The organism is Streptomyces sp. SudanB52_2052 (genome assembly GCF_964272415.1).
Classification (GTDB): Bacteria; Actinomycetota; Actinomycetes; order Streptomycetales; family Streptomycetaceae; genus Streptomyces; species Streptomyces olindensis.
In genome coordinates, this window is record NZ_OZ186796.1 from 7,557,572 (window position 1) to 7,614,629 (window position 57,058).

Sequence of the window (57,058 nt, forward strand, 5' to 3'; positions counted from 1 at the left end):
CCTCACCCGGTACGTCGTCGAGAAGGGCTCCATCACCGTCGACGGCATCAGCCTCACCGTCGTCGACGCCGGCCCCGACTACTTCACGGTCAGCCTCATCCCCACCACCCTCGACCTGACCACGCTCGGCCACAAGCAGCCCGGCGACCCGGTCAACCTCGAGGTCGACGTCATCGCCAAGTACGTCGAGCGGATGCTGGGCGACCGTGCGCAGGGGGCGGCCGACCGTGCGCAAGGGGTGGCCCGGTGAACGCGCTGAACTCCGAGGCGTTCGTCCTCTTCGGCCAGCACATCCTCTGGTCCGACATGGTCGGAAACCTCTTCGGCCTGGCCGCCCTCGCCCTCGGCTGGCGACGCTCCATCTGGACCTGGCCCGTGCAGTTCCTGGCCGGCCTCATCCTCTTCGGCGCCTTCTTCGGCCACCTCACCGGCAGCGCGGGCAAGCAGGCCGTCGTCATGCTCGTCGCCCTCTACGGCTGGTGGCAGTGGCAGCGCGGCAAGGGCCAGGGCGAGGACGGCCACATCGCCGTACGGTTCGCCACCTGGCGCGAGCGCGCCGCGATGGCCGCGGCGGCCGCCGCCGGCACGGTCGCCGTGGCGCTGCTCTTCAAGGCGTACCCGACCCTGTCCTGGGACCCCTGGCCGGACGCCTACATCTTCGTCGGCACGATCGTCGCGATGTACGCCCAGGCCCGCGGCATGGTCGAGTTCTGGTTCGCCTGGCTCCTCGTCGACCTCGTCGGCGTGCCCCTCAACTTCGCCAACGGCTACGCCTTCTCCGGCTTCGTCTACGTCATCTACGGCGCGCTCGTCCTGTGGGGCCTGCGCGACTGGTGGCTGCGCTCGCGCGCGGCAGCACGGCCCACCCTGGAAGGAGCGCCGGCATGAGCACGGCACCGATCCTGTACAGCACCGACGGTGAGTTCGAGGACCTCGCGCTCGACCCCGTCGAGCAGGCCATCGCCGACATCGCGGCGGGCCGCCCGGTCGTGGTCGTCGACGACGAGGACCGGGAGAACGAGGGCGACCTCGTCATCGCCGCCGAGAAGGCCACCCCCGAGATCGTCGCCTTCATGATGAGCGAGTGCCGCGGCCTGATCTGCGCCCCCATGGAAGGCGACGAACTGGACCGGCTGCGCCTGCCGCAGATGGTCGACGACAACACCGAGTCCATGAAGACGGCCTTCACCGTCTCCGTCGACGCCTCGGCCGCCCACGGCGTGAGCACCGGCATCTCCGCCGCCGACCGCGCCACCACCCTCCGGCTGCTCGCCGACGGCGTCTCCGGGCCCGACGACTTCGTCCGCCCCGGCCACATCTTCCCGCTGCGCGCCCGGCCCGGCGGCGTCCTCACCCGCAACGGCCACACCGAGGCCGCCGTCGACCTCGCCCGCCTCGCGGGTCTGCGCCCGGCCGGCGCCATCGTCGAGATCGCCGGCGAGGACGGCCGCATGCTGCGCCTGCCCGAGCTGGTCCCCTTCGCCCGCAAGCACGGCCTGACGATCATCTCCATCGAGGACCTGATCGCCTACCGCCGCAGTAGCGAGCCCACCGTCCGCCGCGAGGCCAGGACGCAACTGCCCACTGCCCACGGCACCTTCACGGCGTACGGCTACCGCTCCACCGTCGACGGCGTCGAGCACGTCGCCCTGGTGCACGGCGAGATCGGCGACGGCGACGACGTCCTGGTCCGCGTCCACTCCGAATGCCTCACCGGTGACGTCTTCGGCTCGGCCCGCTGCGACTGCGGCCCCCAGCTGGACGCCTCCCTGGCCCGCATCCAGTCCGAGGGCCGCGGAGTGGTCGTCTACCTGCGCGGACACGAGGGCCGCGGCATCGGCCTGATGTCCAAGCTGCGCGCCTACGAACTCCAGGAGCGCGGCCGCGACACGCTCGACGCCAACCTCGAACTCGGCCTGCCCGCCGACGCCCGCGACTACGCGGCGGGGGCCCAGATCCTCGCCGACCTCGGCGTGCGCGGCGTCCGCCTGCTGACCAACAACCCCGACAAGACCGACGCGCTCGTCCGCCACGGCATCACGGTCAAGGCCCGTGTGCCGATGCCGGTCAGCGCCGGCGAGCACAACCTCCGCTACCTGCGCACCAAGCGGGACCGGATGGGCCACGACCTGCCCTGGCTCGACACGACCACCGTGCCGGCCTGCGGCAACCAGTAAGACAGCACAGAGGGAGCAACGTGAGCGGCAAGGGTGCACCGGAACTGTCCGTACGCAATGTGGGTGACCTCCGGGTCGCCGTCATCGCGGCACAGTGGCACGAGAAGGTGATGGACGGACTGGTCGACGGCGCCCTGCGCGCCCTGCACGACCTGGGCATCGACGAGCCGACCCTGCTCAGGGTCCCCGGCAGCTGGGAACTCCCGGTCGTCGCCAAGGTCCTCGCGGGCCGCGGCTACGACGCGATCGTCGCCCTCGGCGTCGTCATCCGCGGCGGAACCCCCCACTTCGACTACGTGTGCCAGGGCGTCACCCAGGGCCTCACCCAGGTCTCCGTCGACACCGGCGTCCCCGTCGGCTTCGGCGTGCTGACCTGCGACACCGAGGAGCAGGCCCTGGACCGCGCGGGCATCGAGGGCTCCAGCGAGGACAAGGGGCACGAGGCGGTGACGGCGGCCGTGGCGACCGCGGCCACGCTCCGCTCAGTATCCGAACCCTGGCGCTGACGAACCGCACCTGTGGCATAGGCTGAGCGACACCATGTCCAAGAAGACGTTCGAGGAGCTCTTCACCGAGCTCCAGCACAAGGCCGCCCACGGCGACCCCGCCACTTCCCGCACCGCAGAACTGGTCGGGAAGGGCGTCCACGCCATCGGCAAGAAGGTCGTCGAGGAGGCCGCCGAAGTGTGGATGGCCGCCGAGTACGAGGGCAAGGAGGCGGCCGCCGAGGAGATCTCGCAGCTGCTGTACCACGTCCAGGTGATGATGGTCGCCCGCGGCATCTCCCTCGACGACGTCTACGCCCACCTGTAAGCCGCACGTCCGTTCCGCACAACTCCACGCAAAGGAAGCCGACCTCATGCTGCGCATCGCCGTCCCCAACAAGGGTTCCCTCTCAGGCCCTGCGGCGGAGATGCTGCATGAGGCCGGCTACCAGCAGCGCCGCGAGTCCAAGGAACTGCGGATCGTCGACCCGACCAACGAGGTCGAGTTCTTCTACCTGCGCCCCCGCGACATCGCGATCTACGTCGCCTCCGGCCAGCTCGACATCGGCCTCACCGGCCGGGACCTGCTGATCGACTCGGGCGCCGACGCCGAGGAGATCCTCCCCCTCGGCTTCGCCCGCTCCACCTTCCGCTACGCGAGCAAGCCCGGCACCGTCACCGGTCTGGCCGACCTGGCGGGCAAGACGGTCGCCACCTCCTACGAGGGCATCGTCGCGGGCCACCTCGCCGAGCACGGCATCGACGCCTCCGTCGTCCACCTCGACGGCGCCGTCGAGACCGCCATCCAGCTCGGCGTCGCCCAGGTCATCGCCGATGTCGTCGAGACCGGCACCTCGCTGCGCAACGCGGGCCTGGAGGTCGTCGGCGAGCCGATCATGCAGTCCGAGGCCGTCGTGATCCGCCGCACCGGCGCGGACGGCGACGACCCCAAGGTCCAGCAGTTCCTGCGCCGCCTCCAGGGCGTCCTGGTCGCCCGGACGTACGTGATGATGGACTACGACTGCCGCGTCGAGCAGCTGGAGAAGGCCGTCGCCCTCACCCCCGGCCTGGAGTCGCCGACCGTGTCCCCGCTGCACAACGAGGGCTGGGTCGCCGTCCGCGCCATGGTCCCCGCCAAGGAGGCGCAGCGGATCATGGACGACCTGTACGACATCGGCGCCCGGGCCATCCTGACCACGGCCATCCACGCCTGCCGTCTCTGAAGGGCGGAGCACCGATGCCCGACCTGCCCGTCACGTTCCGGCCGGGCAGCACCCGCGCGGTGCTGCTCACCGCCGCCGTCGCGATCCTCGTGGTCATCACGGCCGTCGCGATGCTGCTGAAGCAGCTCAGCCCCGCCGAGCGCCTCAGCTTCGTCGTCACGGCGCTGCTGCTGGACGCCGTGCTGCTCCTGCTGGCGCGGCCCAAGGTCGTCGCCGACGAGGACGGCGTCACCGTGGTGAACCTCACGAACAAGCGCCGGCTGGAGTGGGCGGAGATCCTCCAGGTGACCCTCCGGCCCGGCGACCCCTGGGTGTTCCTCAACCTCAGCGACGGCACCAGCCTGCCCGCCCTGGGCATCCAGCCGGGCATCGCCAAGCAGCGCGCGATCGCCGACGCCCGCGCCCTGCGGGCACTCGCCGAGGCCCGTTCCGTCGCGGACCCCGAGCGGCGTCACGGCTGACTCGGGGCATCCACAGGGCGGTCGCCACTGCCGCACCGGGGCGTGTCTTGATTAATCTGTTGGCGGAGGCGCGAAGGACGCGCCTCCGCCGCTGCTGCCCCGCCCGGTGCGCAGAGGCTTCCTGCTAACCGAGGAGTGACCCTCTCCGGCGATGGACGGATCGTCCTGCAGTACCTGCGCCGCCCCCTGCCGACATAGCGCGGACCGTGTCCGCGACCGTGCGGAGGCGGCGGCATCATGACCATCCCCCTGCTGCTCCTGGCAGCCGCGTTCCTGCTGATTCTCGCCAACGGATTCTTCGTGGCGGCCGAGTTCGGCCTCGTGACGGTCGAGCGGGCGGACGCCGAGAAGGCCGCCGCCGAGGGCGACCGGCGCGCCCACCGCGTCGTCGCATCACTCAAGGAACTGTCCTTCCAGCTCTCCGGCACCCAGCTCGGCATCACCATCACCTCCCTCGTCGTCGGCATGCTCGCCGAACCGGCGCTCGCCGAACTGCTGCACGGACCGTTCACCTCCATCGGCGTCCCCGAGGGAGCCGTCTCCGGGGTCACGGTCGTCGTCGGCATGCTGCTGGCCTCCGCCGTGCAGATGGTGATCGGCGAGCTCCTGCCCAAGAACTGGGCCGTGTCCCGGCCGCTCCAGGTCGCGCGCTTCGTCGCGGGCCCGCAGCACGTCTTCGCCCGGCTGTTCCGCCCGGTCATCGCGGGCCTGAACGCCGTCGCGAACCGGCTCGTACGGGCCCTGGGCTTCGAGCCCGCCGAGGAGCTGGCCTCCGCCCGCACCCCCGGCGAACTCGTCTCGCTGGCCCGCCACTCGGCCCGCGCCGGCGCCCTCGAACAGGACACGGCCGACCTGTTCGTCCGCACCCTGTCCCTCGGTGAGCTGACCGCGCAGCACGTGATGACGCCGCGCGTGAAGGTCAGCGCCCTGCAGTCCTCCGCCACCGCCGAGGACGTCGTCAACCTGACCCGCGCCACCGGCCTGTCCCGCTTCCCCGTCTACCGGGAGCGGATCGACGAGGTCGTCGGCATGGTCCACCTCAAGGACGCCCTGGCCGTGCCCGTGCAGGACCGGCTGCGCACCCCCGTCGGCCGCATCGCCCGCCCGGCGCTGCTCGTCCCCGAGACCCTGCCCGTCCGGCCGCTGCTCGCCCGGCTGCGCAGCGAGCAGCCCATCGCGGTCGTCGTCGACGAGTACGGCGGCACCGCCGGTGTCGTCACGCTGGAGGACATCGTCGAGGAGCTCGTCGGTGAGGTCCGCGACGAGCACGACGGGCACGACCTGCCCGAGCTGGCCTCCGCCCCGCCGGAGGACGGCAGGCCCGCCTGGGACGTCGACGGCAGCTGCCGGGTCGACGTCCTGCAGCGCATAGGCCTCGACGTGCCCGAGGGGCCGTACGAGACGGTCGCCGGGCTGATCGCCGACCTGCTGGGCCGCATCCCGGCCGTCGGCGACAAGGCGGAGCTGCCCGGCTGGCGGCTGTCCGTGCGCCAGGTCGGCCACTACCGCGCGGAGCGCGTCCGGCTCGTGCGGACGGCCCCGGTGACCACCCTGGCGGAGGCCGCCCGATGAGCGTGCTCCAACTCCTCTTCGCCGCGCTGCTCGTGCTCGCCAACGGCTTCTTCGTCGGCGCCGAGTTCGCGCTGGTCTCCGTCCGCCGCAGCCAGATCGAACCCCTCGGCACGGCCCGCGCCCGGCAGGTCCTCCACGGCCTGGAACGTCTGCCGCAGATGATGGCGGCGGCCCAGTTCGGCATCACCGTCTGCTCCCTGACCCTCGGCGCGGTCGCCGAGCCGACGGTGGCTCACCTGTTGGAGCCGGTCTTCGAGTGGATCCACCTGCCGCACGCGATGATCCACCCGCTCGGGTACGTCATCGCCCTGGCCACGGTCGTCTTCTTCCACCTCGTCATCGGCGAGATGGTCCCGAAGAACCTGGCGATGGCGGCCCCCGAGAAGGCCGCGCTGTGGCTCAGCCCCGGCCTGGTCTGGTTCGCCCGCTTCTGCAAGCCGATCACCGCCGCCCTCGGTGCCGTCTCCCAGGGCATCCTGCGGCTCTTCCACGTCGAGCCCAAGGACGAGGTCGAGGCCGTCTTCACCAGCGAGCAGCTCAACCGGCTGGTGGAGGACGCGGGCCAGGCGGGCCTGCTCGACCCGGAGGAGGCCGAACGCCTGGAGGACGCGCTGGAACTGGGCTCCCGCCCGGTGACGGACGTCCTGCTGAAGCGCGAGTCCCTGGTGACCGTCAGCCCGTCGGTCACCCCCGGGCGGATCGTCGAGCTCACGGCCCGCACGGGATACTCCCGCTTCCCGGTCGCCGCGGACAACGGCGCCTTCATGGGCTACCTGCACGTCAAGGACGTCCTGGACCTGGAGGACTCGGACCGGGCCGTGCCGCAGCAGCTGTGGCGGCCCATGACGACCCTGCGGTCCGAGCTGCCGCTGGACGACGCGCTGACGGTGATGCGCCGGGCGGCGACGCACCTGGCGCAGGTGGCCGACGGCTCGGGCAGGGTGCTCGGGCTGGTCGCCCTGGAGGATGTGCTGGAGCTGCTGGTGGGGGAGGTGCGGGACCCCGCGCACCGGGAGGTCCACGAGGTGCGGCTGACCGAGCCGAGGTCGGGCGAGGAGGTACTGGCGACGTAGGCCCGGTACCTCACAGTCCGGGCGGATCCTGCGGGCCCCGCCCGGACAGCACCTCGCCGTAGGCCTGCATCAGATCCGGCAACCGCAGCGTCGCCAGGTCCTCCCGCCCCAGCACCCCGGGATACACCGACAACCGCAGGTCCCGGTACGCGCAGCTCTTCTCGTACAGCGTCCGCAGGAACCGCCCGTTCCCCAGCTCGTCGATCCACCCCTGGTCCACCACGTGCCCCGCGATGGACCGCAGCTCGTCGAGGGCCTCCTCGTCCCACAGGTCCCCGTTCTCCGCCGCGAGCACCTTGCCGATCTCGGTGAGTTCGAGGGGACGGTAGGACGGGAAATCGACCCGGGTCGTGAAACGGGACGACAGCCCCGGGTTCGCGGCGAGCAGGCGGTCCATGCCCTCCGGGTAGCCGGCCAGGATCACCACGAGGTGGTCGCGGTTGTCCTCGGCCCGCTTCAGCAGCACCTGGAGCGCCTCGTCGCCGTAGGCGTCCCCCTTGCCGTAGCCCGAGTTGGACAGCGAGTACGCCTCGTCGACGAAGAGCACGCCGCCCAGCGCCGAGTCGATCAGTTCGTTGGCCTTCACGGCCGTCTGCCCGAGGTACTCGCCGACCAGGTCGGCCCGCTGGGCCTCCACCAGATGGTCGCCGCCGAGCAGGCCTAGGGCGTAGAAGACGCGGCCGAGGATGCGGGCGACGGTGGTCTTGCCGGTTCCGGAGGGGCCCGAGAAGACGAAGTGGCGTTTCGGCGGCTGGACCGGAAGGCCCTGCCCGGCCCGCAGCCGGGCCATGTTCAACTGCGCGGACAGCGCCTTGACCTGGCGCTTCACCGGCTCAAGACCCACCATGCGCTCGAGTTCGGCGAGCGCCTCCTCCAGTAACGCGGGGTCGGTGGGCCCGGCGGGCAGCGACGGTGCCGGGCCCCCCTTCTCGCGGACCGCCGGATCGGCCGCCGGCGGCAGGGGAGGGGAGACCAGCGGCTCGGGGTCGGGCAGTCTCAGGTCGCGGCCCTCGGTGCCGAAGAGCGGGTCGAACCCGTCCGGCCCGTCCGCGGCGTCCTGACCGGCACCGGTGAGCGTGATCGCCGCGAGGTCGGCGGCGTCCTCGTAGCCGTCGCCCTCGGCGATCGCGGCGAGCCGCGCCGAGGTGTCCATGAACGCCGGGTCGACGCGGTGCACGGCCCGGTAGAGGGGGAGTGCGGCGGCGCTGCGGCCGGTGCCCTCGTGGGCCCGGGCCAGCCAGTAGCGCAGCTCCTTGCGCTGCGGCTGCTCGCTGCGACAGCGCATCAGGGCCGCCGACAGCAGCGGTTCGGCCTGCCCGTACATCTCCAGCCGGACCCGGGCCATGCCGCCGAACAGGCCCGCCTCGATGCCGAGCATCGGGTCGTCGAGCAGCGGGTCGGTGTGGCGGACCAGCTGCTCCCAGTCCTTGACCAGGTAGGCGCGGCAGGCGTGCAGGAAGCGGACCTGGTGGTCGGTGTCCACGGGAGGCAGCCCGGCGAGGGCCCGGTCCAGCTCGGGGACGTGGCGGCCGTCCAGCCAGTGGGAGGCGTGCGCGAGCAGCAGGTCGCGCGGGCTCTCCAGCACGGGCTGCACCCACCAGCCCAGCCAGTACCAGGAGTTGAGGGTGCGGCGGTAGCGCGTGCGCTGCTCCCCGAAGCGGTCGCGGTGGCGGAACATCCTCAGCAGCGCGGTCGTCGTGTCGACGCGCAGGGCGTGCAGTCCGAGCCAGCCGTCGGCCATCCCGGCGTCCAGCCGCACGGCGGTGCGGAACTCCTCCTCCGCCTGCGGATAGGCGCCCATGGTGTAGGCATCCACGCCTCGCAGCCAGGCGAGGTCGGCCGGGGCCTGAGGGCCCTGCGTGCCGAAGTCCATCACGTCCCCCACAAACCGTGCCCCCGTCGGTATGCCAACGAGCCGTCCCCCAGCCGGCTGCCCTCTTCGAACCGCTGTGCCACGGACCGGAGTTGCACAGTGCGCGAAGCAACCGTCCGTAGGTCGCAACGAGGGCATCGTACCCGCGGGCGCGGCGCCTCCGTAGGGTGCCGCACGGGCCGTTCGGCGAGGTGGGAGCGGATGCGGCGCACCGGTGCACGGTGACCGAGGGTGAGCGTTCGACGCCGCGCGGCGTCCGGAAAACCGGAGGAGGACAGAACGAAGCCCCCGATCACGGGGGAACAACCGGGGGCTTCGCGTCAGTGGGCGGCTCCGAATGGCCGCACATTGAGAACGTAAGACCTGTACGGCCCCCCGGTCAAGCCGAGTTGAAGCACTCCGGCAAGTTGTCCCGCAAGGCCCTTCACAGGTTCAGCACACTGCGGGCGGTCCGTCACCCTGAGTGAGGGACCGGTCCGGGCTGGTCCGGTCCAATGGATCCCGCGGGTCCCGGCAGAACCTCATACCCCTCCTCTCGCTGCCGCACCAGGAGGTCGGCGAACGGCCGGGAGGGGTCCTCGGCGAAGTGCCGGCGTTCCGCCGGGACCCATCCGTTCCAGAACTCCCGCTGTTCCTCCCCGTCCCGCGACCGTCCCCGCGCCCACGCGTCCTCGCGCGGCAGCTCCATCCACAGCAGGAGCGCCAGATGGGGGCGGAGCGCCCGGCGTCCCGCGCCGACGCCCTCCACGAGCACGACCGGCGCGGGCGGGAGGGGACGCGGGGCGCCGAAGCGGCGGGCCCGCCAGTCGTAGGGGGCGTAGTGCGCGGTCCGGCCGTCGGAGAGCGGTTCGACGACCTGCTCCAGCAGGCGTCCGGTCCAGTCGAACAGTTCCTCGTGGCTGGCGACGTCGTCGAGGCGCAGCACCGGAGCGCCGCCCAGCGCCGCGGCCAGGTGCTCGGTGAACGTGCTCTTCCCCGAGCCGGCGTGCCCGTCGACGCCGACGAGCCGGACCGGGCCGCAGGACGGGGACAGGCGGCGGATCCGGGCCGCAAGGTCGCGCACGGCCGGCCCCGGTGCGGGGCGGAGGGACGGATTCATCTCGCGCAGCACTCTAACGACGGCCTCCTCGGCCCGTGCCACTGGTCGACGCCAATATTGGTGGGCGTGGCGCGTGTCGAGGTGCTGGCAGTACCCGGCGGGCTGTGCTCATATGTGGCGCACACGCGTGTGCGACCGACCGTGTCACGGACCTGCCCCGCCCCTGCCCGACTCCGACTTCCGGGGGTCCCGCCATGTGCAGAGCCGAACAGCCGTCCCGCAGAACCGTCCTGGCCGCCGCGGTCGCCGTCGCCGTCACGGCGAGCGCGGGTCCGGCGGCCGCCGATCCCGAGGCGCCCATGTCCACCGACACCGCAGACCCGGCCCGGGCGGTCCCGGCCCGCACCGTCGACAACCGGGCCTGGACCTCGTACGGCGACTGGTGCGGTGGCACGGCCAAGGGCACCCGGGCCGTCGCGGGCGCCCGCCCGGGCGTGATGATCGCGACGCCCGCGGGCACCACCGACTACACGGACCCGCACACCGGCACCACCGCGCCGTGGGAGTACGGCACCTGGACGTCCCCCGTGCACCGGCTCGCGGTCCCCGCGACCGAGGCGATCGTCTCCTGGAACGCGCACACCCCGCCCGGCACCTGGCTCCAGACCGAGATCAAGGCCACCTACACGGACGGCACCGCCACCCCCTGGTACGTGATGGGCCGCTGGGCGGCCGGCGACCAGGACATCCGGCGCACCTCGGTCGACGACCAGAGCGACGGCAGGAGCACCGTCTGGACCGACACCCTGGCCCTCGACGACCCGTCGACCGGGCTGCGGCTGGCCTCGTACCGGCTGCGCCTGACCCTGTACCGCAGGCCCGGCACCAAGGCCACGCCCACCGTGTGGCGGCTCGGCGCGATGGGCTCCGACGTCCCCGACCGCTTCACCGTCCCGGCGTCCGAGCCCCGGCTCGCCCGGGAACTGGTCGTGCCGCGGTACTCGCAGGAGATCCACAAGGGCCGCTACCCGGAGTACGACAACGGCGGCGAGGCCTGGTGCAGCCCGACGTCCTCCCAGATGGTCATCGAGTACTGGGGCGGCCGGCTCACCCCCGAGCAGCTGGCCTGGGTGGACCCGGCGTACGACGATCCGCAGGTCTGCCACGCGGCCCGCTCCACCTACGACCACCAGTACGCCGGCTGCGGCAACTGGCCCTTCAACGCCGCCTACGCGGCCACGTTCGAGGACCTGCGGGGCGTCGTCACCCGGCTCGGTTCGCTCGCCGACCTGGAGACGCTGATCGCGGCCGGCATCCCCGTCATCACGTCCCAGTCCTTCCTGAAGGAGGAGCTGACCGGGGCCGGGTACGGCACCGCCGGGCACCTGATGACCGTCATCGGCTTCACCGCCGACGGCGACGTGATCGCCAACGACCCGTACTCCGAGAGCAACGAGGCCGTGCGGCGGGTCTACCGGCGGCGCGAGTTCGAGAACATCTGGCTGCGGACCAAGCGGTACAACGCCACCGGCAAGGTCGTCTCCGGCACGGGCGGCGTCTGCTACCTGTACTTCCCGGCGCGCCCGACCGCCGCCCAGACCAAGGCGCTGGCGGCCGTGGGCGTACGCGTGTGACCAAGCTCTCGGCCGCACAAGCCGCTCCCGGTGGCAAGGTGGACAGAACTTCGGGGGAAGTCCGTCCGCACCACCGAACGAGCGAGAAGTCATGACCGCGCACTCCGCCACCGCCGGCCGCGTCCGTACCGGCGGCCCCCAGGACGACGGGCCGAAGATCGTCGAGCACCTCATGGGCTGGGCTCTCGTGGTGGTCGTCGCCATGCTGGTGACACAGCTCGGACTGCTGTGACCTGACCCACGACCCGGCCCTGCGGCCTGCCATACTGCGGATGTCCCGCCCCCGCCCGTGAGACCAGGGTCGAAATTGAATATCAGCCCCCAGCCTGCCGCGCGCCCCAGAGCCCGCGGCACCGAGCGCTCGACGGCGCGCCGTGCCGAACTCATCGCCATCGGGCGGAGGTTGTTCGCCGACACGTCCTACGACGCCCTCTCGATGGACGACATCGCCCGGCAGGCGCACGTCGCCAAGGGGCTCATCTACTACTACTTCCAGTCCAAGCGCGGCTACTACCTGGCCATCATCCAGGACTCCGTCACCGAGCTGATCACCCTGGCGGCCGGCGGCCTCGAACTGCCCCCGGTGGACCGGGTCCAGCGCACCATCGACAGCTACCTGCGCTACGCCGAGCAGAACCAGGCCGCGTACCGCACGATCGTCAGCGGCGGCGTCGGCTTCGACACCGAGGTGCACGCCATCCGGGACGGCGTGCGCGAGGCCGTCGTCACGACCATCGCCGAGGGCGCGTACGGCCGCGCCGACGTCACGCCGCTGGCGCGGATGGGCCTGCTGTCCTGGGTGTGCAGCGTCGAGGGCGCCACCCTCGCATGGATCGACCGCCCCGAACTGCCCCGCGCGACCATGTGCGAGCTGCTGGTGAAGACGCTCGGCGGCGCCCTGCGCGCGATCGAGGAACTGGACCCCGCCTACCCGGCCCCGCAGCCCGCGCGCCGGGGCGCATGAGACAGGGGCGGAGGATCCGCCACGGACCCTCCGCCCCCGGTGCCGCTCCGGCCTACTTGATGGCCTTGATCAGCTCACCGTTCGCCGCGTCGCCGCTCAGCTCCCAGAAGAACGTGCCGGCCAGGCCCTGCTGGTTCTTGTAGTTCATCTTGGTCCCGATGGTCGCCGGGGTGTCGTAACTCCACCAGTCGCTGCCGCACTTGGCGTAGGCCGTGCCGGCCACCGTCCCCGTCGCGGGGCACTTGGCCTTGAGCACCTTGTAGTCCTCGATGCCCTGCTCGTACGTGCCCGCCGCCGGGCCGGTCGCGGTGCCGCCCGGGGCCGACCGGGTGACGCCGGTCCAGCCGCGGCCGTAGAAGCCGATGCCGAGCAGCAGCTTCGAGGCGGGGATGCCGAGGCCCTTGAGCTTCGCGATCGTCGCCGAGCTGTGGTTGTCCGCCTTCGGTATGCCGGCGTACGAGGTCAGCGGCGAGTGCGGGGCCGTCGGGCCGGTGGCGTCCCAGGCGCCGAAGAAGTCGTAGGTCATGGGCAGGTACCAGTCGACGTAGGGGGCGGCGCCCGCGTAGTCCGCCGCGTCGATCTTGCCGCCCGGGGTGGCGTCGGCGGTGATCGCCGCGGTGACGAGGTTCTTCGAGCCGAACTTGGCGCGCAGCGCCTGCATCAGGTTCCGGAAGGCCGCCTTGCCGCTGGTGTCGCAGGTGGCGCCGCAGGCGTTCGGGTACTCCCAGTCGATGTCGATGCCGTCGAAGACGTCGGCCCACTTGGAGTTCTCGACCAGGTCGTAGCAGGACTGGGCGAAGGCGGCCGGGTTCTTCGCGGCCTCGCCGAAACCGGCCGACCAGGTCCAGCCGCCGAAGGACCACAGGACCTTGAGGTCCGGGTGCTTCTGCTTCAGCTTGCGCAGCTGGTTGAAGTTGCCGCGCAGCGGCTGGTCCCAGGTGTCGGCCTTGCCGTCGACGGACTCGGCGGCGGTGTAGGCGCGGTCGGTGGCGGCGTAGGCGTCGCCCATGGCGCACTTGCCCCCGGTGACGTTGCCGAAGGCGTAGTTGATGTGGGTGAGCCGGGCCGCCGAGCCGGACGTCTCGATGTTCTTGACGTGGTACTTGCGGTCGTAGGTGCCCCATTCGGTGAAGTATCCGATGACCTTGGAGCCGGCGGCCTTGGAGCCGGTGGCCTTGGGGCCCGGGGCCGCCTGTGAGGCTGCGGCGGCCTCCTGAGCCGAGGTCGCCGCGGTGGCGGAGGTGCCCGCGCCGGCCAGCAGACCGGCGCCGAGGACGGCGCAACAGGCCGCGGACACGATGGTCCGGAAGCGGGAGCGGTCGGGGGTGTGCATCCGGTGTCTCCTCGGGGGGAGAGGGAACGCGCGCCGATTGGCATGAACGCGGTGAATCGGTGGAGCGAAACAGTAGGAGGACTAGACCACTCCGGTCAATGGTTCGGACCAATTTCCCTGCTTCGGACGCCGTCGTGCGATTCTTGAGGTGAGCGGTCGTTAACTGGTGACGGGATGCCTCCGATCGGGCATACTCACAGCGCACAGCCGCTGGTCAGCAGCTTCCGAGACCCGGGACTGCAAGCATCGGCCAGGCACCAGAACGACCCGGCGGCGCCGCCCCCACCCACGGGCCCGTCCGCCACTGCCCGACAGGGAGGAGAGCGTCGCCATGCCCGACCGCGCCCCGCAGCCGGTGGACCGACAACTGCCCACGGAGGAGGCCCGGGACCTGATCTCACTCGTCCGCGACATCGCGCAGCAGGAGATCGTCCCGAAGGCGGCCGAGGAGGAGGACGCCGGCCGCTTCCCGCGTGAACTCTTCACCCTGCTCTCGCGCTCCGGCCTGCTCGGCCTGCCGTACGACTCCGAGTACGGCGGCGGCGACCAGCCCTACGAGGTCTACCTCCAGGTCCTGGAGGAACTCGCCGCGGCCCGCCTCACCGTCGGCCTCGGCGTCAGCGTCCACTCCCTGGCCTCCTACGCCCTCGCCGCCTACGGCACCAAGGAGCAGCAGGTCGAGCACCTGCCCGCGATGCTCGGCGGCGGCCTGCTCGGCGCCTACTGCCTCTCCGAGCCGCACTCGGGGTCGGACGCGGCCGCCCTGCGCACCAAGGCCGTACGGGACGGCGACGACTGGGTGATCACCGGCACGAAGGCCTGGATCACGCACGGCGGGATCGCCGACTTCTACACGGTCATGGCGCGCACCGGCGAGGAGGGCCCGCGCGGGATCACCGCGTTCCTGGTGCCCGGCGACGCGCCCGGGGTGAGTGCCGCGCCGCCCGAGAAGAAGATGGGCATGAAGGGCTCGCCCACGGCCCAGGTCCACTTCGACGGCGTCCGGGTCTCCGACGCCCGGCGCATCGGCGAGGAGGGACAGGGCTTCGCGATCGCCCTGTCGTCCCTCGACTCCGGGCGGCTCGGCATCGCGGCCTGCGCGATCGGCGTGGCCCAGGCCGCGCTCGACGAGGCGTTGGCGTACGCGGCGCAGCGGCGCCAGTTCGGCAAGCCGATCGCCGACTTCCAGGGGCTGCGCTTCATGTTGGCGGACATGGCGACCCAGATCGAGGCGGGCCGCGCGCTCTACCTCGCGGCGGCCCGACTGCGCGACGCGGGCCGGCCGTTCGCCCGGCAGGCCGCCATGGCCAAACTGCACTGCACCGACACGGCGATGCGGGTCACCACCGACGCCGTCCAGATCCTCGGCGGCTACGGCTACACCGCCGACTTCCCGGCCGAGCGCTACATGCGCGAGGCCAAGGTGCTGCAGATCGTCGAAGGCACCAACCAGATCCAGCGGATGGTCATCGCCCGCCATCTCGTGGGTCCAGAGGGACGCTGAACTGGTCGAGCCCCCGCCAGGGAGCCGCGAGCCGCATCCACTCCGGGTCGTGCCGGCCCGGCACGGTGCGGCCGCCTTCCGCCCAGGTCCGCATCAAGTCGCGGTAGATCGGCGGGTCCTGATAGCGCGGCGGAGCGGGCCGAACCGATTCTGCGGGTGGCGGGACGTACAGGAGGCGTTGACGCCCGGTCGCTGAGGAGATGGGGGTCATACCAGGGCAACGCGGCAGAGGCCGGACAGGTCACCCGTGCGTGGAATCGGGCGTGCGTTTCAGGGGTGCCGGTCCGTCGAACGGGCCCGCGGCCGTCGCACTCGGCCCGGCCCTGCGCCCGGCCGCCGTCAGCCCGCGAACCCGGGCACACTGAACCGCACCACGGCAGTCCACGAGCCGTGGTGCGGGGCAGCTGCTGGGGTGGAGCGAGCGGGCGAGGAAGGCCCGCGCTCAGGCCGCGTGGCGGCGCATGACCGGGACCCTGATGGGGCGTGAGCCAGGGCCGCCGACGTGCGAGAAGGGCTGGGTCCGCCAGTCCAGTCCCTGAGGGAGCGTCAACAGCAGGGCGGTGTCCTGCTCCTGAGGGTCCACCGACTCGTCCGCGGGGCGGGCGTCCGCGGCCCTGCGGCCGGTTCCGGCGCAGACCGTGAGTCCGAACGGGTTCCACGGCGAGGCGCACAGCGCGTGCTCCGGCAGGACTTCCTCGTCCGCCAGCAGGGCGATGGGCTGCGCGCAGTCCGGGCAGATCACCCGGAACATCTCGAACGTGTCGTAGGCGTCGAGTTCGTCGTCGTAGGCGTCGGGTTCGACGCCCTCCGGCTCGGGCTCGACGACGAGCTGCTGCCGCTTGGGTGCGGTGCGACCAGGGCGCTTAAGACTCTGCATTGGGTACTCCCCCTCGGGCTGGGCCGTATCAGGCGCTGCGGCCTCGACCACAGCAAGCACTTCCCGTCCCCCCTCGGCGGTAATCACGAGAACATTACGGAGACTGTTCGAGCGCTGTGGCGTTCGTCACATGCCGCGCGCAGGTGCCCTCTGCGGCGGGTTTGTCCCCCGAACGGCTGACCGTCGTCTTCCGGCCACATCACGAACCGGGCATGACCTGGACTCCTGAGGTATCCGAGGAGATCAGCCGCACTGTAGGTTCTTGCGCCATGGAGGAGCTGGACCGACAGATCGTGCAGCTGCTCGTCAAGGACGGGCGGATGAGCTACACCGACCTGGGCAAGGCCACGGGGCTGTCCACGTCGGCCGTGCACCAGCGGGTGCGACGGCTGGAACAGCGCGGTGTCATCCGCGGTTACGCCGCCGTCGTCGACCCCGAGGCGGTGGGGCTGCCCATGACGGCGTTCATCTCGGTGAAGCCGTTCGATCCCAGCGCGCCGGACGACATCGCGGACCGGCTGGCCGGTGTGCCGGAGATCGAGGCGTGCCACAGCGTCGCGGGGGACGAGAACTACATCCTCAAGGTGCGCGTGGCCACGCCCCACGAACTGGAGGAGCTCCTGGCGCGGGTGCGGTCGCTGGCCGGGGTGTCCACGCGGACGACCGTGGTGTTGTCCACGCCGTACGAGGCACGGCCGCCGCGGATCTGACCGGTGGTTCCGCCCCTTTGCGGGGCGTCGAGGCAGGGCCTGTGAAACTGTGCTCCATGAGTGAGTCCCGTACGCCGCCCCAGACCGTTCTCCTCCGTCGTGGAGAGGTCCACAGTCCTGCCGATCCCTTCGCCACCGCGATGGTCGTGGAGCGGGGACAGGTCGCCTGGGTCGGTTCCGAGGGCGCCGCCGACGCCTTCGCGGACGGCGTCGACGAGGTCGTCGACCTCGACGGGGCGCTGGTCACCCCCGCGTTCACGGACGCGCACGTGCACACCACCGCCACCGGTCTCGCCCTGACGGGTCTCGATCTGTCGGGCGCCCCCTCCCTGGAGGCCGCCCTCGCCCTCGTACGGGACTTCGCCGCCGCCCGCCCCGACGACCGCGTGCTGCTCGGGCACGGCTGGGACGCCGCCCGCTGGCCCGGCGGCCGGCCCCCGACGCGGGCCGAACTCGACGAGGCCACCGGGCACCGGCCCCTCTACCTCACCCGCATCGACGTCCACTCGGCGGTCGTCACGACCGCCCTGCTCGACCTGGTCCCCGGCGTCACCCGGGAGGACGGGCCGCTCACCGCTGACGCCCACCACGCCGTGCGCGCCGCCGCGTACGCCGCCGTCACGCCCGGGCAGCGCACCGAGGCACAGCGCGCCGCCCTCGCGCACGCCGTCTCGCTCGGCATCGGCACGATCCACGAGTGCGCCGGCCCGGAGATCTCCTCCGAGGACGACTTCACCGGGCTGCTGCGGCTCGCCGCCGAGGAACCCGGCCCGCGCGTCGTCGGCTACTGGGCCGAGCAGGACGTCCCCAAGGCGCGCGAGCTGGGCGCGGTCGGCGCCGCGGGTGACCTGTTCGTCGACGGGGCCCTCGGCTCGCACACCGCCTGCCTGCACCAGCCGTACGCCGACGCCGGGCACACCGGCAGGGCCTACCTGGACGCCGCCGCGGTCGCCGCGCACGTGGTGGCCTGCACCGAGGCGGGCCTCCAGGCAGGCTTCCACGCCATCGGCGACGCCGCGGTGGACACCGTGGTGGAGGGCGTGCGGGCCGCCGCCGAGAAGCTGGGCCTCGCCCGGATCCGGGCCGCCCGGCACCGCGTCGAGCACGCCGAGATGCTCACCCCCGAGAGCGTCGCCGCCTTCGCCGAACTCGGCCTCACCGCCTCGGTCCAGCCCGCCTTCGATGCCCTGTGGGGCGGCGACGACGGCATGTACGCACAGCGCCTGGGGGCGGAGCGGGCCCGGGGCCTGAACCCCTTCGCCGCCCTGCTGCGCGCCGGTGTCCCGCTCGCCTTCGGCTCCGACAGCCCGGTCACCCCGCTCGACCCCTGGGGCACGGTCCGGGCCGCCGCCTTCCACCACACGCCGGAGCACCGCGTCTCCGTGCGCGCCGCGTTCACGGCGCACACGCGCGGCGGCTGGCGGGCCGTGGGACGGGACGACGCGGGCGTCCTGGTCCCGGGCGCCCCCGCCGACTACGCCGTGTGGCGCACCGGCGAACTCGTCGTCCAGGCCCCCGACGACCGCGTCGCCCGCTGGTCGACGGACCCCCGCTCCGGCACCCCCGGACTGCCCGACCTGACCCCCGGCCGCGACCTGCCCGTCTGTCTGCGCACCGTGGTGGGCGGGCACACGGTCTTCGTAGGGCCGGGCGAGTGATCTACGGGGGTGGCGCGCACGCGATCGTGCGCCGCACCCCCGGCGCGCGACCTGCGCATCCTCGGCCCTGACCAGGGCTTTGCCGTGGAATGCGCAGGTCGAACGGCTGTTGACAGGCGGCCGCAGGGGGCCGGTAGGTTCGGCCGAGTCCACCACCGGACGCCCGACCGGGGAGCGTTCGCACACTCGCCGCAGCGCCGCCGGGTCAGGGACGGTGTGCCGCACCGGGGCACCGCCACTGGGAGCCAGGCTCAGGCCGGCGCAGCGCCGAGGGAACGTTCCGGCCGGTCGGGGAGGTGTGACCCGGGTGGGGCCCGGGCGCTCAGTAGACAACGGCTTTCGGTCGATCCGCAGCCAGCGGGTCCCGGGTCGGCCCGAAGGGCGCCGGGCCCCCATCCGCCGTACGCTCGCACCCGGAGGCGCGCTCTTACCCGCGTCTTGTCGACTCGACACCACCATTCGAACGTCCTGTCACGTCATCGCAGGCCGGGACCACTATGGTGGACCTCTGCGTATGGACATGAAGGGGCAGCAGTGAACGACGGCGACGGAACCCTCGCGGCAGGAGCCCAGGGGAGGAAGTTCGGCCCGCTCGGCACGGCCTTGGTGATCATCCCGACCTACAACGAGGCGGAGAACATCAAGAGCATCGTCGGCCGGGTACGCGAGGCCGTCCCCGAGGCGCACGTGCTCGTGGCCGACGACAACAGCCCGGACGGCACCGGCAAGCTGGCCGACGAGCTGGCCGTCGAGGACGACCAGGTCCACGTGCTGCACCGCAAGGGCAAGGAGGGCCTCGGCGCCGCCTACCTCGCGGGCTTCCGCTGGGGCCTGGAGCGCGACTACGGCGTGCTGGTCGAGATGGACGCCGACGGCTCCCACCAGCCCGAGGAACTGCCCCGTCTGCTCACCGCCCTCAAGAGCGCCGACCTGGTGCTCGGCTCGCGCTGGGTGCCCGGGGGGCGAGTAGTGAACTGGCCGAAGTCCCGCGAGGTGATCTCCCGGGGCGGCAGCCTCTACTCCCGGCTGGCGCTCGACCTGCCGCTGCGCGACATCACCGGCGGCTACCGCGCGTTCCGCCGCGAGACCCTGGAGGGCCTCGGCCTCGACGAGGTCGCCTCGCAGGGCTACTGCTTCCAGGTCGACCTGGCCCGCCGCGCGGTCAAGGCCGGCTACCACGTGGTCGAGGTGCCCATCACCTTCGTCGAGCGGGAGCTCGGCGACTCCAAGATGAGCCGCGACATCCTCGTCGAGGCGCTGTGGCGGGTCACGGCGTGGGGGGTGGGGGAGCGCGTCGGCAAGGTCACGGGGCGCGTGGCGAAGCCGTCCGTCACGGGGCGCGGCGGCGAGCCGTCGAAGCCGTAGCCGCTTCGGAGACTGTGCCGGCCGTGGGCGCTTCGGGCTCGGCCGCGCACAGGAACGCCTGATCGGGGGCTTATCCCGCGCTGAGCCGGAGCCAGGCACACTGGAGTCATGACGACTGGCGCTCAGACCCCCAGCCACCCCGCCCGGCCCCGGCGCTCCCGGCTGCGCACGTTCCTGCCCCTGGGGATCGCCGCGTGGCTCGTGCTGGAGATCTGGCTGCTCACGCTGGTCGCGGGGGCGTCGAACGGGCTGGTGGTGTTCCTCGTCCTGCTGGCGGGCTTCGTGCTCGGCTCGATCGTCATCAAGCGGGCCGGCCGGCGTGCCTTCCGCAGGCTCTCCGAGGCGCTGCAACAGCAGCAGAGCGGTGTGATGCCGGCGGCGGCCCGGCCGAACAGCGAGGGCAACGGCCTGATGATGCTGGGGGGTCTGCTGCTGATGATCCCCGGCCTGGTGTCGGACGCGGTCGGCCTGCTCCTGCTGCTGCCCCCGGTCCAGAAGGCCGTGAGCCGTTCCGCCGAGCGCACCTTCGAGCGCAAGCTCCGCGAGGCCGACCCGGGCACGCTGGGCGGCGCCTTCCAGCAGGCCCGGATGCACCACCCGGACGGCAAGGTCGTCCAGGGCGAGGTCATCAGGGACGAGCCGGGGGACACCCCGCAGGAGCCGCGTCCGCCGCTGACGCGCTGAGGAACCCGCACAGACGGAAAACCGCGGGCGCCGTACGTACTTCACGTACGGCGCCCGCGGTCACTGACGCGCTGTTATTCCGGCCAGGCCCCGGAGGGACTTACGCCGACTTCCGGCTGTCCCGGGGATGAACAGCGATGTTCATCGCACCGGAGCGCAGAACCGCCAGACGCTCCTCGAGGACCTCTTCGAGTTCCTCACGGGTGCGTCGCTCCATCAGCATGTCCCAATGCGTACGCGCGGGCTTGGCCTTCTTCTCTTCCGGGCCGTCGCCGTCCACCAGGAGTGCCTGGGCCCCGCATACCTTGCACTCCCACTCCGGCGGGATCTCCGCCTCGACCGAGAAGGGCATCTCGAAGCGGTGCCCCTTCTCGCATGCGTACTCCACGGCCTGGCGCGGGGCCAGGTCGATGCCGCGGTCCGTCTCGTAGCTGGTCACCACGAGGCGCGTGCCGCGAAGAGCTCGCTCACTCATGAATCGTGCCTCCCGGGCTTGTCGCCCACAGGACAGGTGTCGCTGTCGTCGTCATCCGGTCAACGTCCGGTCGGCGGTAAAGATTCCCGTTCCGGGTCCCGTTCCGGGTCATGCGTCGCCGTCGTAGCCGCCCTTGTTGTACCCACCAGCGCCCGGTTTGTCACATCTGCTAGCAGATGTAACCTAGCGTTTCGGCATCTTTGACGCGCAGTAACGGTACGCCTGGCAGGCCAAACGCGTACACTACAGCCCTTTCGCGTCGAGTGCTAAATCCTGTCTGGAACCGGATTCCCCGCATCCGCGATCGCACGCCGTACCGGAACCCGGGCGAGCAGGGCGAATCCCAGCACGAAGAACGCCACCAGCGAGATGATCGCGTCCCGGTAGCTGCCGGTGAGCTGGTAGGTGAGCCCGAACAGCAGCGGCCCGAGCCAGCTCATCCCGCGGTCGCTCAGCTCGTACGCGGAGAAGTATTCGGCCTCCTTGCCGGGTGGGACGAGATGGGAGAACAGGGAGCGGGACAGCGCCTGGCTGCCGCCCAGGACCAGGCCGATCCCGGCGGCCAGGACGAAGAACCACAGCGGCGCCCCGGCGGGCAGGAAGAACCCGGCCGCGAGCGTCACCGTCCACGCGACCAGCGAGCCGAGGATCACGCGCTTGGCGCCGTAGGTCCGGGCCAGCCGTCCCATCGTCAGCGCGCCCGCCACGGCCAGCACCTGCACCAGCAGCACGGCGCCGATGAGGGTGGACTGCCCGAGGCCGAGTTCCTCGGAGCCGTAGACCGAGGCCTGGGAGATCACCGTCTGGATGCCGTCGTTGTAGACGAGGTAGGCGAGCAGGAAGGCCAGCGTCAGCGGGTGGCGGCGCATGTCGCGGACGGTCGCGGCGAGCTGCCGGAAGCCCGGGAGGGCCGCCTCGCGGGCGGTGGTCCTGCGGTCGCGCAGCCGGGTCAGCGGGATCAGTGCGAAGGCGCCCCACCACAGGCCGGCCGAGGCGAGGCAGATGCGGACGGCCGTGCTCTCGGAGACGCCGAAGCCCTCGTGCCCGGTGTAGAGGACCAGGTTGGCGACGAGGACCAGCGAGCCCGCCGCGTACCCGAAGGCCCAGCCCCGGGAGGACACCGCGTCCCGTTGCTCGGGCGGGGCGATCTGCGGGAGGTAGGAGTTGTAGAGCATCATCGCCACGGACTGCGCGGCGTTCGCGACGATCAGGAGGGCGCCGCCGAGCAGGTAGCGGTCGCCGTCCAGGAAGAACATGGCCGTCGTGGCCGTGGCCCCCAGGTAGGCGGCGGCCGCGAGGAGCGGCTTCTTGCGGCCGGTGCGGTCGGCGGCGGCGCCCACCAGGGGCATCACCAGCACGGCCACGATCACCGACAGGGACACCGAGTACGCGAAGAAGGACCCGGCGCGCACCGGGATGCCGAGGGGGTGGACGTACCCGTCCCCGTCGGCCGCCGACTCGGCGACCGAGGTCAGGTAGGGGCCCAGGAACACCGTGAGCACGCTCGTCGAGTAGACGGAGCACGCCCAGTCGTAGAAGTACCAGCCGCGCTGCTCGCGTCCGAGATCCGCGGCGCCGTCGGCCGGCGGTGTCCGCACGGTGTCGGTGCCCACCCGTGCCCTCGCTTCCCCGTGAACGCGCAGAGGCGACCGGCCGGGGGTCTCAGACCCAGACGCCGCGGTCCTCCATGACCTTGCGCAACGTGTCGATGTGATCGGTCATGATGCCATCCACGCCGAGGTCCAGAAGCCGGTGCATGCTCTCCGGGTCGTTGACGGTCCACACGTGCACCTGGAGCCCGCGCGCGTGGGCGGCGCGGACGAAGCGGAGGTCCACGACCTGGATGCCGGACTGGATCTCCGGCACCTGGGCGGCGACCGCCGAGCGGCGCACCGCCGCCGGCAGCCCCCAGGAGCGCAGCCGCAGGTTGAGGACGCCCCGGGTGCCGTACGACGTGGCCAGGCGCGGACCGGCCAGCCGCTGGGCGCGCACCACGCGCGCCTCGGAGAACGAGCCGAGGCAGATCCGGTCCCAGGAGTCGGTCCGGCCGACCAGGTCGAGGAAGGGCAGCAGGGCGGCCTCCGCCTTGACGTCGACGTTCCAGCGCACGTCGGGGAACGTCTCCAGGAGTTCCTCGAAGAGGGGCACCGGTTCCTCGCCCCCCACGCGAGCCTGGCGTACCTCCTGCCACGGCAGGTCGGCGATCCGGCCCGCGCCGTCCGTCACCCGGTCCAGGGTCGCGTCGTGGAAGGCGACGAGCTTGCCGTCCCGGGTGGCGTGGACGTCGGTCTCGATGTACCGGTAGCCCGCCTCCACGGCGCACCGGAACTGCCGCACCGTGTTCTCCAGGCCGTCCGCGGCCCCGCCCCGGTGGGCGAAGGCGATCGGGCCGGGATGGTCGAGGTAGGGGTGGCGTATCCGCGGGGTCACGGACGCAGTATCGCGCGTTCTGGTTGACCGGTGGCAACGACCGTGCTGCCGCCGGATGCCGGGGGAACGGCGAACACGCGCAGGAACAGCTGGGCGAGCGGCCCGATGGACAGCGCGTACAGAAGGGTGCCGACGCCGACGGTACCGCCCAAGGCGAAGCCGGTCGCCACGACCGTCAGCTCGATGCCCGTGCGCACCAGCCGGATCGAGACGCCCGTGAGCTGGTGCAGTCCGGTCATCAGGCCGTCGCGCGGGCCCGGGCCGAAGCGGGCCGCGATGTAGAGGCCGGTGGCCGCGCCGTTCAGGACGATGCCCGTGGCCATCAGGGTCACGCGGAGCGCCCAGCCGTGCGCGTCGGGCACCAGGGCCAGCGTGGCGTCCATCGCCATGCCGATGACCAGCACGTTGGAGACCGTGCCCAGGCCCGGCCGCTGTCGGAGCGGGATCCACGCGAGCAGCACCGCGGCGCCGACGAGGGTCAGCACCACGCCGATCGACAGTCCCGTCCGCTCGGCGAGGCCCTGGTGCAGCACGTTCCACGGCTCCAGGCCGAGTCCCGACCGGACGAGCAGCGCCGAACTCGCGCCGTACAGCGCGAGACCGACGTAGAGCTGGATGAGCCGCCGGGCGAGACGCCCCCGCGTGGACATGATGTGCCCCCCTGTGGTGGTAGTGGACTGATGCATGACACCCTGTGGCTTGGATGGACACGCCATCCAGGGCCAATCCGGGGAAGGTGGACTGATTCCGATGGCGCAGTGGACCTCGGCCGTGGGGGCGGCGCAGCTCGCCCGGCTCCTCAAGTCCCAGCAGGACCGCCCGGCGGGACCCGGCGCCCGGCGCCCGCCCGCCTATCGCGCCCTCGCCGACGGCATCCGACTGCTGGTGCTCGAAGGCCGGGTCCCGGTGGCCGCCCGGCTGCCCGCCGAGCGGGAACTCGCCCTCTCCCTCTCCGTCAGCCGTACGACGGTCGCCGCCGCCTACGAGGCACTGCGCGGCGAGGGGTTCCTGGAGTCGCGACGGGGCGCGGGCAGTTGGACCGCCGTGCCGGCCGGGAACCCGGTGCCCGCGCGCGGCCTGGAACCCCTGCCGCCCGAGGCCCTGGGGTCCATGATCGACCTGGGCTGCGCGGCGCTTCCGGCCCCCGAGCCGTGGCTCACCCGGGCGGTCCAGGGCGCGTTGGAGGAGCTGCCGCCGTACGCGCACACGCACGGCGACTACCCCGCCGGGCTGCCCGCGCTGCGGTCGATGATCGCCGAGCGCTACACCGAGCGCGGGATCCCCACCATGCCCGAGCAGATCATGGTGACGACCGGGGCGATGGGCGCGATCGACGCGATCTGTCATCTGTTCGGCGGGCGCGGGGAGCGCATCGCCGTCGAGTCGCCCTCCTACGCCAACATCCTCCAGCTGATGCGGGAGGCCGGGGCCCGGCTCGTGCCCGTCGCGATGGCCGAGGGGCTCACCGGCTGGGACATGGACCGCTGGCGGCAGGTCCTGCGGGACGCCGCGCCGCGGATCGCGTACGTCGTCGCCGACTTCCACAACCCGACCGGTGCGCTCGCCGACGAGGACCAGCGGCGGCGGCTGGTGGACGCGGCGCGGTCCGCCGGGACCGTGCTGATCGCCGACGAGACGATGACCGAGCTGTGGCTCGACGCGGAGGTGCGGATGCCGCGGCCGGTGTGCGCGTTCGACCCGGCGGGTTCGACCGTGATCACGGTGGGGTCGGCCAGCAAGGCGTTCTGGGCCGGCATGCGCATCGGGTGGGTGCGGGCCGCGCCGGACGTGATCCGCAGCCTGGTCGCCGCACGGGCCTATGCCGATCTCGGTACGCCGGTGCTGGAGCAGCTGGCCGTCAACTGGCTGTTCGGCACCGGGGGTTGGGAGCAGGCCGTCCAGGTCCGGCGGGAACAGGCCAGGTCGAACCGGGACGAGCTGGTGGCGGCCGTGCGACGTGAGCTGCCCGGGTGGGAGTTCGAGGTGCCGCAGGGCGGGCTGACGCTGTGGGTGCGGACCGGGGGGCTGTCCGGCTCGCGGCTCGCGGAGGCGGGGGAGCGCGTGGGGGTGCGGGTGCCGTCCGGGCCGCGGTTCGGGGTGGACGGGGCGTTCGAGGGGTATGTGCGGTTGCCGTTCACCGTGGGCGGGGCGGTGGCGGAGGAGGCAGCCGTGCGGTTGGCCGCGGCGGCGGGGCTGGTGGAGTCGGGCGGCGTGGGGGGCGGTGAGGCGCCGCGTACGTTCGTGGCCTAGTGCCGGACGGCGGTGCGGGTGGAGCCGGTGTGCCTAACCCCGCTTCGCCTCCGTCGGTTTGGTCAGGACCGGAACCGGATTCGGCAGAGGGTCCTTGGTGACGACCGGTACCCGTTCGGGCTGCGGCTCGGGCGTCTCCGCGACCTGGACCGGAACGGGTTCGGGCTGCGGCTCCGGCGTCTTCGAGGCCACCGCCACCGGCGCGGGCTCCGGTTCCCTGTCCGTCTGGCCCGGTTCCGGCTCGCCCGGCACCCCGTCCGGCTCCGGGACCGTCTCCCCGTCCGCCGGTGTCGTCCGGGGTGGGAGGAGGGCCAGGACCGCCTCGCGGTGGGCGTCCGGGGTCGCGTCGTCGTACGGGTTCGGGGTGGCCGGGACCTGGAGGCGGTGGACCGGGCCCGTGCCCAGGCGGGCGTAGCCGCGGCCGGGCGGGACCTGGTCGACGGGGGTGGTGTGCGGGGGCGCGCCCAGGGCCGATTCGAGTTGTTCCGCCGTCGCCGGGCCGAGGACCACACGGGCCCGGGTGTGCTGCCGCACCGGCTCGCTCAGGGCGTCCAGGCAGTCCAGCTGGTCGGCCACGACCACCGTCACGTGGGCCGGGCGGCCGTGCCGGAGCGGGACCTGGAGGAGGGACTGCGGGTCCTTGCGGTCGTCCGCCGCGGCCAGGTGGGTGAACGCGGTCGGGCGGTCCAGGAGGATCCACAACGGTCGCTTGGTGTCGTCGGGCGGCGGCTGGCCGGCCTGGTGGGCGCGGTTGGCGGCGATGAGACGGCGCTCCGTCTCGGTCGCGGCCCACTCCAGGCTGGCCAGGGCTCCGGTCAGGCCGCACTCGACGGCCAGGACGCCGTCCCGGCCGGTCAGACAGGCGTACTCGCCGGTGCCGCCGCCGTCGACGATCACCACGTCGCCGTGCTGGAGGGCCTGCAGGGCGATCGACCTCAGCAGCGTGGAGGTGCCGCTGCCCGGCTGGCCGAGGGCGAGCAGGTGGGGCTCGGTCGAGCGCAGACCCGTGCGCCAGACGACCGGGGGCACGTCGCGTCGCTGCTCGCCGTAGGTGAGGGGGAGGGTGCGCCGGACCTCGGTCGGGTCGGTGAAGCCGAGGACGGTCTCGCCGGGCGCGGTGACGAAACGCTGGGCGGTGATGTCGACGGGCAGCGGCAGGAGCACGCCGACCGTCAACTGGTTGCCCTCCTCGTCCCACGTGAAGTGGTATTCGCGGCCCCGGCCCGACTTGGCGACGAGGAGGTGCTCGATCCGGGCGCGGGCCTCGGCCTCGCTGTCGGTGAAGTACGCCGGGTAGCGGACCACCAGGTGCGAGATGCGGCCGCCGCCGTCGAACGCGTAGGTGGGGAACGCCTTGTCCCACGCCCCGCCGTGGGCGTACAGCGGCTCGGGGTCCTCGGCGGTGGAGAAGTACGGCACCAGCGCCTCGTACAGCGACTTCAGGCGCCGGCTCTGCATCTCGTCGGGCCCGTCGGGTGACGCAGGGGCGCGGTCCCGGCCCTGCCAGGCCGCCGCCGTCATCAGGGTGATGACGGCGAGCAGCGGCCCGTACGGCACCAGCGCCACGACCAGGATCACGGAGGCCACCAGGAACAGCAGGGCCCCCCGTCTCTCCTTGGGGGTGTCGGCCCATCTGCGCCGCCCGGCCGCTGCCAGCCGGCGCAGACCGCGCGTGATCGTGATCAGCGGATGGAGGACGTCCGTGGCGCTGTCGGCGGCCGTCCGGGCCAGCTCCCGGCTCCGGGCGAGCTGCGCGCTGCCGTTGCTCAGAATGCGGGGGAGGGGGCGCCGGGCCACTACTGCCTCCAGATCGGTGCGTAAGGGGAGCGGGGCGTCAGAACTTGATTCCGCCGAGGAGGCTCGCCAGGCTCTCGCCGCCCGCCTTGATGCTCGGGGCGATGGCCGTGCTCGCCAGGTAGAAGCCGAACAGCATGGCGACCACCGCGTGCGAGGCTTTCAGGCCGTCCTTGCGGAAGAAGATGAAGACGACGATGCCGAGCAGGACCACGCCTGAGATGGACAGGATCATTTGAGGTCTCCTGGTTCGCGGGGACAGTCACCATGAGTGCTTCCAGGCTCACAGGATGTATCCATACGATAAAAGGTGCAACTGGGTGAAATATGGACTATTTCCCTCCGACTGGCGGCGTGGTTCCCGACCGGGCTGAGCTGGACCGTTGCGCACGACCCGGTCTCTGCTGATCTTTACCTCGGGCACATCGGGTCATGTGCCGCGCGAGCCAGTACCCTGGCGATTCACTCGTACGGCTGCGGCCCCCGCAGGCGTACCCACCCGACGCTGCGCAGTGGAGAGGCGGTCCGTCCGATGACCGAAGTCCCCGACCCCGAGGTCGTGGAGCTGGCGACCAAGATCTTCGATCTGGCCCGGCGGGGACAGACCGAGGCGCTCGTGGCGTACGTCGACGCGGGTGTTCCGGCCAACCTCACCAACGACCGGGGCGACTCGCTCGTCATGCTCGCCGCCTACCACGGCCACTCCGACGCGGTGCGCGCACTGCTCGACCGCGGCGCCGAGGCCGACCGGGTGAACGACCGAGGCCAGACCCCGCTCGCGGGAGCCGTGTTCAAGGGGGAGACCGATGTGATCAAGGCCCTCCTGGAGGGCGGCGCCGACCCGTCCGCGGGCACGCCCTCGGCCGTCGACACCGCGCGCATGTTCGGCCGGACGGAACTGCTCGAACTGTTCGGCGAGCACTGAGCCGACCGGTCTGACCTGGAACGACTAAGAAAACGGGGGAGGCGGTACAGGGCCGCCGAAATTTCGGTCGCGGCAGACGGAAGTGCCGAGTCATCATGACGACGTGGTTCACGGACGTGATGGTTGGGCAGGTGTTGCCGCACCGCGCGGGCCGTGACGCGGTCCGCAAGGGCCACCGACGAGAGGCAGAGGAAGATGGTCTACAGCAAGCAGGAAACGGCGGGCACTCCGACGTGTTGTCGCGCGGCCAGGTAGTACACGTCCCCGGTTGCGTCGACGCTTGATGTGAGGCTGTTTCCCATGTTCGATCCGGTCATAGCGCCCAGCGGTACGCTGCTCGGCCTGCTCCAGCGGGGCCGCGGCGACGGCACACTGCACGCGCTCACCGCCCCGCGCCCCGAGGCGCTCGCGGCGCTGAACCACTGCGTGCTGCGCGACCCCCGCCACGACTGGCAGGTGGAGAACCGCTCCCTCTACTACGCCCGCCTCTACCTCGACCTGAACGGCGAGCTGGACGCGGTCGAGGCCCACCTCTTCGACGCCGAGGACGTCCTCGACACCGACGAGTCACGCACCGGCCTCGCCCTCGCCGTCCTCGGACACCTCGCCTCCTACGGCAGGCGGGACGCGCTCGAACTGCTGCGCAGGTACGCCGCCCACGGCACCAACTGGGCCTGGGCCCTCGACGAGCTGGCCCTCAGGGACGACGACGCGGGCCTGCGCGCCCTCGCCGCACCCGTCCTCGCGCGCTTCCCCATCGATCCGGAGGGGGATGCCGAGCTGGCCGCCACCGTCCGGGACGCCTTCGAGCCCCGGCCGTGGCGACTGTGGGCCGAGGACGCCCGCGAATCCGTCGCCACGCGCGTGCGTGCCGCTCACGAAGCCGGCTGTTTCGACCGCTGGCAGCGGCAGATGCGACCGGCCGGGCCCCGCCCCGGATGGAGCGTGCAAGCCGTCTTCGAATGGGCCCAGCAGGGCATCGACCGGGGCGCGGCCCTCCATGTCCCGGCAGCCCGCTGTCTCTCCGCCGTGGCGGGCCCCGAGGACCGGGCCGAGATCGTCCAGGCCGCCAAGGACGGCGGCGACGGGGCTCGGTGCACGGCCCTGCGCTACCTCGCCGACGGCAACGATCCCGACGCCCTCGACCTGATCGAGGGCGCCGTGGCCACCGGTTCGACGCTCGTCGTGGACGCCGCCGTCGACGCCTTCGAGCGCATGCGCTCGGTCGCCGCCGTCGACCGGGCCCGCGGCTGGGCCCGGCGGCCGGACGCCCTCGGCGCCGCCGCCGGACGCGTCCTCGCCTGCCGGGGCGGAGCGCAGGACCGCGACCTGGTCCTCGCCGCCCTGCGCGAGGCCGTACGGGGCGAAGGACCGGACGCACCGACCCTGTGGACCCTCGTCGACGGCACCGGACGGCTCGGCATCGCCTGCGCCGCGCCCGTCCTGCGCCACGTCTACCGCGAGACCGCCTCCTCCCATCTGCGCGGCCGGGCCGCCCGGGCCCTCGCCGCCACCGACCCCTCCTTCGCCACCGGCTTCGCCGTCGAGTGCCTGTGGGACTGCGAGGAGACCACCCGCGAACTCGCCGCCCGGCACGCCGAGACCGGCGACACCCGCGTCGTCGAGCGACTGCGCCGGCTCGCCGTCGACCCCGCCGAGGAGGCCGAGGTGCAGACGGCCGTCCGCAGCCGCATCGGCCCCGAGGAGCCCGCTGTGTGACCCCTCTCGCGAGAAAACCAAGGCGGAATCAGGCCGCGGAGGTGAACGTGGGGTGACTCGCGGGTCAGGCGGGCATGGACACGGCCTGACCTGCGCGGGTGCGCCTCAGAACGCTCATAGGACGTTCCTCGTTCGGAAAGATCCACGTTGACGCGGCCACGTCCGGCACGGCGACAACACCGGTATGCGTGTCGTCATCGTGACCGAATCCTTTCCCCCCGACGTGAACGGCGTGGCCCACTGCGCGCTCCAGACCGCCCGGCACCTCGTCGAGCGCGGTCACGCCCCCGTCGTCGTCGCCCCGGCCCCCGCACCCGGGAACAAGCCCGACGCGTCCGCGCCGTGCCCCGTCGTCCACGTCCCCTCCCTTCCGCTCCCCGGCTACCCCCAGGTCCGCGTCGCCCTCCCCAGCCGACGCCTGGCCGCCACCCTCATCGAGCACCGAGCCGATGTCGTCCACCTGGCCAGCCCCTTCGTCCTCGGCGTACGCGGCATGGCCGCCGCCGCCCGCCTCGGCACCCCCGCCGTCGCCGTCTACCAGACCGACCTGGCCGGATACGCCCGTACCTACATGGGCGCCGGAGAGGCCGCCGCCTGGCGGCGCATCCGCTCCGTCCACGGCGCCGCCGACCTCACCCTCGCCCCGTCCAGTGCCGCCCTGAACGACCTGGAGACGCACGGGGTGCCCCGGGTCAAGCTGTGGCCGCGCGGCGTGGACACCGAACGGTTCCGGCCCGACCGCCGCGACGAGGCCCTGCGCCGCGAACTCGCCCCGAACGGAGAGCTGATCGTCGGCTACGTCGGCCGGCTCGCCCCCGAGAAGCAGGTCGAACTCCTCGCCGGCGCCTGCGGCCTGGAAGGCGTCCGGGTCGTGGTCGTCGGCGACGGGCCCAGCCGGCCCTCATTGGAGCAGGCGCTCCCCGGGGCCGTCTTCCTCGGCCGCCGCACCGGCGACGACCTCGCCCGGGTCTTCGCCTCGCTGGACCTCTTCGTGCACACGGGCCCGTTCGAGACCTTCTGCCAGACCGTCCAGGAGGCCATGGCCAGCGGCCTGCCCGTCGTGGCGCCCGCCGCGGGCGGGCCCCTGGACCTGGTCGCCCACGGGCACACCGGGCTGCTCGTGCCGCCGCGCGACGCGACCGCCGTCCGGGACGCGGTGCGCGCCCTGGCCGCCGACCCCGGGCTGCGGACCGCCTTCGGCGCCGCCGGGCGGGCCATGGTCGAGGGCCGCACCTGGGCGGCCGTCGGCGACCAGCTGATCGGGCACTACGCGCACGTGCTCGCCGGGCGCCGGACGGCGGTGGCGGCATGAACCCGGGAGGCCACAACAGCCGGTCGCTGCGGATCGTCCGGCTCGCGAACTTCGTCGCGCCCGCGTCCGGCGGTCTGCGCACCGCGCTGCGCGAGCTCGGCAAGGGATTCAAGGCGGCGGGGCACGAGCCCGTCCTGGTGATCCCCGGCGAGCGTTTCAGCGACCGCGAGACCGAGCAGGGGCGGGTGATCACCCTCCCCGGGCCGCTGCTGCCCGGCACCGGCGGTTACCGCGTCCTCGCCGACAAGCGGCGGGTGGCCCGGCTGCTGGAGGAGCTGGCGCCGGACCGGCTGGAGGTGTCCGACCGGACGACCCTCAGGTGGACCGGCAAGTGGGCGCGGCGCGCCCGGGTCCCGGCCGTGATGGTCTCCCACGAGACCGCCGACGGCGTCCTGCGCACCTGGGGCCTGCCCGAGGGGGCCGCCCGGCGCGCCGCCGACGCCCTCAACGTCCGTACGGCCCACACGTACGCGCGCGTGGTGTGCACCACCGAGTTCGCCGAGCGGGAGTTCGTGCGGATCGGGGCCCGCAACGTCGTCCGGGCACCGCTCGGCGTCGACCTGGTGCAGCGACACCCCGCCCTGCGCGACCCGCAGCTGCGGGCCCGGCACGCGCGCGGGGACGAGACGCTGCTCGTGATGTGCTCGCGGCTGTCCGTGGAGAAGCGTCCCGGGACGGCGCTGGACGCCCTGGAGGCGCTGCGGCGGCGCGGGCGGCGGGCGGTGCTGGTGGTGGCCGGGGACGGTCCGCTGCGCGCGCGGCTCGAACAGCGGGCCCGTGAGAGCGGCCTGCCGGTCACCTTCCTCGGGCACGTCTCCGACCGCGGGCTGCTCGGCGCGCTCCAGGCGTCCGCCGACGTGGCCCTGGCGCCCGGGCCCGCCGAGACCTTCGGGCTCGCCGCGCTGGAGGCCATGGCGTGCGGCACGCCCGTGGTGGCGAGCGCGTCGTCCGCGCTGCCGGAGGTGATCGGCTCCGCCGGCGCCGTCGCCGCGGACCACGGGGAGGCCTTCGCGGACGCCGTGGACCTGCTGCTGGAACGCCTGGAGGCGGACCGTCGCGAGGCCGCACGCGCGCGTGCGGAGTGCTTCGGGTGGAACGCGGCCGTCGACGCGTTCCTGGCCGCCCATGACGCGGCCGTCCCCGTGCGGCCGTACGTGCCCGGAGGCGTGGCATGAGAGCCGCGTGGTGCGTGGGGCCCTCGCGGTGGGACGGGCCCCCGCGGTTCGTGGCCCTGGGCGACTCGCTGACCGAGGGCGTGGGCGACCCCGTGGGGGACGGGTGGCGCGGCTGGGCCGCGCTGCTCGCCGACGGGCTCACCGGGACGCCCGCGTCCTTCACCAACCTGGCCGTGAGCGGGTCGCAGACCCGGGACGTGCTGGAGCGACAGCTGCCCGCCGCGCTGGAGCTGCGGCCCGACCTCGTGTCCGTCGTCGTCGGCGTCAACGACACCCTGCGCTGCACCTTCGACATCCAGGCCGTGGCGGCCCGCCTCGACCAGGTGTACGCGGCGCTCACCGAGCAGGGCGCGGTGCTGCTCACCGCGTGCCTGCCCGACCCGGGCGCGATGCTCGGGCTGCCGGGGGCACTCGCGCATCCGCTGGCCCGGCGGCAACGGGCCGTGAACACGGTGGTGCACGCCCTGTCCGACCGGTACGGAGCGCTCCACCTGCACGCGTGCGAGGGCGACTGGATCACCGACCGCGCCCTGTGGAGCGCGGACCGGCTGCACCCCGGGGAGCGGGGGCACCGGCAACTGGCCCTGCGCTTCCACGCGCTGCTCGCCGAGCACGGCCTCGCGACCGGGCCCGCTCCCTCGCCCGAGCCGGAGTTCCCCGCCCCGACGACATCCGCGAGCCTGTGGTGGCTGGCCACGGCCGGTACCGGCTGGGTGGCACGCCGGTGCACCGACCTGCTGCCCCAGCTCCTGACCCTCGCCGCCGACGAGCTCCGGCACCGCGCCCGGGGCACCAGCGCCCGGCTCGACCTACGGGCCTCCGCGGCGGTGTCGGCGGCCCTCGCCGCGCTGTCCGTGGCGGAACAGCCGGACGCGGCCTGACCGGGACTGCCGCGGGCGGGCGTGGGCGTTGTGTGCCCCGGGCCCTGCCGCGCGGCATGCCCACGGGCCCTGTCGCGGGCGGGCGTGGCTGTCACGTCCCGGGCCCTGCCCCCGCGGCAGCGCCTCCGGGCCCTGTCGGCGTGCGGCAGGGCCTAGCGGCGGTGTACGGCCACGAAGCGGACCGGTGTGCCGGGAAGCGCCTGGGCCGCCGCCGGGAGGTCGGCGGCGCCGACCACCGCGATCACCGGGTAGCCCCCGGTGGTCGGGTGGTCGGCCAGGAACACCACGGGCCTGCCGTCGGGCGGGACCTGGACGGCTCCCAGCACCATGCCCTCGCTGGGCAGTTCACCGGGCCGGGCCCGCTCCAGGGCGGGTCCCTCCGTGCGCAGCCCGATGCGGTTGCTCGCGGCGGACACCCGGTAGGCGCGGGAGAGGAAGGCGCGCACGGCCTCCGGCGTGAACCAGCCGTCACGCGGGCCGAGGGTCACCCGCAGGACCAGTTCGGCTGGTGGCGCCGGCTGCGGGGCGACGTCCACGCGCGCGTGCGGCCCGGTCGGCCGGCCCAGGGGCAGCACCGTGCCGTCCGTGAGCGGCGCCGGGCCGAGCCCCGACAGCAGGTCGGTCGAGCGGCTGCCGAGTACGGGTTCCACGGCGATGCCCCCGGAGACGCCCACGTAGGCGCGTACGCCCGACACCGCGGGCCCGATGTCCAGCAGCGCACCGGCGGGCACGCGCACCGGCGCGCCCCAGGCGGCGGGCCGCCCGTCCACCGTGACCGGGCAGGGCGCGCCCGCCACCGCCACGGTGACGTCCGAACGGGGCCGCATGGTGCAGCCGTTGAGGGTCGTCTCCAGCACCGCCGCCCCGGGTGGGTTTCCGGTCAGCCGGTTGACGAGGTCCGCGGCGGGCCCGTCCAGCGCCCCGGAGCGGGGAACGCCGAGGTGGGCGTGTCCGGGGCGGCCCCGGTCCTGCACGGTGGTCAGGGCGCCGGCCCGGACGACGGCGAGCGCGCGGTCCGTCATGAGCGTGCCTCGGGGACGAACCGCACGCGTGTGCCCGGCGACAGCAGCGCCGCCGGCACGCGCGCGTGGTCCCACAGCACGGCGTCCGTCGTGCCGATCAGCTGCCAGCCGCCCGGCGAGGAGCGCGGGTACACGCCCGTGTACGAGCCGGCCAGTGCCACCGACCCCGCCGGGACGGCCGTGCGCGGGGTGGCCCGGCGCGGCACGTCGTAGCGCGGCGGCAGGCCGGTGAGGTAGCCGAAGCCGGGCGCGAAGCCGCAGAAGGCGACCCGGAACTCCGTCTCCGCGTGGATGCGCGCGACCTCCCGCTCCCGCACGCCCCAGTGCGCCGCGACGTCGGCCAGGTCCGGGCCGTCGTAGCGCACGGGGATCTCGATCACGGCACGCGCGCGTGGGGGAGCGGGCGGGATCTCGGCCGCGGTCAGTTCGGCGGACACCCGGGCGGGCGCGTCGAGGCCGTCGAGGAGGACCGTGCGGGCCGCGGGGACGATCTCGCGGGCCGACAGCGAGCCCTCGGCGCGGCGCCGCAGCAGCTCCGCGTGCAGGGCCTGGGCCTCCTCGCCCGAGGAGACCTCGACGAGCAGGGCGTCCTCGCCGACGGGCAGGACCTTCATGCGAAGGCCTCCACCCGGACCCCCGACGCCTCCAGCCGCTCCCGAACGCGGCGTGCCAGCTCCACCGCGCCGGGGGTGTCGCCGTGCAGGCACAGGGAACGCGCGCGCACCTCGATGCGCGACCCCGAGCGGGAGACCACCTCGCCGGAGCGGGCCAGGCCCAGGGACCGCTCCACGACCGCCTCCGGGTCGGTGACCACGGCGCCCTCCTGGGAGCGGGGCACCAGGGTGCCCGCGTCGGTGTAGGCGCGGTCCGCGAACGCCTCGGTGACGACCGGCAGCCCGGCCTTCGCGGCCAGCTCCAGCAGGCGTGAGCCGGGCAGGCCCAGCACGGGCAGCGCGCCGTCCGCGAGGAGCACGCCGTCGACGACCGCGGCGGCCTGCTCCTCGTCGCGCACGACCCGGTTGTAGAGCGCCCCGTGCGGTTTGACGTAGGCCACGCGGGCGCCCGCCGCGCGCGCGAACACCTCCAGGGCGCCGATCTGGTAGGCCACTTCGGCCGCCAGCTCGGCTGGCGGCACGTCCATCGCGCGCCGCCCGAACCCGGCCAGGTCCCGGTAGGACACCTGGGCGCCGATCCGCACCCCGCGCTCGGCCGCCAGCTCGCACACCCGGCGCATGGTGGCCGCGTCCCCGGCGTGGAAGCCGCACGCCACGTTGGCGCTGGTGACGACGGACAGCAGCCGTTCGTCGTCGGTGAGCCGCCAGCGGCCGAAGCCCTCTCCGAGGTCGGCGTTCAGGTCGATCGAGGTCACTTTCACTCCTGTCAGGCCACGCGGTACTGCTCGTCGCGGGCGTCGGTGAGGAACATCTGCCCGGGGGCGTGGGTGAGGGCGAACGGCGGGCGCGAGGCCATGACGGCCGCCTGCGGGGTCACCCCGCACGCCCAGAACACCGGGATGTCGTCCGGCTCGGTGTCCACCGCGTCACCGAAGTCGGGGCGGGCGAGGTCGTCGATGCCCAGTCCCGCGGGATCGCCGCAGTGCACCGGGCTGCCGTGCACCGCGGGCAGCAGACTGCTCTCCCGGATCGCCGCCGCCAGATGCTCGGGCGGCACCGGCCGCATCGACACCACCATCGGGCCGTGCAGCCGCCCCGCCGGACGGCACTGCCGGCTCGTCACGTACATCGGGACGTTGCGGCCCTGCTCGACGTGGCGGATCGGCACGCCCGCCTCGCCCAGCGCCCACTCGAAGGTGAAGCTGCACCCGATGAGGAAGGACACCAGGTCCTCCCGCCAGTACGCGCGCACGTCGGTCGGCTCGTCCACCAGCTCGCCGTCCCGCCACACCCGGTAGCGCGGCAGGTCCGTGCGCAGATCGGCGCCCTCGGCGAGCACGGTCGTCCAGGACCCGGCGTCCGTGACGTCGAGGACCGGGCAGGGCTTGGGGTTGCGCTGGCAGAACAGCAGCATGTCGTAGGCCCAGTCGGCGGGCACCGAGATCAGGTTGACCTGGGTGTGGCCCGCCGCCACCCCGGCCGTGGGTCCGGTGAGGCCGTCGCGGAAACGGGCCCGGGCCGTTCGCGGGCTCCACGCGCGCGCGTGCTCGTCGACGAGGACCAGGGGACGGTCCTCCGTGCTCGTGCGGTTCACGTGAGCTCCTTCCCGCGGGTCTCCGGCAGCCCGAGCAGGGCCAGGGCCGCGATGCCGTAGCCGATCGCGCCGAAGACCAGCGCGCCGCCCACGCCCCAGCTGTCCGCCAGGAAGCCGACCGTCGTGGGGAACACGGCGCCCACCGCGCGCCCGGTGTTGTACGTGAAGCCCTGCCCCGTGCCGCGCACCGCCGTCGGGTACAGCTCGCTCAGGTAGGAGCCGAAGCCGCTGAAGATCGCCGACATGCAGAACCCGAGCGGGAAACCGAGCACCAGGAGCAGGGTGTTGGCGCCGCTCGGGATGTTCGCGTAGGCCAGGATGCAGATCGCCGAGAGCAGGGCGAAGAGCCAGATGTTGCGCCGCCGGCCCAGCTTGTCGGTGAGGTAGCCGCCGGTCAGGTAGCCGATGAAGGCGCCCGAGATGAGGAACGTCAGATAGCCGCCGGTGCCGACGACCGACAGGTCCCGCTCGGACTTCAGGTAGGTCGGCACCCAGGTGGCCAGCGTGTAGTAGCCGCCCTGGACACCGGTGGACAGCAGTCCCGCGAAGACCGTGACCCGCAGCAGCCCGGGCTTGAAGATCGCCTTGAACGATCCCTTCTCGGCGCTCTGTTCACGCGCCGCGGCCGCCTCGGGGGCGTCGTGCACACTGCGCCGCAGCCAGATGACGAGCAGCGCGGGCAGCGCCCCGGTCCAGAACATGATGCGCCAGGCCAGGTCGTCGCCGGCGATCGAGAAGACGAACGTGTACACGATCGCGGCGAGACCCCAGCCCACGGCCCAGGAGCTCTGGATCGCGCCGAGCGTGCGCCCGCGGTGCTTGGCGCTCGCGTACTCGGCGACCAGGATCGCGCCGACCGCCCACTCGCCGCCGAAGCCGAGCCCCTGGAGGGCGCGGAAGACCAGCAGCGTCTCGTAGTTGGGCGCGAAACCGCAGGCGACGGTGAACACCGCGTACGTGATCACCGTGACCATCAGCGCCTTGACGCGGCCGATGCGGTCCGCGAGGACGCCCGCGAGGGCGCCGCCGACCGCGGAGACCACCAGCGTGACCGTCGTGAAGAGTCCGGTCTGGCCACTGTTCAGGCCGAAGTACGCGGCCAGCGCGACCATGCTCAGCGGCAGTGTGAAGTAGTCGTACGAGTCCAGGGCATAGCCGCCGAAGGCACCTGCGAACGCGCGGCGACCGCGCGGACCCAGGGCCCGCAGCCAGCCGAACGCCCCGTCGTCCGAGGCGGGTTCGGTGGTGGCGGGGCGCGTGTCGTCGGTGAGGGCCTGCGGTGGAGGGGTCGTGCTCATGGGCACCTCGCAGAGGGAGGACGGAGGGTGCTTGGGGGAGCCGTGCCGTGCGGAAGCGGTCGGCGGCGCGGTGAGGGAGGCGACGCCGTGCGTAGCACCGTAGAGGATTGTTCAACGATCCCTCAATACCCATGTTGGTTCGTTCTTGGGAACTGCGATTGAATTCCGGCATGGCAGAGCAGCTGAAGGACCTCGCCGACGACCGGGCCCTCCTGGGGCGCACCAGCACCGCGGAGCGGGTCTCGGACATCCTCAGGAGCCGGATCGCCGAGGGGTACTTCCCGCCCGGCACCCGCCTGTCCGAGGACAGCATCGGCGGCGCGCTCGGCGTCTCCCGCAACACGCTCCGCGAGGCGTTCCGGCTGCTCACGCACGAACGCCTGCTCGTCCATGAACTGAACCGGGGGGTCTTCGTCCGGGTCCTGACCGTGGAGGACGTCGAGGACATCTACCGCACCCGGCGGCTCGTGGAGTGCGCGGTCGTCCGGGGCCTGGGGGAGCCGCCCTACGGGCTCGACGGGCTGGCCGGCGCCGTGGAGGAGGGGCGCCGGGCGGCCCGCGAAGGTGACTGGAAGGGGGTGGGTACGGCCAACATCCACTTCCACCGGGAACTGGTGGCGCTGGCCGGGAGCGAGCGCACGGCCGAGCTGATGCGCAGCGTCTTCGCCGAACTGCGCCTCGCCTTCCACGTGGTGGACGAACCGCAGCGGCTGCACGAGCCCTATATCGCGCGAAATGTCGCAATTCTTCGGGCTCTTCAGGACGGGGACCGGGAGCAGGCCGAGACACTGCTCGCGGGTTACCTCGACGACTCGCTGGAGAGGGTCGTCGAGGTGTACCGCCGCCGCGTCGGCGAGGACGGCTGAGGAGCGGACGGCGGGAGAGGCGTACCGCGTCGTTTGGGTCGATGTCAGACCCAGGACCTAGTCTGTGCACCGTGACTTCGCCTGCATCCACGGACAGCGTTCCGCCCCAGCTCAGCGCGGGGCCGCGCCCCGCCCCGGGGCCGGCCGCCGACGAGGGCCTGGCGCGGCGCCTGCGCGCGCTCGCCTGCACCGCGCCGCTGCACGACCTGGACGCGCGCAAGGCCAACCTCGCGGGCGAGTACTCGGTGTACGGCATGGCGGAGGTCGCCCTCGCGGCCATCGACCTCGTCACACTGAACATGGACTTCGACACGGGCGCCGACCACGACCAGATCGTCGCCCGGCTCATCCCGCGCATCGCCGCCCAGGCCCCGCAGCGCCCCGCCGCCGAGCACGAGCGGGTGGCCCGCTGGGTCCTGGAGAACCTGATCAACGTCGGCAGCGTCGACCGCGGCTTCCGCGCGGTGTACGGCACGTTCGCGGCGGACGGCACCTATGTGCGCCGGGACTACGACTTCAAGCTGATCGAGGAGGTCCCCGGCCCCGGCGGCACGGTGTATCTGCGGACGACGGACGAGGCGGTCAACGTCCTCGTCGGCGCCCTCGACACGGACGTCACCAGCGCGCAGATCGCCGCCGAGGTCAAGCTGGAGGTGCTGATCAGCCGCGGCCGGCTCGCCGACGCCCAGCTCGCGGCCGAACAGGCCCGCTACCGCACCGTGCAGTACTCGGAGACCCTGCGCAGGGCCCTCGACGCCACCCGGCGCAACGTCCGCGCGGTGGACTGGCTCACCACGGTGCCCGACATGATCGCCGAGGCCCTGGAGCACGTGGCCGACCGCTACCGCCACGAGAACGCGATCCTCACCAACATCCGCAAGGCGCGCGACGAGTCCGAGGACCCCGAGCACAAGCGCCGCGCCGCCGAGCTCGTCGACATCGTCAAGGACTGCATCCGGCGGCACACGCAACTGCAGTCCCGGCTGCTGGAGGCCGGACCGCTGTTCCGCGCCGAGCAGGACCGGCAGGCGTTCGCCACTCCGGCGACCACCTCGGGGATAGACCTGTACGGCCATCTCGTCGCCCCCGTCCTGCCGCTGCCGCTGGAGCAGGCCGTCCGCGTCACGGACGCGTTCTTCGCCCGCGGTACGGGGCTGCGCACGCCGGTGTCCGTCCGGGTCGGCGACCTCGTCGACATACTGCTGACGCCGCCGGTGGAGCGGGAGCACCTGGGCGCGGAGATGCCCGAGCCGGACCTCATCGCCACGCCCGACGACAGCCGGTTCAGCGAGGAGCAGATGGCGGCGGCGCAGGAGCTGCTCGACCTGCCGGCGGACGCCCCGCGGCGGCTGTCGGGGCTGCTGGCGGAGGCCCGGCGGCAGGACCCCGATCTGCCGTACCTGGTGGCTCTGCTGGCGGTGCACGCCGCGAGCCCGCCGGTCGGCACCGCCTATCGCCAGGGCGAGCAGAAGCTGCTGTTCGCCGTGGACGACGGCACCGAGCTCGACGACCCGGAGTTCGGCGGGGCGGACCTGATCGTCGGCACCGCGCTGCTGGACGCGGCGGGGATGGCGGCGGACCGGACAGAAGCGGCATGAGCCGGACGGAAGCGGCATGCGTCAGACGAGAGCAGTATGGGTCGGCTGCAAGCAGCATGAGTCAGACGGAAGCGGCATGAGTCAGTACGAGTGGCACAAGGAGTTCCGACCGTGAGCGAGCACGTCGAGTGGAGTGAGCCGGAGGCGGCGGCCCCGGCGGCCACTGCCGCCGTCACGCCCGCCGACGCCGCCGACGCGGCGCGGCTCGTGTCCTTCGGGCTGCAGCCCAAGCTGCAGCCCGCCCGCGACCAGGAGTACGCGGACCTGCTGCGGCGCTACCGCGAGGACCCGCCGTTCGCCCGGCTCGCCGACGCCGTGGCGACCGGACTGGGGCTGATCGTGCTGGAGGTCTCCCCCCGCTCGGGCATGGTCGTGACCGCCGCCGAGGACTCGGTGTTCGCCGTCCGCATGGGTGACTACGCGCGTCGTACGTCCGCCGACGGCGGCGACCGGTTCCTGCACGGACTCGCCCATCTCGCCGTCGCCGCCATGGCGTTCCCGCGCCCCGAGGACCTCGCCGACGACGGCTACATCGGCCGGGTCACGGTCAACGGCGTCGACGCCTTCGTGCGCCAGGCCTGCCGCCGCCTGGAGGAGCGGGCCGCCGAGCAGGGTGAGAACACCGACCCGGTGACCGACGCTCCCGGCCTGGAGGCCGCCTGGCGGATCTGGATGCGGCGCAGCGCGACCGGCGCCACCAAGGACGCGCGCCGCCCGGCCGGTTCGACCACCGGCATCGTCGCCAAGGCCGTCGCCTTCCTCACCGACTCCGGCTTCCTCCAGCGCACCGGCGACGACAACGGCGGCACGTACCGCACGACCGCCCGCTACCAGCTCCAGGTCCGCGACATGGCCGGCAGCGCCGCCCTGGCCGAGCTGCTGGAGCTGGGCGTCGTCCCGGTCACCGACGGCACCCCGACCCTGCTGCCCGCCGAGGAGAGCGACGACCTGGAGCTGGTCGCCGACGCCGGGCTGCCGTTCCACTCCTCCTGAACACCCCCCATCTCACGAAGACTTACGAGAGTCCGCCATGTACGAGCTGTCCCGGGTCCGCCTCTACTCCATCGGGCCGGCCGGTGCGCGCTACGCCGACACCGTGCTCGACCTGCGGGGCGTGGGCGAGCCCGTGCCCGACCCCGCGCCCACGCAGGCGGAGTTCTTCGAGGAGGAGCCCGTCGGCCCACCGCGCCGGCCCGCGCCCGCCGGCGTGCTGTTCCTGGAGAACGGCGGCGGCAAGTCGGTGCTGCTCAAGCTGATCTTCTCGGTGATGCTGCCGGGCCACCGCAACACGCTCGGCGGCGCCAGCTCCGGCGTGCTGCGCAAGTTCCTCCTCGCCGACGACTGCGGACACGTCGCGCTGGAGTGGCAGCACGTGCTGACCGGCGAGTGCGTCGTCGTCGGCAAGGTCAGCGAGTGGCGCGGACGACAGGTCTCCAACGACCCGCGGAAGTTCGCCGAGGCCTGGTACTCCTTCCGGCCCGGCCCCGGTCTCAGCCTCGACAACCTGCCCGTCGCCGAGTCCACCGCCGTACGTCCCCCGGTCGAGGGCCAGTCGGGGGCGCGCGGGCGGCGCCGCACCATGAAGGGCTTCCGGGACGCCCTCATGGAGGCGGGCAAGACCTACCCGCACCTGGAGGTGCACTGGGAGGAGATCCACGACCGCTGGATCGAGCACCTCGGCGACCTCGGCCTCGACCCGGAACTCTTCCGCTACCAGCGGGAGATGAACGCCGACGAGGGCGAGGCCGCCGGTCTCTTCGCCGTCAAGAAGGACGCCGACTTCACCGACCTGCTGCTGCGCGCCGTCACCGACACCCGCGACACCGACGGGCTCGCCGACCTGGTCAGCGGGTTCGGCAACAAGCTGGGCCGCAGGGCCGAGCTGATCGCCGAGCGCGATTTCACCGCCGGTTCCGTCGACCTGCTCGGGCGGATCGTCGAGGCCGCCGAGGCCCGCGCACGCGCGCGTGACGTCCACGCCGGAGCCGAGCGCCGCACCCGGACGCTGGCCCGGAGGCTGTCCGCGCGCGGCGTGCAGGAGCGGGCCCGGGCCGCCGACCTGGCCCAGCGGGTCACCGCCGCCGCGTACGCCGTCACCCACGCCGAGGCGGCCCGCGAGCGCAGCGCGCTGATCTCCGCCGAACTCGCCTACCGGCACGCCTCGCTGGCTCTTGCCGCCGCCGAGAAGTCCGCCGCCGCGCAGAAGCGCGAACTCGCCGACGCCCGCACGCTGTACTCCGCGTGGCAGGCCGCCGAGGCCGTCCTGCGCCACCGCGCCGCCGCCGACCGCGTCGCCCGCGTGTCCGCCGCGATCCAGGAGGCCGAGCGGGACGCCGCCCCCGCGCTGGCCGCCCGCTCCAAGGCCGCCGTCGACCTCGTGCGGGCCCTGCACGCGGCCGCGGAGAAGGCCGAGCACCACGCCAACGAGGAGGAGGAGCGGTCCGCCGCCCTCCAGGAGGTCAGCGACGCGGCCTACCGGGACTCCACCGCCGCCGCCACGCAGGCACAGCGCGCCCGCAGCGAGGTCGGGCACCTCAAGCAGCGCCTCGCCGAGGTCGAGCAGGAGACGGCCGAGGCGGTCCGGGCCGGCTGGCTCGACGACAGCGCGCCGGACGCCGACCCGGCCCGCGCCGCCCTGGCCGCCAGCGACGCCGAGAAGACCGCCGTCGCGGCCTGGGACTCCGCCCGCGAGGCCTCCCGCCGGGCCACCGAGCACGCGCGCGAGGCCGCCGCCACCGAGACCCGCGCCGAACTGACCGCGGCCCGCGCGGCCGACGCGGCCACCGCCGCCGAGCGGTCCTACGAGGCCGAGCGCCGCACCGCCGAGGCCCTGGCGGGGGAGGAGCGCCTGGCCGAACTGCTCGGCCTGACCCCCGAGACCCGCCCGGGCATCCCGCAGCCCCGCCACGGCACGGACGAGGGGCAGCCCACCCCGTCCGGCCCCGCCGAGCAGGGCCTCACCCCCGAGGAACTCGACCGCTTCGCCGACGACCTGCGCGAGCTGCTCGACGACGCCGTCTCCTCCGCCGAACGACAGCTGTTCGAGCTGCGTACGGCCGCCGCCGACGACTCCCGGATCCTCGGCGCGCTCGGTGACGGCGGGCTGCTGCCGCCCGGCCCGGACGTGCTGGCCACGGTCGAGTTCCTCGGCGAGCACGGCATCCCCGCCCTGCCCGGCTGGCGCTACCTCGCCCAGGCCGTCGACCCGGCCGACCACGCGCGCGTGCTGGCCGCCCGGCCCGAACTCGTCGACGGCGTGATCATCACCGACCCCGACTCCCACGCCCGAGCCCGCGAGGCGCTGGGCGACGCGGCGCTGCTGCCGCGTTCCGCCGTGGCGGTCGGCACCGCCGCCGCCCTGCTCGCCCCGACCCCCGCCCCGGACACCGACAGCGGTGACGTCTTCCTCGTGCCGCCGAACCCGGCCATGCACGACGAGCACGCCGCCGACGAGGAACGGCAGGCGCTGCGCGCCCGGGCGACCGAGCGGGACGAGGAGATCCGCACGCTCGCCGCCCGGCTCGGCAAGGACCGCGAGCTGGCCGCCCGGCTCGCCTCCTGGCGCACCGGCTGCCCGGCCGGCCGGCTGGCCGAACTGGCCCAGGCGGCGCACGACACCCGCGCGTTCGCCGAGGAGTCGGAGGCCGAGTTGGCCGAGGCGCGCACCGTCCGGGCCGAGGCCGACGAGGCCGCCGCCGAGGCCGCACGCGTCCGGGACGAGCGGCAGGAGGCCGCCCAGAAGGCCCGCCGCTCCGCCGACGCCCTCGCCGGACTCGCCTTCCGGCTGCGTGAGCGGGCCGGCTGGCAGGTCAAGCTGCGGGAACTGGCCGACGAGGCCGCCGAGGCCGAGGCGAGCGCCCAGGCCTGCCTGGAACGGGCCCGGGCCGCCGACGAGGACCGCCGTGCCGCCCAGCGCGCCGCCGACGACGCCCGCCGCACCGCCCGCGCGCTGCGCGCCGAGCGCTCCGAGATCGCAGGCGCCCCCGACGACGTGCCCGAGGACGACACCGACACCCCGAAGACGTCCCTGCCCGCACTGCGCGAGGCCTACCGGGCCGCCTCCCAGGTGTACGAGAAGGTCGGCGTGGGTGCCGACCTGCGCGCCGAACAGGCCCGCGCGGAGAGCGACGAGAGCGCGGCCCGCGCGGAGCTGGACCGGCTGAGCAACAAGGTCCGCACGCGCGCGGAGCAACTCCTCGAATCCCCCGACGGCTCCGACGGGCCGAGCCGCCAGGCCGCCGCCGCCCGGGCCGAGGAGCTGGTGCAGCTTCTGGAGACCCGCATGTCGACCGCGAGCGAGCAGCTCGGCCGGCTGCGCGGCGAGGCCGAACGGCACGCGCCCGAGGACGGCGAGGCCCACACCGACCTCCCCGAGGACCTCCAGCCGCGCGACGCCGAACACGCCCAGACCCTGCTGCGCACCGCCACGGCCGAACTCGCCTCCCACACCGAGGCACTCGACCAGGCCCGGGAGGCGCACGCCGAACTCCTCGACGCCCACCGCGCCGCCGAGGACGCGGCGAGCGGCTTCGACGAGATCGCCGCCATGCTCCGCGACCTGCTGCGCGAGCACACCACGGAGGAAGAGCAGGAGGAGACGGAGCCGTACCCCGGCAGCCCCGAGGAGGCCCGGCAGGCGGCCGCCGAGGCCCGCCGCTCCCTGCGCGGCTGCGCCGCCGACCTGTCCGCCGCCGAGGCCGCCGTCCGCGAGGCGAGCGACATCCTCGTCCGGCACGCCAACTCCACCCGCTACGAGCAGGTCCGCACCCCGGCCCGGCAGCAGATCCGCGAACTGCCCGCCTCCGCGCTGCCCGAACACGCCCAGAAGTGGGCGGACGCCTTCGCGCCGCGGCTGCGGGTCCTCACCGACGAGCTGGAGCAGCTGGAGCGCAACCGCGACTCGATCGTGGACCGGCTGCGCGGCCTGGTCGAATCGGCCCTGGCCACCCTCCGCTCCGCCCAGCGGCTCTCCCGGCTGCCGGAGGGCCTCGGCGAGTGGTCGGGGCAGGAGTTCCTCCGCATCCGCTTCGAGGAGCCCGACCAGGCCACGCTCACCGAGCGGCTCGGCGAGGTCATCGACGAGGCGACCCGCGCCGCCGTCAAGAAGAACTCCGACCTGCGGCGGGACGGCATGTCCCTGCTGCTGCGAGGGGTGGCCGCGGCCCTCCAGCCCAAGGGAGTCGCCGTCGAAATCCTCAAGCCCGACGCGGTGCTGCGCGCCGAGCGCGTGCCCGTCGGGCAGATGGGCGACGTCTTCTCCGGCGGCCAGCTGCTGACCGCCGCCATCGCCCTGTACTGCACGATGGCCGCCCTGCGTTCGAACGACCGGGGCCGCGACAAGCACCGGCACGCGGGCACGCTGTTCCTCGACAACCCCATCGGCCGCGCCAACGCCACGTACCTGCTGGAGCTCCAGCGGGCGGTGTCGGACGCCCTGGGCGTCCAGCTCCTGTACACCACGGGCCTGTTCGACACCACCGCGCTGGCCGAGTTCCCCCTGGTCATCCGCATGCGCAACGACGCCGACCTCAGGGCGGGCCTGAAGTACATCAGCGTCGAGGAGCACCTCCGCCCGGGCCTGCCGCAGCAGCCCCAGGCGGGGGAGGCGGTCCACAGCGAGATCACGGCGACCAGGATGTACAAGCGCCCGGCGGCCGCGACCTCCTAGGTCGGGCGTCCTCCGGCATGCGTACGCGCAGGTCCTCCTTCGGTCCTCAGTCGGCCGCCGGGGTGGCGACGGGGGCGGCGGCCGCGGCGTCCGAGCGGTGCTCGGCGAGCACCCCGGTCCGGTGCCGTTGGACGAACCAGTAGTAGGCGAAGCCGCCGCCCGCGATGACCGCGACGAACAGCACCGCGCCCCAGCGCAGGTACCAGTGGTAGGGCTCCGTCGCGTTGTAGACGGCGGCCCGCGGCCAGATCAGGTTGAGCGTCATGGCCCCGCCCCACAGCACGGCCACGATGTTGACCGGTAGGCCCCAGCGGCCCAGCGAGAACCGGCCCCCGTCCGCGGGCTGCCACCTCCCCCGCAGCCGGGCGACCAGCAGCGGCACCGTGACGCCCAGGTAGGCGAGGTAGATCATGATGATGCCGATGCTGGTGACGACGGTGAAGATCTGGGGCTGGCGGATGTTGACCACCAGGATCGCCAGCGCGAAGATCCCGATGATCACGGTCGGCAGGACCGGTGTCTGGAACCGCGGATGGCACTTGGCCAGCTTCGAGGACGCGGGCAGGTTGTTGTCGCGGGCCATCGCGAACGCCAGCCGGACCGCCGCCGTGTGCACCGCCAGGGCGCACACCGTCACCGCGATCAGCACACACCACAGCATCGCCTTGCCGGCCGTCGGGCCGAGCACGTCGAGCACGATGTACTGCAGACCGTCCGTGGACAGCTTCTCGCCGTTCAGACTGGACACGCTCATCAACGCGAGCAACAGGATCAACCCGCCGAGGATGAAGGACGCGACGATCGCCCGGATGATCGCGCGGGGCGCGTTCCGCGTCGGGTCCAGGGACTCCTCGCCGAGCGAGGCGGCGGTGTCGAAGCCGTACATGACGTACGCCGAGGCCAGCGACGCCACGAGAAAGGCGCCCAGATACCCGTTTCCGTACGCCGCGCCGGTGCCGTGCGTCTCCATGACGACCTGGGGACCGCGCGTGATGTGGACGGCGAACAGGACGATCAGTACCACAGTGGCGATCAACTCGATGAACACGCCCGCCGTGTTGATCCGTGCCATCAGCTTGACGCCGAAGGCGTTCACCAGGGTGGTGAACAGGATCAACACCGCGGCCAGGATGACCGCGTTGGTCGCCACGTCGTACGTACCGGTGCCGTCCCCCACGAACTGGAAGAACGACGAGATCTGCGGCAGCGTCAACTGGTAGGCCAGCGCCACGGCCGATATGGACACGATCGAGGCGATCAACATCATCCAGCCGGCGAGCCAGCCCAGATGCGGATTGCCTATCTTCTTCGACCAGTTGTAGACGGATCCCGCCACGGGATAGCGGGCGGCGAGCTCCGCGAAGCAGAGGGCGACCATGAACTGGCCCACGAAGACCATCGGCCACGACCACCAGTAGGCGGGGCCGCCGCTGCCGTAGCCGAAGTAGAACAGCTGGAAGGTGCCGGTCAGGATCGAGATGTAGCTGATCCCGGCGGCGAAGGTGTGGAAGTTGCCGAGGGTTCTCTTGAGTTCGGGTTTGTAGCCGAACTCGGTGAGTTCTGCGTCGTCCTGGCCGTGTGGGTCTGTGGACTGCGAGGGAGCTGTCATGGGCGGTTCCTCGATGCGTGTTCCGGCAGGCCGGTTTCGGTCGGTCGAACCAACCCTGAGGGGTGCGGCGGGTCTTGCGCCAGATGCGCTTCACCTCGCGGTACTCCGCGTGACCCTCACAGGTCCCGGTTCGCGTCCGAAGCAGGACTGCCTGAAGCGTGCAGGTCGAGAAGTGGCCGCCGGCTTCACGAGTGGGACAACTGCCCGGCCCCACCCCGCCGGCGTATCCGCCCCTGTGCCCGGGCCGCCGCTCGGGCCTGACGCCGGGCCCGGCGGCGCTCACGGCGCAGCGCCCGTGCCGTGCTGCTCGGCATGGACACCACCCCGTTGCGCTGGTTCCAGACCTGACGCGTCACCCACACGTCGAGCGCTCCCCAGGTGGCCACGATCGTGCTGACCACACTGCTGATCACCATGGGAAACGCCAGCCAGGACCCGGCCAGCGTGCACAGGAAGGCCACCATCGCCTGAATCAGCGTCACGGCGATGAGCAGGACCGCCCGCACAGCCGCCGTCCGCACCGGATCCGGCAACCGGCGCCGACGCGCCGGCTCCTCGACCCACAAGGGCCGGTAGTACTGCTGCTCGCGTATGCCACGGCCCACCTCGGTAGCCGGGACGTCCGCCTCTCGGGTCCTTGTCTCTGCCTCGGCAGCCGGAATGTCATGATCGGTCACCCCTGGATCCCGATGCCCCGTCACCTGCACCCCACCAGCCCTGGGCGCCCCGCGCCGCTCCGCCGTGCCCATCAACGTGTCACTCCCCACCGCCGGCAGACCGCTCGCCCGCATCCGAAGACTCGTGCTCCCCAGTGGCTGCCCGGCTTGCGCTGTTTTACGCCGCCCGGGTTCGGGATGCGGCTCCTGTGGTCGATTCCGCCCCCATTTCCCGTAGTGAAGGACGAACAACCCGCCACGAAGATTCCCAGAAACCGAAAAATTTCAGCCAACCGCCCTGGCCGACCACGGGGATTGGCCCGTACGCTCACCACCGGATTCGGGGAGACAACTCCTGCAATGACCGGACAACTCCCCACGCCTCGTGGCTGGCGCGGAAGTTCAGCCTCCGGACCGGTCTTCGAGTTCCCTGTGCGTCGGTAGTAGGCTCGCGCCGTTTGTTGACGCACATGTGTACCCCCGGTAGGGCCGGGGGCCCGAGCTGGGGGAGGCCATGCGCTTTCGCGGGAAGTCCATCCGCCGGAAGATCGTGGCGCTGCTTCTCGTGCCGCTGGTGTCCCTGACCGCGATCTGGGCCTTCGCCACCGTGCTCACGGGACGCGAGGCGGGCGACCTGTTCAACGTGTCGTCCGTGGTGGAGAAGATCGCCTACCCCGTCGAGGACACCGTCCGCGTCCTCCAGGAGGAACGCCGCCAGACTCTCGTCTACCTCGCCGACCCCCGTGCCTCCGACGGACTCGCCGCGCTCCGGCGCAGCCGGGCCGCCACCGACGAGGCCGTCGGCGGCATCCGCGAGAACGCCGAGAACCCGGACGTGCGCGACGCGATGGGCCAGGACACCGACGAGCGGCTCACCGCGGTCCTGGACGCCTTCGACGGCATCGAGTCGCTGCGCCGCAGTGTCGAGGACGGCACCGTCGACCGCTCGCAGGCTCTCGACCTCTACAACCGCCTGGTCGACCCGTGCTACGCCCTGCTGGCCAACCTGCACGTGGTCGACAACGTCGAGCTGGACAAGCAGTACCGCGCGCTGGTCAACCTCGCCCGCGCCCGTGAACTCCTCTCCCGCGAAGACGCCCTCCTCGGCTCGGCCCTGATCGTCGGCAGGATCTCCCACGCCGAAGAGCGCGACATCTCCGACCTCGTGGCCCAGCGCACGCTGATGTACGACGTCAACCTGCAGCTGCTGCCCGCCGCGGAGCGCGACCGCTACGAGAGCTTCTGGAAGAACGCCTCCTCCGCACCCCTGCGCGTCGCCGAGGAAGCAGCCCTCGACTCGGGAGCCGGCACACCGCGCGGCGTCACCGCGAAGAGCTGGGACAGCGCGGCCGGAAACGTGCTCGACGAGCTCGGCACCCTCAACGACCAGGCCAACGACCGCTACCAGGACCGCGTCCACCCGGTGGCCATCGGCGTCATCGCCAAGGCGGTCATCGCCGGCGCACTCGGCCTGATCGCGCTCCTGCTCTCCCTCTTCCTGTCCGTACGCGTCGGCCGCACCCTCATCCGCGACCTGCGGCAGCTCCGACTGGAGGCCCACGAGGCGTCCGGAGTGCGGCTGCCCAGCGTGATGCGCCGCCTCTCCGCGGGCGAGCAGGTCGACGTCGAGACCGAGGTGCCGCGCCTGGAGTACGACAAGAACGAGATGGGCGAGGTCGGCCAGGCCCTCAACACCCTCCAGCGCGCCGCCGTCGAGGCCGCCGTCAAGCAGGCCGAACTGCGCGCCGGTGTCTCCGAGGTCTTCGTCAACCTCGCGCGTCGCAGCCAGGTCCTGCTCCACAAGCAGCTCACCCTGCTCGACGCCATGGAGCGCAGGACCGAGGACACCGAGGAACTCGCCGACCTGTTCCGACTCGACCACCTGACCACCCGCATGCGCCGGCACGCCGAGGGTCTCGTGATCCTCTCCGGCGCCGCTCCCTCCCGCCAATGGCGCAAGCCCGTCCAGCTCATGGACGTCGTCCGCGCCGCCGTCGCCGAGGTGGAGGACTACGAGCGCATCGAGGTCCGCCGTCTTCCGCGTATCGCCGTCACCGGCCCGGCCGTGGCCGACCTCACCCACCTCGTGGCCGAACTCCTGGAGAACGCCACGGTCTTCTCCCCGCCGCACACCGCCGTACAGGTCCTGGGGGAGCGGGTCGCCAACGGCTTCACGCTCGAGATCCACGACCGCGGCCTCGGCATGGCCGCCGAAGCGCTCCTGGACGCCAACCTCCGGCTCGCCGAGACGCCGGAGTTCGAACTCTCCGACACCGACCGGCTCGGCCTGTTCGTGGTCAGCCGCCTCGCCCAGCGGCAGAACGTCCGGGTCTCCCTGCAGCCCTCCCCGTACGGCGGCACGACCGCCGTGGTCTTCATCCCCGACGCGCTGCTGACGGACGACGTCCCCGACACCAACGGCTTGGGTTTCCGGCTCGACCGGCCCCAACTGGCCAAGGAGAGCGAGCCGCAGGACAACCGCCGCGCCGCGCTGTCCCAGGCTCCCGCCCCGCGGCCCGGCCTGCCGGCCTCTCTCCTGGACGGACCGGTCGAGCTGGAGGCCCCCGTCGATCTGGACGCCATCGGCGACTTCCCCGGCGCCATCGAGGACGAGGACAGCGAACACGGCGGCCTCTTCCGCCCGCGCCACTCCCTCATCCGCGCCCAGGACGAGGCGGTCGACCGCCGCACCGACACCCACCAGCAGGCCGCCGACTCACGCGGCGCACGCGACCGCACGGACCCGGAGGACGAGCTGAGCGCTCCGGTCCCGCTGCCCCGCCGCCACACCCCCAAGCTGGTCAGCTCGCACGGGCGCCCCGTCACCGAGCAGCGCTCCCGGCGGGGAAAGACCGACGAGGAGACCGCGGGCACCGGCCGAGCGGAGTCGGGGGCCACGCCCTCGCTCCCGTCGCGCCGCCGCGGCGAGGACTCCCCGAGCGGTCGGGACACGGGCCGGACCGGCCCGGAGCCCGCGCTTCCGGAGCGCCGCCGCACCGAGGGCTCGCCGTCCGGCAGCGCGTCGCAGCCGGACGCGCCGCCGCCCCTGCCGGCCCGCCGTCGGGGGACGGACTCCGCTCGCCGGGGCATCGGCGCGGTCGGCCGAAGCGAGGAACGCACCGCATCCCCTGCCGCGTCCGGCAGCGGTTCCGGCGACCGGTCGGAGCCGTCCTCCCTTCCCCGGCGTACCCGCCGCGCGGAGATCGCCTCGAGCGGCCCGGACGCACCCGACCGCCTCTCCGGCATCTCGGCGGCCATGCCCGGCGGGCCCGTGCGCCATGGGACCGGCTCCGGAGCGGCGCCCCAGGAGACCGGCTCGGCAGGACGGGGGGACGCCCCCCGCTCCACACCCCAGACGCCTCGCTCCGGCACCGCGCCGCTGCCCCGGCGCGTCCGGCAGGCCAACCTGGCCCCGCAGCTGAAACGGGGCCCCGAGCCTCGGACGGAGGCCAGGACCGAGCCCGCCGAACGCGACGCCGAGCAAGTACGCAGCCGGATGGCCTCGCTCCAGCGCGGCTGGCAGCGCGGCCGCGAGGAGAACGCCGCGGGCGATGCCGCCCACAGCGGCGCAGCACGACAAGGAACGACAGAGGGGGACGGTCGATGACCGCACCGAAGGCGACCGGCCACACCGCGAACGGCAAGGGGGAGCTGAACTGGCTCCTCGACGATCTCGTGGACCGCGTCGCGAGCATCCGCAAGGCCCTCGTGCTCTCCGGCGACGGGTTGCCGACAGGGTTGTCCAAGGACCTGACCAGGGAGGACAGCGAGCACCTCGCCGCCGTCGCCTCCGGGTTCCACAGCCTCGCCAAGGGGGTGGGACGCCACTTCGAGGCCGGTAACGTCCGTCAGACGGTCGTCGAGCTCGACGACGCCTTCCTGTTCGTGACGGCCGCCGGCGACGGCAGCTGCCTCGCCGTCCTCTCGGACGCCGACTCGGACGTCGGCCAGGTCGCCTACGAGATGACACTCCTCGTGAAGCGGGTGGGTGTGCATCTGGGCGCCGCTCCGCGCACCGATCTGCCCGCAGGCGGGTAGTGGGATGACATGAGCGCTGACGGTCAGGGAAGAAGCCACTGGTTCGACGACGAGGCCGGACCGGTCGTCCGTCCGTACGCCATGACGCGCGGCCGCACCAGCAGCCAGGGCCAGCATCGGCTGGACCTGATCGCGGTCGTGGTCACCGAACCGCACGCGGACGACCCGGAGGCCGACCACATGCTCTCCCCGGAGCACGTGGACATCGTCGAACTGTGCCGTGACGTCCCGCAGTCGGTCGCCGAACTCGCAGCGGAACTCGACCTGCCGATCGGGGTGGTACGGGTCCTCGTCGGAGATCTCGTGGACGCGGAATTCGTCCACGTGAACCGGCCCGTACCCCCGGCCGAACTGCCGGACGAGAGTATTCTGCGCGACGTGATCAACGGCCTCCGGGCGCTGTGAGCAGCGCGGAAGCGGGGTACTGACGTGACTGGCTGGCAGTTCTGGGTCGACCGAGGCGGCACCTTCACGGACGTCGTCGCGCGGCGCCCGGACGGCCGGCTGCTCACGCACAAGCTCCTGTCGGACAATCCGGCACGCTACGCCGACGCCGCGGTCGAGGGCGTCCGCACCCTGCTGTCCGCCTCCGCCGAGCCCGTCGAGACCGTACGCATGGGGACCACGGTCGCCACCAACGCCCTCCTGGAGCGCAAGGGCGAACGCACCCTCCTGGCCATCACCCGCGGCTTCCGCGACGCCCTGCGCATCGCCTACCAGAACCGCCCGAGCATCTTCGCCCGACGCATCGACCTGCCCGAGCTGCTGTACGAACGGGTCGTCGAGGTCGACGAGCGCATCGACGCCGACGGCACCGTCCTCCTCGCGCCCGACCTGGACGCCCTCGCCGGGCCCCTCCAGGAGGCGTACGACGACGGCATCCGCGCGGTCGCCGTGGTCTGCATGCACAGCCATCTCCACCCCGCCCACGAACAGGCTGTCGGGGAGCTCGCCGCCCGCATCGGCTTCCCGCAGATCTCGCTCTCCAGCGAGGCCAGCCCCCTGATGAAGCTCGTCCCCCGCGGGGACACCGCCGTCGTCGACGCCTACCTCTCGCCCGTACTGCGCCGCTACGTCCGGCACGTCGCCGACGAACTCGAAGGCGTCCGGCTGATGTTCATGCAGTCCAACGGCGGCCTCACCGAGGCCGGGCAGTTCCGCGGCAAGGACGCCATCCTGTCCGGCCCGGCCGGCGGCATCGTCGGCATGGCCCGGATGTCGCAGCTCGCCGGCTTCGACCGCGTCATCGGCTTCGACATGGGCGGCACCTCCACCGACGTCTCCCACTTCGCGGGCGAGTACGAACGCGTCTTCACCAGCCGGATCGCCGGCGTCCGGCTGCGCGCCCCCATGCTGGACATCCACACCGTCGCGGCCGGCGGCGGCTCCGTCCTGCACTTCGACGGCTCCCGCTACCGCGTAGGGCCGGACTCGGCGGGCGCGGACCCGGGACCCGCCTGCTACCGGGGCGGCGGCCCGCTCGCCGTCACCGATGCCAACGTCATGCTCGGCCGTATCCAGCCCGCCCACTTCCCGAACGTGTTCGGCCCGAACGGCGACGAACCCCTCGACGAGGCACTCGTCCGGGACCGCTTCACCGCCCTCGCGCGCGAGATCAGTGAGCGGACCGGCGACGACCGCACCCCCGAGCAGGTCGCCGAGGGTTACCTGCGGATCGCCGTCGCCAACATCGCGTCCGCGGTGAAGCGGATCTCCGTCCAGAAGGGCCACGACGTCACCCGCTACGCCCTCACCACGTTCGGCGGCGCCGGTGGCCAGCACGCCTGCATGGTCGCCGACTCCCTCGGCATCCGCACCGTCCTCGTGCCGCCCATGGCCGGTGTCCTCTCCGCGCTCGGCATCGGGCTCGCCGACACCACCGCCATGCGTGAACAGTCCGTCGAGGCACCTCTGGAACCCGCCTCCATGCCCGGCGTCCGCAAGACCGCCGAAGACCTCGAAGCCGCAGCGCGCGCCGAACTCCTCGCCGAGGACGTCCCCGAGGAACGCATCGAGGTCACCCGTCGCGCGGAACTCCGCTACGACGGCACCGACACCACCCTCACCGTCGAGCTGACCGAGCCCGACACGATGCGGCGAGCCTTCGAAGACCGTCATCGCGCCACGTACTCCTTCACGCTCGATCGCCCGATCGTCGTCGAAGCCCTCTCCGTCGAAGCCACCGGCATCACAGAACCCCCCGATCTCTCCGCTCTCGCCCCCTACGGGGCCACCCCGGACGGCAGCCCCGCCCCGCCCCGGACCGTCCGCCTCCACACCGGCGGATCCTGGCGCGACGTCCCCCTCCACCGCCGCGAGGACCTTCCCCCCGGTGACCCCGTCAACGGCCCGGCGATCATCACCGAAGCCGGCGCGACGACCGTCGTCGACGACGGCTGGCGGGCCGCGGCGACCGACGACGGGCATCTGCTCATGGAACGCGCCGCGATTACGCAGAGTTCCGATCTCGACACGAAAGTCGACCCGGTTCTGCTTGAGGTCTTCAACAACCTCTTCATGTCCATCGCCGAGCAGATGGGCGCCCGCCTCGAGTCCACCGCCCAGTCCGTCAACATCAAGGAGCGCCTGGACTTCTCCTGCGCGCTCTTCGACCCGGACGGAAACCTGGTGGCCAACGCCCCGCACATCCCCGTCCACCTGGGCTCGATGGGGACCAGCGTGAAAGAGGTCATCCGCCGGCGCGGCCCCCGCATGCGCCCGGGCGACACCTACGCCGTCAACGACCCGTACCACGGCGGCACCCACCTGCCCGACGTCACCGTGATCACCCCGGTCTTCGCCACTCCGTCGACGAACAACACGGAGAGTGACCAGGAGATCCTCTTCTATGTCGCCTCACGCGGCCACCACGCCGAGATCGGCGGCATCGCCCCCGGCTCCATGCCCGCGAACAGCCGCACCATCGAGGAGGAAGGCGTCCTCTTCGACAACTGGCTGCTCGCCGAGAACGGCCGCTTCCGTGAGGACGAGACCCTCCGCCTCCTCACCGAGGCCCCGCACCCCTCCCGCAACCCGAAGACCAACCTCGCCGACCTGCGCGCCCAGATCGCCGCCAACCAGAAGGGCGTCGACGAGGTCGGCCGCATGATCGGGGAATTCGGCCTCGACGCCGTCCAGGCCTACATGCGGCACGTCCAGGACAACGCCGAAGAGGCCGTGCGCCGTGTCATCGACGCCCTCGACGACGGCGCGTACGCCTACGAGACCGACTCGGGCGCCGTCATCCGCGTGACCGTACGCGTGGACCGCGAGAACCGGGCCGCGACCATCGACTTCACCGGCACGTCCGCGCAACTGCCCACCAACTTCAACGCGCCCCTCTCGGTCGTCAACGCGGCGGTCCTGTACGTCTTCCGGACTCTCGTCGCCGACGACATCCCCCTCAACGACGGCTGCCTGCGCCCCCTGAGCATCGTCGTACCGCCCGGCTCGTTGCTCGCGCCCGAGCCGCCGGCCGCCGTCGTCGCGGGCAACGTGGAGACCTCCCAGGCCATCACCGGCGCCCTCTACGCCGCCCTCGGCGTCCAGGCCGAGGGCTCCGGGACCATGAACAACGTCACCTTCGGCAACGCCCGCCACCAGTACTACGAGACGGTCGCCTCCGGCTCCGGAGCGGGCGACGGCTTCCCCGGCGCACCCGTCGTTCAGACCCACATGACCAACTCTCGCCTCACCGACCCCGAGGTCCTGGAGTGGCGACTGCCCGTGCGCCTCGAGGAGTTCGCGGTCCGGCGCGGCAGCGGCGGCGCCGGACGGTGGCGTGGCGGGGACGGTGCCGTGCGCCGCATCCGCTTCCTGGAGCCCATGACCGTCTCCACGCTCTCGCAGCACCGCCGCGTCCCCCCGTACGGTATGGCGGGTGGCGAGCCGGGAGCTCTCGGCGCCAACCGGGTGGAACACGCCGACGGCACGGTGACCGACCTCGGCGGCAGTGGCTCCGCGGACGTCGTCACCGGCGACGTACTCGTCATCGAAACCCCCGGCGGCGGAGGCTACGGCCCGCCGTCGCCCGACCCCCATCAAGCAGGAGAAGAGATCGATGATCTTCGGGCGTTCTGAGCGCGGCAAGCCTCCGGTCGAGCCCGTCACGCTCAAGATCCTGGTGGCCGGCGGCTTCGGCGTGGGCAAGACCACGCTCGTCGGCGCGGTCAGCGAGATCAGGCCGCTGCGCACCGAGGAACTGCTCACCGAGGCCGGGCGCCCGGTCGACGACACCAGCGGCGTGGAAGGCAAGCACACCACGACCGTGGCCATGGACTTCGGCCGCATCACCCTGCGCGAGGACCTGGTGCTGTACCTCTTCGGCACGCCCGGACAGGAGCGGTTCTGGTTCATGTGGGACGAACTCTCCGAGGGAGCGCTCGGTGCCGTCGTGCTCGCCGACACCCGACGCCTGGAGGACTGCTTCGCCGCCGTCGACTACTTCGAACGGCGCGCCATACCGTTCCTCGTCGGCGTCAACTGCTTCGAGGGCGCCCCGC

General features: G+C 72.8%; 48 protein-coding genes and 1 pseudogene (2 of these 49 cut by a window edge). 32 read left to right on the plus strand and 17 right to left on the minus strand.

Translation table 11 applies throughout. The features are described 5' to 3' along the window. From ACSUPV_RS33960 to ACSUPV_RS34000, 9 genes are all read left to right on the plus strand, one after another. Positions 1-250, plus strand: the 3' portion of a protein-coding gene (locus ACSUPV_RS33960) for a riboflavin synthase (RefSeq protein ID WP_359793066.1). 380 nt of this gene lie to the left of the window's left edge; only the last 250 of its 630 coding nucleotides appear in the window; its start codon lies beyond the left edge, outside the window; the stop codon is at positions 248-250. Beyond that, positions 247-888, plus strand: a complete 642-nt coding sequence (locus tag ACSUPV_RS33965; RefSeq protein ID WP_359793064.1) for a nicotinamide mononucleotide transporter family protein — start codon at positions 247-249, stop codon at positions 886-888. The genes ACSUPV_RS33960 and ACSUPV_RS33965 overlap by 4 nt, the downstream gene beginning before the upstream one ends. Continuing rightward, positions 885-2,177: a bifunctional 3,4-dihydroxy-2-butanone-4-phosphate synthase/GTP cyclohydrolase II gene (locus ACSUPV_RS33970; RefSeq protein WP_037769177.1), complete on the plus strand. Its 1,293-nt coding sequence runs from the start codon at positions 885-887 to the stop codon at positions 2,175-2,177. The genes ACSUPV_RS33965 and ACSUPV_RS33970 overlap by 4 nt, the downstream gene beginning before the upstream one ends. Positions 2,178-2,197: 20 nt before the next feature. After that, positions 2,198-2,683 (plus strand): 6,7-dimethyl-8-ribityllumazine synthase, encoded by a 486-nt coding sequence (ribH, locus tag ACSUPV_RS33975; protein WP_031116695.1) that lies wholly within the window; start codon positions 2,198-2,200, stop codon positions 2,681-2,683. 34 nt (positions 2,684-2,717) lie between these two features. Next, complete coding sequence (locus ACSUPV_RS33980; RefSeq protein WP_007491392.1) at positions 2,718-2,990, plus strand: phosphoribosyl-ATP diphosphatase; 273 nt, start codon at positions 2,718-2,720, stop codon at positions 2,988-2,990. 46 nt (positions 2,991-3,036) lie between these two features. Further along, positions 3,037-3,885, plus strand: a complete 849-nt coding sequence (gene hisG, locus ACSUPV_RS33985) for an ATP phosphoribosyltransferase (RefSeq protein WP_031116696.1) — start codon at positions 3,037-3,039, stop codon at positions 3,883-3,885. A 14-nt stretch (positions 3,886-3,899) separates the two neighbouring features. Beyond that, positions 3,900-4,346, plus strand: a complete 447-nt coding sequence (locus ACSUPV_RS33990; protein ID WP_436949143.1) for a PH domain-containing protein — start codon at positions 3,900-3,902, stop codon at positions 4,344-4,346. A 237-nt stretch (positions 4,347-4,583) separates the two neighbouring features. Beyond that, positions 4,584-5,918, plus strand: coding sequence for a hemolysin family protein (locus tag ACSUPV_RS33995; protein WP_031116698.1), 1,335 nt, complete (start codon positions 4,584-4,586; stop codon positions 5,916-5,918). Then, positions 5,915-6,991, plus strand: coding sequence for a hemolysin family protein (locus ACSUPV_RS34000; RefSeq protein ID WP_031116699.1), 1,077 nt, complete (start codon positions 5,915-5,917; stop codon positions 6,989-6,991). Before ACSUPV_RS33995 ends, ACSUPV_RS34000 begins: the two co-directional genes overlap by 4 nt. A 10-nt stretch (positions 6,992-7,001) precedes the next feature. On the opposite strand, the gene ACSUPV_RS34005 is transcribed toward ACSUPV_RS34000, so the two are convergent. After that, entirely contained in the window at positions 7,002-8,864 is a 1,863-nt protein-coding gene (locus ACSUPV_RS34005; RefSeq protein WP_382616509.1) for an AAA family ATPase, read from the minus strand. 432 nt (positions 8,865-9,296) lie between these two features. Next, positions 9,297-9,963, minus strand: a pseudogene (locus ACSUPV_RS34010) (uridine kinase family protein). Between the two features lie 194 nt (positions 9,964-10,157). Here ACSUPV_RS34010 and ACSUPV_RS34015 point away from each other — a divergent pair. The 3 genes from ACSUPV_RS34015 to ACSUPV_RS34025 all read left to right on the plus strand — a co-directional run bounded on the left by ACSUPV_RS34015 (position 10,158) and on the right by ACSUPV_RS34025 (position 12,501). Then, positions 10,158-11,537 (plus strand): peptidase C39 family protein, encoded by a 1,380-nt coding sequence (locus tag ACSUPV_RS34015; RefSeq protein ID WP_436949144.1) that lies wholly within the window; start codon positions 10,158-10,160, stop codon positions 11,535-11,537. Positions 11,538-11,628: 91 nt separating this feature from the next. Beyond that, positions 11,629-11,769, plus strand: a complete 141-nt coding sequence (locus ACSUPV_RS34020; protein WP_359793051.1) for an SCO1431 family membrane protein — start codon at positions 11,629-11,631, stop codon at positions 11,767-11,769. A 75-nt stretch (positions 11,770-11,844) separates the two neighbouring features. Continuing rightward, positions 11,845-12,501: a TetR/AcrR family transcriptional regulator gene (locus ACSUPV_RS34025; protein ID WP_031116704.1), complete on the plus strand. Its 657-nt coding sequence runs from the start codon at positions 11,845-11,847 to the stop codon at positions 12,499-12,501. 52 nt (positions 12,502-12,553) lie between these two features. Here the strand turns inward: ACSUPV_RS34025 and ACSUPV_RS34030 are convergent, their stop codons facing one another. Beyond that, complete coding sequence (locus tag ACSUPV_RS34030; protein ID WP_436949145.1) at positions 12,554-13,834, minus strand: glycoside hydrolase family 18 protein; 1,281 nt, start codon at positions 13,832-13,834, stop codon at positions 12,554-12,556. Between the two features lie 331 nt (positions 13,835-14,165). Between ACSUPV_RS34030 and ACSUPV_RS34035 the strand changes: the two genes are divergently transcribed. Next, positions 14,166-15,338 (plus strand): acyl-CoA dehydrogenase, encoded by a 1,173-nt coding sequence (locus tag ACSUPV_RS34035; RefSeq protein ID WP_359793047.1) that lies wholly within the window; start codon positions 14,166-14,168, stop codon positions 15,336-15,338. Between the two features lie 442 nt (positions 15,339-15,780). On the opposite strand, the gene ACSUPV_RS34040 is transcribed toward ACSUPV_RS34035, so the two are convergent. Then, on the minus strand, positions 15,781-16,215 hold the full coding sequence (locus ACSUPV_RS34040; RefSeq protein ID WP_031116710.1) for a hypothetical protein: 435 nt from the start codon (positions 16,213-16,215) through the stop codon (positions 15,781-15,783). Between the two features lie 269 nt (positions 16,216-16,484). Between ACSUPV_RS34040 and ACSUPV_RS34045 the strand changes: the two genes are divergently transcribed. The 4 genes from ACSUPV_RS34045 (at position 16,485) to fxsA (ending at position 20,632) form a co-directional block, all read left to right on the plus strand. Then, entirely contained in the window at positions 16,485-16,925 is a 441-nt protein-coding gene (locus tag ACSUPV_RS34045) for an Lrp/AsnC family transcriptional regulator (RefSeq protein WP_006136660.1), read from the plus strand. Between the two features lie 56 nt (positions 16,926-16,981). Further along, on the plus strand, positions 16,982-18,583 hold the full coding sequence (locus tag ACSUPV_RS34050) for an amidohydrolase (RefSeq protein WP_382616521.1): 1,602 nt from the start codon (positions 16,982-16,984) through the stop codon (positions 18,581-18,583). A 534-nt stretch (positions 18,584-19,117) separates the two neighbouring features. Further along, positions 19,118-19,948, plus strand: a complete 831-nt coding sequence (locus ACSUPV_RS34055; RefSeq protein ID WP_037769192.1) for a polyprenol monophosphomannose synthase — start codon at positions 19,118-19,120, stop codon at positions 19,946-19,948. 108 nt (positions 19,949-20,056) lie between these two features. Beyond that, positions 20,057-20,632 (plus strand): FxsA family membrane protein, encoded by a 576-nt coding sequence (gene fxsA / locus ACSUPV_RS34060; protein WP_382616526.1) that lies wholly within the window; start codon positions 20,057-20,059, stop codon positions 20,630-20,632. A 100-nt stretch (positions 20,633-20,732) separates the two neighbouring features. On the opposite strand, the gene ACSUPV_RS34065 is transcribed toward fxsA, so the two are convergent. From ACSUPV_RS34065 to ACSUPV_RS34080, 4 genes are all read right to left on the minus strand, one after another. Then, on the minus strand, positions 20,733-21,107 hold the full coding sequence (locus tag ACSUPV_RS34065; RefSeq protein ID WP_003977404.1) for an RNA polymerase-binding protein RbpA: 375 nt from the start codon (positions 21,105-21,107) through the stop codon (positions 20,733-20,735). 266 nt (positions 21,108-21,373) lie between these two features. Beyond that, positions 21,374-22,720, minus strand: a complete 1,347-nt coding sequence (locus tag ACSUPV_RS34070; RefSeq protein WP_031116715.1) for an MFS transporter — start codon at positions 22,718-22,720, stop codon at positions 21,374-21,376. A gap of 49 nt (positions 22,721-22,769) precedes the next feature. Beyond that, positions 22,770-23,537, minus strand: a complete 768-nt coding sequence (locus tag ACSUPV_RS34075; RefSeq protein ID WP_031116716.1) for a glycerophosphodiester phosphodiesterase — start codon at positions 23,535-23,537, stop codon at positions 22,770-22,772. Beyond that, a complete protein-coding gene (locus ACSUPV_RS34080; protein WP_078651122.1) occupies positions 23,534-24,223 on the minus strand; it encodes a hypothetical protein in 690 nt (229 codons plus the stop codon). Before ACSUPV_RS34080 ends, ACSUPV_RS34075 begins: the two co-directional genes overlap by 4 nt. Positions 24,224-24,287: 64 nt before the next feature. Between ACSUPV_RS34080 and ACSUPV_RS34085 the strand changes: the two genes are divergently transcribed. Then, the gene (locus ACSUPV_RS34085; RefSeq protein ID WP_382616532.1) at positions 24,288-25,787 is read left to right on the plus strand and encodes a PLP-dependent aminotransferase family protein; all 1,500 of its coding nucleotides are present in this window, start codon (positions 24,288-24,290) and stop codon (positions 25,785-25,787) included. A 33-nt stretch (positions 25,788-25,820) separates the two neighbouring features. Here the strand turns inward: ACSUPV_RS34085 and ACSUPV_RS34090 are convergent, their stop codons facing one another. Then, positions 25,821-27,584 (minus strand): hypothetical protein, encoded by a 1,764-nt coding sequence (locus ACSUPV_RS34090; protein ID WP_436949146.1) that lies wholly within the window; start codon positions 27,582-27,584, stop codon positions 25,821-25,823. Between the two features lie 37 nt (positions 27,585-27,621). After that, on the minus strand, positions 27,622-27,816 hold the full coding sequence (locus ACSUPV_RS34095) for a hypothetical protein (RefSeq protein WP_030843336.1): 195 nt from the start codon (positions 27,814-27,816) through the stop codon (positions 27,622-27,624). Between the two features lie 297 nt (positions 27,817-28,113). Between ACSUPV_RS34095 and ACSUPV_RS34100 the strand changes: the two genes are divergently transcribed. The 5 genes from ACSUPV_RS34100 (at position 28,114) to ACSUPV_RS34120 (ending at position 33,593) form a co-directional block, all read left to right on the plus strand. Next, positions 28,114-28,506, plus strand: coding sequence for an ankyrin repeat domain-containing protein (locus ACSUPV_RS34100; protein ID WP_031116720.1), 393 nt, complete (start codon positions 28,114-28,116; stop codon positions 28,504-28,506). Between the two features lie 300 nt (positions 28,507-28,806). After that, positions 28,807-30,225 carry a HEAT repeat domain-containing protein gene (locus ACSUPV_RS34105; RefSeq protein WP_436949147.1) on the plus strand — a complete coding sequence of 473 codons (1,419 nt, stop codon included), beginning with the start codon at positions 28,807-28,809 and terminating at the stop codon, positions 30,223-30,225. 184 nt (positions 30,226-30,409) lie between these two features. Beyond that, complete coding sequence (locus tag ACSUPV_RS34110) at positions 30,410-31,537, plus strand: glycosyltransferase family 4 protein (RefSeq protein ID WP_031116722.1); 1,128 nt, start codon at positions 30,410-30,412, stop codon at positions 31,535-31,537. Then, positions 31,534-32,712, plus strand: coding sequence for a glycosyltransferase (locus ACSUPV_RS34115; protein WP_031116723.1), 1,179 nt, complete (start codon positions 31,534-31,536; stop codon positions 32,710-32,712). Before ACSUPV_RS34110 ends, ACSUPV_RS34115 begins: the two co-directional genes overlap by 4 nt. Further along, positions 32,709-33,593 (plus strand): SGNH/GDSL hydrolase family protein, encoded by an 885-nt coding sequence (locus ACSUPV_RS34120; protein WP_436949148.1) that lies wholly within the window; start codon positions 32,709-32,711, stop codon positions 33,591-33,593. The genes ACSUPV_RS34115 and ACSUPV_RS34120 overlap by 4 nt, the downstream gene beginning before the upstream one ends. Positions 33,594-33,745: 152 nt before the next feature. Here the strand turns inward: ACSUPV_RS34120 and ACSUPV_RS34125 are convergent, their stop codons facing one another. Genes ACSUPV_RS34125 through ACSUPV_RS34145 form a run of 5 tightly spaced genes read right to left on the minus strand, consistent with a single transcriptional unit; the run spans position 33,746 to position 38,121 of the window. Further along, the gene (locus tag ACSUPV_RS34125) at positions 33,746-34,615 is read right to left on the minus strand and encodes a biotin-dependent carboxyltransferase family protein (protein ID WP_436949149.1); all 870 of its coding nucleotides are present in this window, start codon (positions 34,613-34,615) and stop codon (positions 33,746-33,748) included. After that, positions 34,612-35,229, minus strand: coding sequence for a 5-oxoprolinase subunit PxpB (pxpB, locus tag ACSUPV_RS34130; protein ID WP_436949150.1), 618 nt, complete (start codon positions 35,227-35,229; stop codon positions 34,612-34,614). Before pxpB ends, ACSUPV_RS34125 begins: the two co-directional genes overlap by 4 nt. Further along, a complete protein-coding gene (locus ACSUPV_RS34135; protein WP_436949151.1) occupies positions 35,226-35,984 on the minus strand; it encodes a LamB/YcsF family protein in 759 nt (252 codons plus the stop codon). The genes pxpB and ACSUPV_RS34135 overlap by 4 nt, the downstream gene beginning before the upstream one ends. 11 nt (positions 35,985-35,995) lie before the next feature. Next, positions 35,996-36,823, minus strand: coding sequence for a putative hydro-lyase (locus ACSUPV_RS34140; protein WP_037769215.1), 828 nt, complete (start codon positions 36,821-36,823; stop codon positions 35,996-35,998). Further along, the gene (locus ACSUPV_RS34145) at positions 36,820-38,121 is read right to left on the minus strand and encodes an MFS transporter (protein ID WP_436949152.1); all 1,302 of its coding nucleotides are present in this window, start codon (positions 38,119-38,121) and stop codon (positions 36,820-36,822) included. The genes ACSUPV_RS34140 and ACSUPV_RS34145 overlap by 4 nt, the downstream gene beginning before the upstream one ends. A 170-nt stretch (positions 38,122-38,291) precedes the next feature. Between ACSUPV_RS34145 and ACSUPV_RS34150 the strand changes: the two genes are divergently transcribed. The 4 genes from ACSUPV_RS34150 to ACSUPV_RS34165 all read left to right on the plus strand — a co-directional run bounded on the left by ACSUPV_RS34150 (position 38,292) and on the right by ACSUPV_RS34165 (position 46,253). Beyond that, on the plus strand, positions 38,292-38,987 hold the full coding sequence (locus ACSUPV_RS34150) for a GntR family transcriptional regulator (RefSeq protein ID WP_436949153.1): 696 nt from the start codon (positions 38,292-38,294) through the stop codon (positions 38,985-38,987). Between the two features lie 71 nt (positions 38,988-39,058). Continuing rightward, positions 39,059-40,585, plus strand: coding sequence for a hypothetical protein (locus ACSUPV_RS34155; protein WP_031116730.1), 1,527 nt, complete (start codon positions 39,059-39,061; stop codon positions 40,583-40,585). A gap of 111 nt (positions 40,586-40,696) precedes the next feature. After that, positions 40,697-41,578: a hypothetical protein gene (locus tag ACSUPV_RS34160; RefSeq protein ID WP_359795279.1), complete on the plus strand. Its 882-nt coding sequence runs from the start codon at positions 40,697-40,699 to the stop codon at positions 41,576-41,578. 37 nt (positions 41,579-41,615) lie between these two features. After that, on the plus strand, positions 41,616-46,253 hold the full coding sequence (locus tag ACSUPV_RS34165) for a hypothetical protein (RefSeq protein ID WP_436949154.1): 4,638 nt from the start codon (positions 41,616-41,618) through the stop codon (positions 46,251-46,253). Positions 46,254-46,299: 46 nt separating this feature from the next. Here the strand turns inward: ACSUPV_RS34165 and ACSUPV_RS34170 are convergent, their stop codons facing one another. Both ACSUPV_RS34170 and ACSUPV_RS34175 read right to left on the minus strand, forming a co-directional pair. Further along, the gene (locus tag ACSUPV_RS34170; protein ID WP_382616545.1) at positions 46,300-47,862 is read right to left on the minus strand and encodes an APC family permease; all 1,563 of its coding nucleotides are present in this window, start codon (positions 47,860-47,862) and stop codon (positions 46,300-46,302) included. A gap of 185 nt (positions 47,863-48,047) precedes the next feature. Beyond that, a complete protein-coding gene (locus tag ACSUPV_RS34175) occupies positions 48,048-48,611 on the minus strand; it encodes a hypothetical protein (protein ID WP_382616546.1) in 564 nt (187 codons plus the stop codon). Positions 48,612-49,032: 421 nt separating this feature from the next. Here ACSUPV_RS34175 and ACSUPV_RS34180 point away from each other — a divergent pair, with 421 nt between their 5' ends. The 5 genes in view from ACSUPV_RS34180 to ACSUPV_RS34200 are tightly spaced (at most 24 nt apart) and all read left to right on the plus strand, a layout consistent with a single transcriptional unit that may run on beyond the window. Further along, positions 49,033-52,125: a nitrate- and nitrite sensing domain-containing protein gene (locus ACSUPV_RS34180; protein WP_436949155.1), complete on the plus strand. Its 3,093-nt coding sequence runs from the start codon at positions 49,033-49,035 to the stop codon at positions 52,123-52,125. Further along, positions 52,122-52,556, plus strand: a complete 435-nt coding sequence (locus ACSUPV_RS34185; protein WP_037769232.1) for a roadblock/LC7 domain-containing protein — start codon at positions 52,122-52,124, stop codon at positions 52,554-52,556. Before ACSUPV_RS34180 ends, ACSUPV_RS34185 begins: the two co-directional genes overlap by 4 nt. 9 nt (positions 52,557-52,565) lie before the next feature. Next, the gene (locus ACSUPV_RS34190) at positions 52,566-52,961 is read left to right on the plus strand and encodes a DUF742 domain-containing protein (protein WP_010046285.1); all 396 of its coding nucleotides are present in this window, start codon (positions 52,566-52,568) and stop codon (positions 52,959-52,961) included. Positions 52,962-52,985: 24 nt separating this feature from the next. Next, positions 52,986-56,636: a hydantoinase B/oxoprolinase family protein gene (locus ACSUPV_RS34195; protein WP_436949156.1), complete on the plus strand. Its 3,651-nt coding sequence runs from the start codon at positions 52,986-52,988 to the stop codon at positions 56,634-56,636. Continuing rightward, positions 56,617-57,058, plus strand: the 5' portion of a protein-coding gene (locus tag ACSUPV_RS34200) for a GTP-binding protein (protein ID WP_359794313.1). 164 nt of this gene lie beyond the right edge of the window; the window shows 442 of its 606 coding nt (coding positions 1-442); its start codon is at positions 56,617-56,619; the stop codon falls past the right edge of the window. The genes ACSUPV_RS34195 and ACSUPV_RS34200 overlap by 20 nt, the downstream gene beginning before the upstream one ends.

Excerpts from the sequence above, each read along its gene's own strand:
- ACSUPV_RS33970 (WP_037769177.1), top strand. The coding sequence starts at position 885 with ATGAGCACGGCACCGATCCTGTACAGCACCGACGGTGAGTTCGAGGAC.
- ACSUPV_RS33980 (WP_007491392.1), top strand. The coding sequence starts at position 2,718 with ATGTCCAAGAAGACGTTCGAGGAGCTCTTCACCGAGCTCCAGCACAAG.
- hisG (WP_031116696.1), top strand. The coding sequence starts at position 3,037 with ATGCTGCGCATCGCCGTCCCCAACAAGGGTTCCCTCTCAGGCCCTGCG.
- ACSUPV_RS33990 (WP_436949143.1), top strand. The coding sequence starts at position 3,900 with ATGCCCGACCTGCCCGTCACGTTCCGGCCGGGCAGCACCCGCGCGGTG.
- ACSUPV_RS33995 (WP_031116698.1), top strand. The coding sequence starts at position 4,584 with ATGACCATCCCCCTGCTGCTCCTGGCAGCCGCGTTCCTGCTGATTCTC.
- ACSUPV_RS34000 (WP_031116699.1), top strand. The coding sequence starts at position 5,915 with ATGAGCGTGCTCCAACTCCTCTTCGCCGCGCTGCTCGTGCTCGCCAAC.
- ACSUPV_RS34005 (WP_382616509.1), bottom strand. The coding sequence starts at position 8,864 with ATGGACTTCGGCACGCAGGGCCCTCAGGCCCCGGCCGACCTCGCCTGG.
- ACSUPV_RS34015 (WP_436949144.1), top strand. The coding sequence starts at position 10,158 with ATGTGCAGAGCCGAACAGCCGTCCCGCAGAACCGTCCTGGCCGCCGCG.
- ACSUPV_RS34020 (WP_359793051.1), top strand. The coding sequence starts at position 11,629 with ATGACCGCGCACTCCGCCACCGCCGGCCGCGTCCGTACCGGCGGCCCC.
- ACSUPV_RS34030 (WP_436949145.1), bottom strand. The coding sequence starts at position 13,834 with ATGCACACCCCCGACCGCTCCCGCTTCCGGACCATCGTGTCCGCGGCC.
- ACSUPV_RS34035 (WP_359793047.1), top strand. The coding sequence starts at position 14,166 with ATGCCCGACCGCGCCCCGCAGCCGGTGGACCGACAACTGCCCACGGAG.
- ACSUPV_RS34040 (WP_031116710.1), bottom strand. The coding sequence starts at position 16,215 with ATGCAGAGTCTTAAGCGCCCTGGTCGCACCGCACCCAAGCGGCAGCAG.
- ACSUPV_RS34045 (WP_006136660.1), top strand. The coding sequence starts at position 16,485 with ATGGAGGAGCTGGACCGACAGATCGTGCAGCTGCTCGTCAAGGACGGG.
- ACSUPV_RS34050 (WP_382616521.1), top strand. The coding sequence starts at position 16,982 with ATGAGTGAGTCCCGTACGCCGCCCCAGACCGTTCTCCTCCGTCGTGGA.
- fxsA (WP_382616526.1), top strand. The coding sequence starts at position 20,057 with ATGACGACTGGCGCTCAGACCCCCAGCCACCCCGCCCGGCCCCGGCGC.
- ACSUPV_RS34065 (WP_003977404.1), bottom strand. The coding sequence starts at position 21,107 with ATGAGTGAGCGAGCTCTTCGCGGCACGCGCCTCGTGGTGACCAGCTAC.
- ACSUPV_RS34080 (WP_078651122.1), bottom strand. The coding sequence starts at position 24,223 with ATGCATCAGTCCACTACCACCACAGGGGGGCACATCATGTCCACGCGG.
- ACSUPV_RS34085 (WP_382616532.1), top strand. The coding sequence starts at position 24,288 with ATGGCGCAGTGGACCTCGGCCGTGGGGGCGGCGCAGCTCGCCCGGCTC.
- ACSUPV_RS34095 (WP_030843336.1), bottom strand. The coding sequence starts at position 27,816 with ATGATCCTGTCCATCTCAGGCGTGGTCCTGCTCGGCATCGTCGTCTTC.
- ACSUPV_RS34100 (WP_031116720.1), top strand. The coding sequence starts at position 28,114 with ATGACCGAAGTCCCCGACCCCGAGGTCGTGGAGCTGGCGACCAAGATC.
- ACSUPV_RS34105 (WP_436949147.1), top strand. The coding sequence starts at position 28,807 with ATGTTCGATCCGGTCATAGCGCCCAGCGGTACGCTGCTCGGCCTGCTC.
- ACSUPV_RS34110 (WP_031116722.1), top strand. The coding sequence starts at position 30,410 with ATGCGTGTCGTCATCGTGACCGAATCCTTTCCCCCCGACGTGAACGGC.
- ACSUPV_RS34115 (WP_031116723.1), top strand. The coding sequence starts at position 31,534 with ATGAACCCGGGAGGCCACAACAGCCGGTCGCTGCGGATCGTCCGGCTC.
- ACSUPV_RS34120 (WP_436949148.1), top strand. The coding sequence starts at position 32,709 with ATGAGAGCCGCGTGGTGCGTGGGGCCCTCGCGGTGGGACGGGCCCCCG.
- ACSUPV_RS34125 (WP_436949149.1), bottom strand. The coding sequence starts at position 34,615 with ATGACGGACCGCGCGCTCGCCGTCGTCCGGGCCGGCGCCCTGACCACC.
- pxpB (WP_436949150.1), bottom strand. The coding sequence starts at position 35,229 with ATGAAGGTCCTGCCCGTCGGCGAGGACGCCCTGCTCGTCGAGGTCTCC.
- ACSUPV_RS34145 (WP_436949152.1), bottom strand. The coding sequence starts at position 38,121 with ATGAGCACGACCCCTCCACCGCAGGCCCTCACCGACGACACGCGCCCC.
- ACSUPV_RS34150 (WP_436949153.1), top strand. The coding sequence starts at position 38,292 with ATGGCAGAGCAGCTGAAGGACCTCGCCGACGACCGGGCCCTCCTGGGG.
- ACSUPV_RS34165 (WP_436949154.1), top strand. The coding sequence starts at position 41,616 with ATGTACGAGCTGTCCCGGGTCCGCCTCTACTCCATCGGGCCGGCCGGT.
- ACSUPV_RS34170 (WP_382616545.1), bottom strand. The coding sequence starts at position 47,862 with ATGACAGCTCCCTCGCAGTCCACAGACCCACACGGCCAGGACGACGCA.
- ACSUPV_RS34175 (WP_382616546.1), bottom strand. The coding sequence starts at position 48,611 with ATGGGCACGGCGGAGCGGCGCGGGGCGCCCAGGGCTGGTGGGGTGCAG.
- ACSUPV_RS34180 (WP_436949155.1), top strand. The coding sequence starts at position 49,033 with ATGCGCTTTCGCGGGAAGTCCATCCGCCGGAAGATCGTGGCGCTGCTT.
- ACSUPV_RS34185 (WP_037769232.1), top strand. The coding sequence starts at position 52,122 with ATGACCGCACCGAAGGCGACCGGCCACACCGCGAACGGCAAGGGGGAG.
- ACSUPV_RS34190 (WP_010046285.1), top strand. The coding sequence starts at position 52,566 with ATGAGCGCTGACGGTCAGGGAAGAAGCCACTGGTTCGACGACGAGGCC.